Source organism: Sphingomonas sp. AC435 (genome assembly GCF_979253005.1).
The window spans coordinates 1-57,671 of record NZ_CEEDCJ010000003.1; the positions used below are offsets into that span (position 1 = coordinate 1).

At 68.7% G+C, this 57,671-nt stretch carries 39 protein-coding genes and 1 pseudogene (1 of these 40 running past the window's edge); 23 read left to right on the forward strand and 17 right to left on the reverse strand.

From position 1 onward, the window contains the following. Positions 1 to 161 precede the first annotated feature (161 nt). Positions 162 to 1,478, reverse strand: coding sequence for a sigma-54-dependent transcriptional regulator (locus AC0CH8_RS06470; RefSeq protein ID WP_465239167.1), 1,317 nt, complete (start codon positions 1,476 to 1,478; stop codon positions 162 to 164). Positions 1,479 to 1,528: 50 nt separating this feature from the next. Here AC0CH8_RS06470 and AC0CH8_RS06475 point away from each other — a divergent pair, with 50 nt between their 5' ends. From AC0CH8_RS06475 to AC0CH8_RS06500, 6 genes are read left to right on the forward strand one after another with little or no spacing between them, the layout of a single operon-like run. Beyond that, entirely contained in the window at positions 1,529 to 2,809 is a 1,281-nt protein-coding gene (locus tag AC0CH8_RS06475) for an efflux RND transporter periplasmic adaptor subunit (protein ID WP_465239168.1), read from the forward strand. Positions 2,810 to 2,820: 11 nt separating this feature from the next. After that, complete coding sequence (locus AC0CH8_RS06480) at positions 2,821 to 3,501, forward strand: ABC transporter ATP-binding protein (protein WP_465239169.1); 681 nt, start codon at positions 2,821 to 2,823, stop codon at positions 3,499 to 3,501. A gap of 23 nt (positions 3,502 to 3,524) precedes the next feature. Continuing rightward, a complete protein-coding gene (locus AC0CH8_RS06485; protein ID WP_465239170.1) occupies positions 3,525 to 4,262 on the forward strand; it encodes a head GIN domain-containing protein in 738 nt (245 codons plus the stop codon). Between the two features lie 28 nt (positions 4,263 to 4,290). Further along, on the forward strand, positions 4,291 to 6,717 hold the full coding sequence (locus AC0CH8_RS06490; RefSeq protein ID WP_465239171.1) for an ABC transporter permease: 2,427 nt from the start codon (positions 4,291 to 4,293) through the stop codon (positions 6,715 to 6,717). 36 nt (positions 6,718 to 6,753) lie between these two features. Further along, the gene (locus AC0CH8_RS06495; RefSeq protein ID WP_465239172.1) at positions 6,754 to 9,177 is read left to right on the forward strand and encodes an ABC transporter permease; all 2,424 of its coding nucleotides are present in this window, start codon (positions 6,754 to 6,756) and stop codon (positions 9,175 to 9,177) included. Continuing rightward, the gene (locus AC0CH8_RS06500) at positions 9,170 to 10,414 is read left to right on the forward strand and encodes a TolC family protein (protein ID WP_465239173.1); all 1,245 of its coding nucleotides are present in this window, start codon (positions 9,170 to 9,172) and stop codon (positions 10,412 to 10,414) included. Before AC0CH8_RS06495 ends, AC0CH8_RS06500 begins: the two co-directional genes overlap by 8 nt. 3 nt (positions 10,415 to 10,417) lie before the next feature. Here the strand turns inward: AC0CH8_RS06500 and AC0CH8_RS06505 are convergent, their stop codons facing one another. Both AC0CH8_RS06505 and AC0CH8_RS06510 read right to left on the reverse strand, forming a co-directional pair. Continuing rightward, complete coding sequence (locus tag AC0CH8_RS06505) at positions 10,418 to 13,063, reverse strand: glycoside hydrolase family 3 C-terminal domain-containing protein (RefSeq protein ID WP_465239174.1); 2,646 nt, start codon at positions 13,061 to 13,063, stop codon at positions 10,418 to 10,420. A gap of 5 nt (positions 13,064 to 13,068) precedes the next feature. After that, the gene (locus tag AC0CH8_RS06510) at positions 13,069 to 14,355 is read right to left on the reverse strand and encodes an MFS transporter (protein ID WP_465239175.1); all 1,287 of its coding nucleotides are present in this window, start codon (positions 14,353 to 14,355) and stop codon (positions 13,069 to 13,071) included. Between the two features lie 180 nt (positions 14,356 to 14,535). Between AC0CH8_RS06510 and AC0CH8_RS06515 the strand changes: the two genes are divergently transcribed. Continuing rightward, positions 14,536 to 15,543 (forward strand): glycoside hydrolase family 43 protein, encoded by a 1,008-nt coding sequence (locus AC0CH8_RS06515; RefSeq protein WP_465239176.1) that lies wholly within the window; start codon positions 14,536 to 14,538, stop codon positions 15,541 to 15,543. A gap of 5 nt (positions 15,544 to 15,548) precedes the next feature. Here AC0CH8_RS06515 and AC0CH8_RS06520 read toward each other — a convergent pair whose 3' ends face one another. The 5 genes from AC0CH8_RS06520 to AC0CH8_RS06540 all read right to left on the reverse strand — a co-directional run bounded on the left by AC0CH8_RS06520 (position 15,549) and on the right by AC0CH8_RS06540 (position 23,950). Next, positions 15,549 to 17,027, reverse strand: coding sequence for a glucuronyl esterase domain-containing protein (locus AC0CH8_RS06520; RefSeq protein WP_465239177.1), 1,479 nt, complete (start codon positions 17,025 to 17,027; stop codon positions 15,549 to 15,551). After that, entirely contained in the window at positions 17,024 to 17,929 is a 906-nt protein-coding gene (locus tag AC0CH8_RS06525) for an alpha/beta hydrolase (RefSeq protein ID WP_465239178.1), read from the reverse strand. The genes AC0CH8_RS06520 and AC0CH8_RS06525 overlap by 4 nt, the downstream gene beginning before the upstream one ends. A gap of 79 nt (positions 17,930 to 18,008) precedes the next feature. Beyond that, complete coding sequence (locus tag AC0CH8_RS06530) at positions 18,009 to 19,403, reverse strand: efflux transporter outer membrane subunit (RefSeq protein ID WP_465239179.1); 1,395 nt, start codon at positions 19,401 to 19,403, stop codon at positions 18,009 to 18,011. An 11-nt stretch (positions 19,404 to 19,414) separates the two neighbouring features. Continuing rightward, entirely contained in the window at positions 19,415 to 22,594 is a 3,180-nt protein-coding gene (locus tag AC0CH8_RS06535) for an efflux RND transporter permease subunit (RefSeq protein WP_465239180.1), read from the reverse strand. 87 nt (positions 22,595 to 22,681) lie between these two features. Further along, positions 22,682 to 23,950: an efflux RND transporter periplasmic adaptor subunit gene (locus AC0CH8_RS06540; RefSeq protein WP_465239181.1), complete on the reverse strand. Its 1,269-nt coding sequence runs from the start codon at positions 23,948 to 23,950 to the stop codon at positions 22,682 to 22,684. A gap of 420 nt (positions 23,951 to 24,370) precedes the next feature. Between AC0CH8_RS06540 and AC0CH8_RS06545 the strand changes: the two genes are divergently transcribed. Genes AC0CH8_RS06545 through dinB form a run of 3 tightly spaced genes read left to right on the forward strand, consistent with a single transcriptional unit; the run spans position 24,371 to position 29,787 of the window. After that, positions 24,371 to 26,161, forward strand: coding sequence for a thiamine pyrophosphate-requiring protein (locus AC0CH8_RS06545; protein ID WP_465239182.1), 1,791 nt, complete (start codon positions 24,371 to 24,373; stop codon positions 26,159 to 26,161). Between the two features lie 47 nt (positions 26,162 to 26,208). Next, entirely contained in the window at positions 26,209 to 28,659 is a 2,451-nt protein-coding gene (locus tag AC0CH8_RS06550) for a DUF3772 domain-containing protein (protein WP_465239183.1), read from the forward strand. 45 nt (positions 28,660 to 28,704) lie between these two features. Beyond that, positions 28,705 to 29,787, forward strand: a complete 1,083-nt coding sequence (gene dinB / locus AC0CH8_RS06555; RefSeq protein ID WP_465239184.1) for a DNA polymerase IV — start codon at positions 28,705 to 28,707, stop codon at positions 29,785 to 29,787. A 4-nt stretch (positions 29,788 to 29,791) separates the two neighbouring features. On the opposite strand, the gene AC0CH8_RS06560 is transcribed toward dinB, so the two are convergent. From AC0CH8_RS06560 to AC0CH8_RS06570, 3 genes are all read right to left on the reverse strand, one after another. Next, complete coding sequence (locus AC0CH8_RS06560) at positions 29,792 to 30,865, reverse strand: patatin-like phospholipase family protein (protein WP_465239185.1); 1,074 nt, start codon at positions 30,863 to 30,865, stop codon at positions 29,792 to 29,794. Further along, the gene (locus AC0CH8_RS06565) at positions 30,862 to 31,383 is read right to left on the reverse strand and encodes a ferritin-like domain-containing protein (protein ID WP_465239186.1); all 522 of its coding nucleotides are present in this window, start codon (positions 31,381 to 31,383) and stop codon (positions 30,862 to 30,864) included. The genes AC0CH8_RS06560 and AC0CH8_RS06565 overlap by 4 nt, the downstream gene beginning before the upstream one ends. A 104-nt stretch (positions 31,384 to 31,487) precedes the next feature. Continuing rightward, positions 31,488 to 32,237, reverse strand: coding sequence for a DUF6683 family protein (locus AC0CH8_RS06570; RefSeq protein WP_465239187.1), 750 nt, complete (start codon positions 32,235 to 32,237; stop codon positions 31,488 to 31,490). A gap of 143 nt (positions 32,238 to 32,380) precedes the next feature. Between AC0CH8_RS06570 and AC0CH8_RS06575 the strand changes: the two genes are divergently transcribed. Together AC0CH8_RS06575 and AC0CH8_RS06580 are read left to right on the forward strand one after the other, a co-directional pair. After that, positions 32,381 to 33,586 carry an MFS transporter gene (locus tag AC0CH8_RS06575; RefSeq protein WP_465239188.1) on the forward strand — a complete coding sequence of 402 codons (1,206 nt, stop codon included), beginning with the start codon at positions 32,381 to 32,383 and terminating at the stop codon, positions 33,584 to 33,586. Between the two features lies 1 nt (position 33,587). Next, a complete protein-coding gene (locus AC0CH8_RS06580) occupies positions 33,588 to 33,857 on the forward strand; it encodes a DUF1294 domain-containing protein (RefSeq protein ID WP_465239189.1) in 270 nt (89 codons plus the stop codon). Here the strand turns inward: AC0CH8_RS06580 and AC0CH8_RS06585 are convergent, their stop codons facing one another. Continuing rightward, positions 33,858 to 34,511 (reverse strand): glutathione S-transferase family protein, encoded by a 654-nt coding sequence (locus AC0CH8_RS06585; RefSeq protein WP_465239190.1) that lies wholly within the window; start codon positions 34,509 to 34,511, stop codon positions 33,858 to 33,860. A 96-nt stretch (positions 34,512 to 34,607) separates the two neighbouring features. Between AC0CH8_RS06585 and AC0CH8_RS06590 the strand changes: the two genes are divergently transcribed. After that, positions 34,608 to 35,009, forward strand: coding sequence for a hemerythrin domain-containing protein (locus tag AC0CH8_RS06590; RefSeq protein WP_465239191.1), 402 nt, complete (start codon positions 34,608 to 34,610; stop codon positions 35,007 to 35,009). 5 nt (positions 35,010 to 35,014) lie between these two features. Here AC0CH8_RS06590 and AC0CH8_RS06595 read toward each other — a convergent pair whose 3' ends face one another. Together AC0CH8_RS06595 and AC0CH8_RS06600 are read right to left on the reverse strand one after the other, a co-directional pair. After that, a complete protein-coding gene (locus tag AC0CH8_RS06595; RefSeq protein ID WP_465239192.1) occupies positions 35,015 to 35,758 on the reverse strand; it encodes a glycosyltransferase family 2 protein in 744 nt (247 codons plus the stop codon). Positions 35,759 to 35,781: 23 nt separating this feature from the next. Beyond that, positions 35,782 to 38,733: a TonB-dependent receptor plug domain-containing protein gene (locus AC0CH8_RS06600; protein WP_465239193.1), complete on the reverse strand. Its 2,952-nt coding sequence runs from the start codon at positions 38,731 to 38,733 to the stop codon at positions 35,782 to 35,784. A 121-nt stretch (positions 38,734 to 38,854) separates the two neighbouring features. On the opposite strand from AC0CH8_RS06600, the gene AC0CH8_RS06605 reads away from it, so the two are divergent. From AC0CH8_RS06605 to AC0CH8_RS06615, 3 genes are read left to right on the forward strand one after another with little or no spacing between them, the layout of a single operon-like run. Then, positions 38,855 to 40,177, forward strand: coding sequence for an extracellular solute-binding protein (locus tag AC0CH8_RS06605; protein ID WP_465239194.1), 1,323 nt, complete (start codon positions 38,855 to 38,857; stop codon positions 40,175 to 40,177). Beyond that, positions 40,174 to 41,055 (forward strand): carbohydrate ABC transporter permease, encoded by an 882-nt coding sequence (locus AC0CH8_RS06610; protein ID WP_465239195.1) that lies wholly within the window; start codon positions 40,174 to 40,176, stop codon positions 41,053 to 41,055. The genes AC0CH8_RS06605 and AC0CH8_RS06610 overlap by 4 nt, the downstream gene beginning before the upstream one ends. Continuing rightward, positions 41,046 to 41,894 (forward strand): carbohydrate ABC transporter permease, encoded by an 849-nt coding sequence (locus tag AC0CH8_RS06615; RefSeq protein ID WP_465239196.1) that lies wholly within the window; start codon positions 41,046 to 41,048, stop codon positions 41,892 to 41,894. Before AC0CH8_RS06610 ends, AC0CH8_RS06615 begins: the two co-directional genes overlap by 10 nt. Here AC0CH8_RS06615 and AC0CH8_RS06620 read toward each other — a convergent pair. Next, entirely contained in the window at positions 41,884 to 42,939 is a 1,056-nt protein-coding gene (locus AC0CH8_RS06620) for an ABC transporter ATP-binding protein (RefSeq protein ID WP_465239197.1), read from the reverse strand. The genes AC0CH8_RS06615 and AC0CH8_RS06620 overlap by 11 nt on opposite strands. Positions 42,940 to 43,131: 192 nt before the next feature. Further along, positions 43,132 to 44,220, reverse strand: coding sequence for an extracellular catalytic domain type 1 short-chain-length polyhydroxyalkanoate depolymerase (locus tag AC0CH8_RS06625; RefSeq protein WP_465239198.1), 1,089 nt, complete (start codon positions 44,218 to 44,220; stop codon positions 43,132 to 43,134). A 121-nt stretch (positions 44,221 to 44,341) separates the two neighbouring features. Between AC0CH8_RS06625 and AC0CH8_RS06630 the strand changes: the two genes are divergently transcribed. Continuing rightward, on the forward strand, positions 44,342 to 45,226 hold the full coding sequence (locus AC0CH8_RS06630; RefSeq protein ID WP_465239199.1) for a cell wall hydrolase: 885 nt from the start codon (positions 44,342 to 44,344) through the stop codon (positions 45,224 to 45,226). Between the two features lie 4 nt (positions 45,227 to 45,230). Here AC0CH8_RS06630 and AC0CH8_RS06635 read toward each other — a convergent pair whose 3' ends face one another. Next, the gene (locus AC0CH8_RS06635) at positions 45,231 to 46,727 is read right to left on the reverse strand and encodes a glycoside hydrolase (RefSeq protein WP_465239200.1); all 1,497 of its coding nucleotides are present in this window, start codon (positions 46,725 to 46,727) and stop codon (positions 45,231 to 45,233) included. Positions 46,728 to 46,864: 137 nt separating this feature from the next. Between AC0CH8_RS06635 and AC0CH8_RS06640 the strand changes: the two genes are divergently transcribed. From AC0CH8_RS06640 to AC0CH8_RS06665, 6 genes and pseudogenes are all read left to right on the forward strand, one after another. Beyond that, positions 46,865 to 50,083: a glycoside hydrolase family 2 TIM barrel-domain containing protein gene (locus AC0CH8_RS06640; RefSeq protein WP_465239201.1), complete on the forward strand. Its 3,219-nt coding sequence runs from the start codon at positions 46,865 to 46,867 to the stop codon at positions 50,081 to 50,083. Between the two features lie 231 nt (positions 50,084 to 50,314). Further along, positions 50,315 to 53,311, forward strand: a complete 2,997-nt coding sequence (locus AC0CH8_RS06645) for a TonB-dependent receptor (protein WP_465239202.1) — start codon at positions 50,315 to 50,317, stop codon at positions 53,309 to 53,311. Positions 53,312 to 53,318: 7 nt separating this feature from the next. Beyond that, the gene (locus AC0CH8_RS06650; protein WP_465239203.1) at positions 53,319 to 54,686 is read left to right on the forward strand and encodes a family 43 glycosylhydrolase; all 1,368 of its coding nucleotides are present in this window, start codon (positions 53,319 to 53,321) and stop codon (positions 54,684 to 54,686) included. 81 nt (positions 54,687 to 54,767) lie between these two features. After that, entirely contained in the window at positions 54,768 to 56,348 is a 1,581-nt protein-coding gene (locus tag AC0CH8_RS06655; RefSeq protein ID WP_465239204.1) for an alpha-N-arabinofuranosidase, read from the forward strand. A gap of 10 nt (positions 56,349 to 56,358) precedes the next feature. Then, complete coding sequence (locus AC0CH8_RS06660; RefSeq protein WP_465239205.1) at positions 56,359 to 57,378, forward strand: arabinan endo-1,5-alpha-L-arabinosidase; 1,020 nt, start codon at positions 56,359 to 56,361, stop codon at positions 57,376 to 57,378. 192 nt (positions 57,379 to 57,570) lie between these two features. Further along, positions 57,571 to 57,671 (forward strand): annotated as a pseudogene (locus tag AC0CH8_RS06665) (glycoside hydrolase family 43 protein) (its annotated part continues 922 nt past the right edge of the window); the annotation flags it as partial.

A 57,671-nucleotide genomic window follows, 5' to 3' on the forward strand; every position in this document is an offset into this window, starting at 1 on the left:
GGGCTCACAGCGGGGCGCCGGTGGGGTGGGGTTGTCGCGTTGGGGACGTGTCCGGGGCGTCGTCATGCCGGGCTCGTGCCTTGCGGGCGGCGTCAAAGGTCGCGCGTGCAGACAGGGCCTCCCCCAACCCGTCCCCGAGGGGAGGGGAGCTCAGGAGAGCACTATAGCCCATGTCGGGTCATGCGACGGTAGAGTGCCTGACGGCTGAGCCCGAGCGAGGCGGCGGCGTGAGAGACGTTGTGGTGGTGGTGACGGAGGGCGGCTTCGATCATCACGCGTTCCGACTGTTCGAGCGACACGTCGAGCGGCGGCGTGGCGGTGGTGACGGGGGATATCGCCTCCACCAGCCGCGGCGTCAGCGCGGCGGCGTCGATGACGCCATCGTCGTCGAGCAGCACCGCCCGTTCGATCGCCTGCGCCAGCCCGCGCACCTCGTCCGGCCAGTGGCGCGCGAGGATCAGCGCCTCGGCGGAGGCGGTAAAGGGCGGCACCGGGCGGCCGTGGCGGGCGGCGGCGAGGCCGGCGAAATGGCGGGCGAGCAGCAGCGCGTCGGCGTGGCGCGCGGATAGCGGCGGCATCGTGAGATCGACGGTACCGAGCCGGGCGCGCAGGCGCGGCGTCATCATGGCGGGGTCGTCGACGATCGCGACGGTGCGCGCGGTCGCGGGCAGGCGGTCGAGCAGGCGCGCCTGCTGCACCTCGTCGAGGCGATCGGGGTGACGCAGGATCAGCGTGCCGCCGGTGCCGCCGATCTTCTCCCAGGCCAGCGGATCGCGCACATCGATCGTGATCGCGTCGGCATCGGCGTGCGGAGAGCCGGCGTGCAGCAACGCCGCGACGAGGCTGCGGCCGGAGCCGGACGGTCCCGACACGATCACGCCGGCGGCGCTGGGCGCGACGCGGCGGATCAGGTCGCGCAGTCCGGCGATCGCAGGCGAATCGCCGAGCAGGCGGTGGAGGCCGGCGGGGGTGGCGGTCGCAGCGTTGCCGAATGCGAGGCTGGGCGTGCTGGGGCGTCGGCGTTTGCCGACTGCCGCGTCGACGCGGGCGATCAGGTCGGCGTTGCGCCACGGCTTCATCACGAAGTCCGACGCGCCCGCCTGCATCGCCGCGACCGCGATACGGATGCCGCTGTGGGCGGTGATGACGACGACCGCGGCAGTGGGGTCGTCGGCGACGATCCGGGCGAGGCAGGCGAAGCCCTCCTCGCCGCTGGTCTGCCCCTGCGTGAAGTTCAGATCGAGCAGGATCGCGTCGTAGCGGTGCTGCGCGAGGAGGGAGAACGCCTCCTGCGGGGCGACCGCGGTGTCGACGCGGTGGCCGGCGCAGTCGAAGGCGAGCGTGACCGCCTGTGCGATCTGACGGTTGTCGTCGACGAGCAGGATCCGGTGTCCGCTTGACACGTCGTCCGGTGTCCGGTCGCGGACACCCTGTCCGGCCACGGACGGAGGACTGTCGGCGGGGTCGTGCTTAGTCATTGATTTCACGTGTTTTCGGCATTTTCGAGTTCCTGCGCGACACTGTCCGCATGATGACCGAACCGAGCATACACGCAAACCTCTCTCCCGGTGCAGGGATGGACCGGCAGGTCGCGAAAAAGCCGCGGCCGTGGTGGAGGTCGCGCGCCGCGCTGATCGCTGTGGCCGTGGTGCTGGTCGCGGTGGCGGTGTGGCGCTTCCTGCCGGCGGCGGGATCGACCGATATTGCGTCCGCCGATGTGGAGACCGGGCTGGTCGGACGCGCGCCGTTTGCCGACTATCTGCCGGTGCGCGCCACCGTCGCGCCGAAGGTGACGACGCTGGTCGGTGTGCTGTCCGGCGGGCAGGTCGAAAGCCTGTTGGTGCAGGACGGTGCGATGGTCGCGGCGGGCCAGCCGCTGGCGCGGCTCGCCAACCCGGAACTGCGGCTGGAGGTGCTGACGCGCGAGGCGCAGATCGCCGGGCAGCTGGGTGACGTGTCCGGGCAGGATCTGGGGATCGAGCGCAACCGGCTCGATCGCGCCAGCCAGATCGCGCAGGCGAACTACGACCTCATCAAGGCTCGGCGCGAGCTCGGCATTCGCCAGCAACTGCACGACAAGGGCTTCGTGTCCGATGCGGGCGTGAAGAGCTTCGCCGAGGAGGCCGCCTATCGGGAGAAGCGGCTGGCGCAGTTGCAGTCGGGCGGCGCGACCGAGGCGCGGATCACGGCGTTGCAGGAGTCGCGTCTCGCGGACACGCGCAACCGACTGTCGGGGAACCTGACGGCGGTGCGCGCGGGCCTTGACGCGCTGGTCGTGCGCGCGCCCACCGGAGGGCGGTTGACCAATTTCGCGATCCAGCCGGGCCAGACGCTGAAGCCGGGCGATCCCGCCGGACAGGTCGACAGCGAAGGCGCATGGAAGCTGGAGGCGGATGTCGACGAATTCTACCTGGGCCGGGTCGCGGTCGGGCAGAAGGCGACGGCGAACGACGCGCGGCTGACGGTCAGCAAGGTGCTGCCCGCGGTCAAGGACGGTCGCTTCCGCGTCGAACTCACCTTCGACCGGGCACCCGACGGCCTCAACCGCGGCCAGACGATGGACGTGCGCGTCACGCTCGGCAGCACCGCCCCCGCCCTGGTGGTGCCGGTCGGCGGCTGGGTGGATGCGGGCGGCGGGTCGTCGGTCTTCGTCCTCGACAGCGACGGCGCGCATGCCCGCCGCCGCACCATCAAGATCGGCCGCCGCAACCCCGAACAGGTCGAGATCCTGTCCGGCCTCGAACCCGGCGAACACATCGTCACCAGCAACACGTCGGCCGTGAAGGGCGACATCCTCAACATCCGCTGAAAGGCCCCGTCATGATCCGCCTAGAGAATATCCAGCGCCGCTACGTATCCGACGAGGTCGAGACGACCGCGCTCCACGACATCGACCTGCACGTCCAGTCGGGCGAGTTCGTCGCGATCATGGGACCGTCGGGGTGCGGCAAGTCGACGCTGCTCAACACGCTGGGCACCGTCGACCGGCCGACCGCGGGGCGGTACATGTTCGGCGACCGCGATCTGGCGGCGCTGGACGAGGCGGCGCTGGCGCGGTTCCGCGGCGAGACGCTGGGCTTCGTGTTCCAGAGCTTCAACCTGATCGACGAACTGACGATCGCCGAGAATGTCGAACTCGGGCTGGCGTATCGCAAGGACCGGAGCGGCGATCGGCGCGCGCGCGTCGCGGCGGCGATGGACAAGGTGGGGATCGCGCACCGCGCGCGCCATTATCCGCATCAATTGTCGGGCGGTCAGCAGCAGCGCGCGGCCATCGCCCGCGCGATCGTCGGCGATCCGAAGCTGATCCTCGCGGACGAGCCGACCGGCAACCTCGACACCGAGAATGGTGCGCAGGTGATGAACATCCTGAACGGCCTGAATGCCGAGGGGGCGACGATCGTGATGGTCACCCACTCGCCCAGCCACGCCGACATGGCGAAACGCCGCATCGACATGCTCGACGGACGCATCGTCGCGTCCGTCGCCCGCGCCCTCTGATCCCTGAAGCAAGGACCACGACCATGAACCGTTTCGCACTCGCCACGCTGATCCTCGCCACGTCCACCGCCGCTGTCGCCCAGTCCGGGGAGCGCCGGTTCGAGGTCGGACGCTTCGACGCGGTCGAGCTGACGGGGTCCGATGCCGTCCGCGTCGTGCCGGGTGCGGCGTTCTCCGTCGTGGCGAGCGGCGATCCGCGCGCGGTCGCGGCGCTGACCGTCGACGTGCGGGGCAACACGCTGCGCGTCGGGCGGCGGCCGGGCAACTGGCGCGATAAGGGCGCCGTGGTCACGGTGACGATGCCCGCGATCCGCGCCGCGACGATCACCGGATCGGGGGATCTGGACGTGGGGCGCGTCGCCGGGGCTGCGTTCGCGGGTAAGGTCGGCGGTTCGGGCGATCTGCGGCTGCACGACGTTCGCGTTGGCGATGCGCGGATCGAGGTGGGCGGCTCGGGCAACGTCACGCTCGACGGCAATGTCGCGGGGGTGCTGGCGATCGACCTGTCCGGGTCGGGCGATGTCGTCGCGCGCGGCAACGCCGGGAATGTCGCCGTGCGGCTGGTCGGGTCCGGCGACATCGACACGAGCGCGGTCCGGACGGCGCGCGTTCAGGTCGACCTGAGCGGATCGGGCGATGTGAAGACCTTCGCCAGCGACACGGCGCGGGTCGCCGCGGGGGGAACGGGCGACTTGACGGTCGCGGGGCATCCGCGCTGCACCGTGCGCAAGACCGGCACCGCCGACGTGTCCTGCGGCTGATCCCGCGTCTCGAACCGGACTCCGGATCATGAACCGCTTCGCGCTCCTGACGCTCTATCGATCGCTGACGCGGCACAAGATGCATGCCGTGCTCAACATCGGTGGGCTGGCGGTCGGGATTGCGGTGTTCCTGGTGCTGGGCCTCTATGTCCGGTTCGAGACGAGTTACGAGAAATGGCTGCCGCGCCACGCGGGAATCTACCGCGTGCTAACCGAGTTGCACCTGCCCGGCACCGCGTTCAACGGCGCGTATCCGGATACGATGACGGGCATGCTGGAACAGATGCGGCAGGATTTCCCCGGTCTCGTCGGCACCCGCATCCGCGGCGGGCGCAAGGGCGGCAGCGTCCTTCGCGGCGACACCGCGACGAAGGAGGACGTGGCGCAGGTCGATGCCGCGTTCTTCCGCGTGTTCGACCTGCCGATGGTCCGCGGCGACGGGGCGCGGGCGCTGGCCGATCCGAGCGGGGTGCTGCTCAGCCGGTCGGCGGCGCGCAAGTTCTTCGGGAGCAGCGACCCGATCGGTCAGACGATGACGATCGCGGTCGATGCGCCCGCGACGTACGGCGTCGCCGGCATCTTCGAGGATTTGCCGGCGAACAGCGACCTGCGCTTTTCGATCCTGCTGCCGATGCCGCGCACGCCGCCGGCGGGTGACTGGATGTGGTATAAATGGGGCACCGCGTCCGCCGCGACCTTCCTGCGGTTCGGCACGGCGGCGCAGGCGCGCGCCTTCGAACGCGCGATGCCGGCGTTCATCCAGCGTCATGCCGGAATGGACCTGGGGCCGCGGCCGACCGACGTGATTTCCCTGCCGCTGATGCCGATCGCGAACGGCCACCTGCGCCCGGTCGGGCCGGAGAGTGCCGGCCGGTCGCTGACGGTGGCGACGCTGGGGATCGTCGGCGTGCTGACGCTGCTGATCGCGATCGTCAATTACGTGAACCTCGCCACGGCGCGCGCCGGGCTGAGAGCGCGGGAAGTCGCGATGCGCAAGGTCTTGGGCGCGGATCGCGCCACGCTGGTCCGGCAGTTTCTGGGCGAGGCGGTGGCCACGGTCACGGTCGCCGCGCTGGTCGGGTTGATGATCGCCGAGCTCGGGCTGCCCTACGTCAACGCGGCCGGTGGACTGGCGCTGACGATCCCCTACGCCCTCGTCGTGCCGGCGCTGGCCGTGCTGGCGCTGCTGGTGGGGGTCGCGGCCGGCTTCTACCCGGCGCTGCTGCTGTCGCGCTTCCCCGCGGCGGCAGTGTTGGCATCCGCACGCGCGCCCGGCGGCGGTCGGGCGGGAGCGCGCCTGCGCGAGGCGCTGGTCGTCGTCCAGTTCGGCCTCGCCACCGCCTTCATCATCGGCACGATCGTGCTGGTCGTGCAGGTCGCGCACGTCCGCAACGCCGATCTGGGGTTCCGGCGCGACGGCCTGCTGATGGTGCCGTCGCTCGCCGACAAAGGCGTCGGGCCGGAGCGGACGCGCGCTTTGCTCGCCGCGTTTCGGGCGCTGCCCGGTGTGGCATCGGTGGGGGTGGGGGGCGCCGGGCCCGGTGGCGACGGCGGTGCGAACGTCGACGTGATCGAGATGCCGGGGCGACCCGCGCCGGGCCTGTCGGTCATGACGCTGGTGACCGGACCCGATTTCTTCCGCACCTACGCACCGACACTGCTGGCCGGCCGCCTGTTCGACGACGCGCACCGTGCCGACGATTCGACGGACTGGCAACGCTGGCCGAAGGGGCGCAACATCGTCCTGAACGCGAAGGCGGCGGTCGCGCTGGGGTTTCGCACGCCGGCGGAGGCGATCGGCAAGACGGTCGGCGGGTCGATGCCGCGCACGATCGTCGGCGTGATCGACCGTTTGCGCTTCTTCTCGCCGCGCACGCCCGACGAGGCGACCTATTACGTCTATTATCGCGAGTTCGTGCCGACGCCGGTGGCGGCGATCCGCTTCACGGGCGACCGACGCGCGATGACCGATGCGATCGGCCGCGCGTGGCGGCGGATCGCACCCGACGTGCCGCTGGTCGTCGAAAGCGCCGATCGACGCCTTGCTCCGTTGCACGAGGCGGACGAGCGGGCGGCGCGACTGTTCGCGATCGGATCGGGGCTGGCGGTCTTCATCGGCTGTATCGGATTGTGGGGCCTCGCATCGTTCAACGCGGCAAGGCGGATGCACGAGATCGGCATTCGCAAGACGCTGGGCGCGTCGGCGGCGGACATCGTCCGGCTGCTGGTCGGACAGTTCCTGCGGCCGGTGCTGATCGCCAACCTTCTCGCCTGGCCGATCGCCTATGCGGCGATGCGCCTGTGGCTGGCGGGGTTCGCCGACCCGATCGCGCTGTCACCCCTGTATTTCGTGGCGGCGAGCCTGCTCGCCCTCGTCATCGCGACGCTGACCGTGCTCGGCCAGTCGCTGCGGGCGAGCCGCGCCGCACCCGCCTGGGCGCTGCGCCATGACTGATATCTTCACCCTTTCCTCTGGTCTGGAGCGTTCGCGATGAACCGCTTTGCCTTGTTGACCCTGTATCGTTCGCTCACCCGCCACAAACTTTACGCCGCGCTGAACATCGGCGGGCTGGCGGTGGGGATCGCGGTGTTCCTCGTCCTGTCGCTCTATGCGCGGTTCGAGACGAGCTACGAGAAATGGCTGCCGCGGTATGACCGCATCTACCTCGTGCAATCGGTCTGGAACATGCCCGGCAGCGCGTTCAATGGCGCGATTCCGTGGACGATGGGCGGACTGCTGGACCAGATGCGGGAGGATTTCCCCGGCACGGTCGGCACGCGGGTGCGTGGCGGCGAGGATGCCGGCAGCGTCGTGCGCAGCGGTGCCGCGGTCAGCGAAGACGTCGCGCAGGTCGATCCGACCTTCTTCGACGTGTTCGACCTGCCGATGGCGCAGGGTGACGGCCGCGCCGCGCTGACGTCGCCGGCCAACGCGATCATCAGCGAGAGCGCGGCGAAGAAGTATTTCGGGTCGAGCGATCCGATCGGTCAGACGATGACGGTCGCGATGGACAGCGCCAACAGCTACCGCGTGGCAGGCGTGTTCCGCGACCTGCCGAAGAACAGCGAGTTCAAGCTGTCGATCCTGATCCCGCTGGCGAAGACGCCGCCGACCGACAACTGGTATCATTGGGGCAGCAGCCAGTTGCAGACCTTCCTGCGCTTCGACACGCCCGAAGCCGCGCGGGCGTTCGCGCGTAAGACGAACACGTTCGTCGATCGCCGCGCGACACAGGACATGGGCAAGGACGCGTCCAAGACGCTGAGTCTCGGCCTGTTGCCGATCGAGCGCTGGCATCTGGAGCCGACGGGGACGCAGAGCGCCGGGCAGAAGCTGACCGTCGTCACGCTGGGGATTGTCGGACTGCTGACGCTGCTGATCGCGATCGTCAATTACGTGAACCTCGCGACGGCGCGGGCAGGATTGCGGGCGCGGGAAGTCGCGATGCGCAAGGTGCTCGGCGCGGATCGCGGCGCGCTGGTCCGCCAGTTTCTTGGCGAGGCGGTGCTGACGGTCGCGCTCGCCGCATTGATCGGACTGATGCTGGCGGAACTGAGTCTGCCGCTGGTGAATGCCGCGGGCGGCCTGTCGCTGACGATCCCGTATCTGGTGGTCGTGCCGCTCCTGCTGGTGCTGGTGCTGGTGGTCGGCGTCGCGGCGGGGTTCTACCCGGCGTTGTTGCTGTCGCGCTATCCGGCCGCGGCGGTGCTGGCATCGGCGCGGTCGCCAGGCGGCGGTCGTGCGGGAACGCGCACGCGCGAGGCGCTGGTCGTGTTCCAGTTCGGGCTCGCCATCGCCTTCATCGTCGGCACCATCGTCCTGTTCGCGCAGACCCGGCACGTCCGGCAGTCCGATCTGGGGTTCAAGCGGGACGGATTGCTCGTCGTGCGCTCGCTGGCCGAGAGTCTGGTTTCCGCTCCGCAGAAGCGGGCGATGGTGCAGGCCCTGTCCGCCCTGCCCGGAGTCCAGACCGTCTCTGTTGCCGACAGTGCGGTCGGGGGGAGCGGCAACGACAGCAGCGACAACGTCAAGCTGCCCGGCGTCGCCGGTAACGGTCCGTCGCTGCGCTGGATCGTCGTCGGCCCCCGCTTCTTTTCGGTTTACGGCAGCCGGCTGATCGCCGGGCGCGTGTTCGACGACGTGCACCGGGCCGACGACAGCGACGGCGTCGCCAAGGATCAGCCGCGGGCGATCGTCATCAATCGACGGGCCGTGCCGGCGCTGGGCTTCAGGTCGCCGGAGGAGGCGATCGGCAAAACCGTCGGCGTCGACCGGCCGCGCACGATTATCGGCGTGGTCGACGACATGCGGTTCGACTCGCCGCGCCAGGCCAATACGGCGACCTACTACGTGTACACGCGCAAGCCCGAGGAGCTGGGCTCCAGCGTCGCGACGTTGCGCTTTACGGGCGATCCCCGGGCAATGGTCGCGTCTGTGCGCGGCGTTTGGCAGCGGATGGTGCCGCAGGTGCCGTTCGTCGGGGGTACGGCGGACCAGCGACTGGCGCAATTCTACGAAGCGGATGAGCGCGCGACGCGGCTGTTCGCGATCGGGGCGGGGCTGGCGGTGTTGATCGGCTGCGTCGGGCTGTGGGGGCTGGCGTCGTTCAATACCGCGCGGCGGGTGAAGGAGGTGGGCATCCGCAAGACGCTGGGGGCGTCGTCCACCGACATCGTCAAGCTGCTGGTCGGGCAGTTCCTGCGCCCGGTGCTGATCGCGAACGTGGTCGCGTGGCCGCTCGCGTTCGTCGCAATGCGGACGTGGCTGGCGGGGTTCGACGACCGCATCGCATTGTCGCCGCTGTTCTTCATCGGCGCGAGCGTGGCGGCGACGTTGATCGCGGTGCTGACCGTGATCGGCCAGTCCCTGCGGGCGAGCCGCGCCGCACCGGCCTGGGCGTTGCGTCATGACTAAGTGGGTCGGCATCGCGGCGTTGCTGATCGCCAGCCCTGTGTCGGCGGAGACGCTGCGCGAGGCGATCGTCGCCGCCTATGCCGGGAACCCGCAACTGGCGGCGGCGCGGGCGCGGCAAGAGGCGCTGGCGGAGACGCCGGAACAGGCGCGCGCGCTCGGCCGGTTGACGGCGGCGGGGGACGGGACCGCAGGCTACGACCGGTTCGGCTACGGCAAGGGCGGGATCGTCAGCGTGTCGGCGGCGCTGCCGATCTGGACCGGCGGGCGGGTGCCGGCCGCGGTCCGTGCCGCCGGCCGCGACGTCGCAGCGGGGGCGGAGGTGTTGCGCGATACCGAGGCGGCGATCCTGGAAAGCGTCGTCGCCGCCTATGCGGACCTGCTCTACAACCAGCAGGCGGTGGAGGTGGCGCGGGTCGGGATCGAACGGCTCGATGCGCAGGTCGCGGAGGCGCGCTCGCGCTTCGGATTGGGGCAGGCGACGCAGACCGACGTCGCGCAGCTGGAGGCGCAGCGCGCCAGCGTCGTCGCCAATCTCGCGGATGCGGAGGGAACGCTGGCGACGGTCGAGGCGGCGTACCGTGCGATCGTCGGGCAGTCGGCGGGTGTGCTGACGGCGGAGGTGCCGCCGCCGGTGCGTCTGCCGACGACGCGCGATCAGGCGCGCGAGCGAGCGGCGACGGACAACCCGCTGCTGCTCCAACAGCGCCGTGCCGCCGAAGCCTCCGCCGCGCGGATCGCGCAGGAGCGGGCGGAGCGTGCACCGTCGCTGGGGCTGGTCGGCAGCTACGGTTATGGCGGACGGTTTGGGAGCGGCGACCTGCGCGGTTATGATGCGGGGGCGGTCGGGGGCGTCGCGCTGCGCGTGCCGCTGCTGACCGGTGGTCTCGTCGCGGCGCGGGTGCGGCAGGCGGAGGCGAACAACCGCGCCGACCGGTTCGGGGTCCATGCCGCCGCGCGCGAGGTCGAGCGCGGGGCGGACGCGGGCTGGGCCTTGCTGACGGCGGCGCAGGGGCGGCTGGCCGCCAATGTCGAGGGGCTGCGCGCCGCCGATCTGGCGCTGCGCGGCGTCAGGGCGGAATATGGCTTCGGCCTGCGCTCGACGATCGACATCCTCGTCGCCGACCAGAGTTTCCGCGCGGCGCAGCTGGCGGTGGCGCGCAGTCGCGGCGACGTGTTGATCGCGCAGGCCGCGTTGCTGCGCGCGACGGGGCAGCTCACCGCCGACGCGTACGGGTAAGGGCTATTTCGGGAGGAGCTGTCGCCCGCGCACGGTGAAGTCGACGGCCGTGGTTGGTGCCCCGGTCCCCGGCTGACCGCCGCCGACCGTCAGGCGGTAGCGGCCCGGCACGACCGCCCGCTCCCCCACCTGCGACACGCTGGACAGGGCGCGGGCGTCGAAAAACAGGCGGACCTGCCGGCGTGCGCCGGGCGTGAGCGTCACGCGCTGGAATCCGCGCAGGGCGCGGACCGGCATGCCGGGGGCGTCGGGGAAGCTGAGATACGCCTGCACGACCTCGTCGCCGGGGACGGTGCCGGCGTTCGCGACCGTCACCGCCGCCTCCAGCGTATCACCCGCCTTTAGCGTTTTGCGCGACAGCGACACCGGCGAATAGGCGAAGCGCGTGTAGCTGAGCCCGTGGCCGAACGGGTAGAGCGGGGTGCCCGTGAAGTAGCGATAGGTGCGGCCCTGCATGCCGTATTCGCGGAATGGCGGCAGTTGTGCCGCGCTCTTGTAGAAGGTCACGGGCAGGCGACCGGACGGATTGTTCGCGCCCGACAGCGTGCGGGCGAGGGCGGTGCCTCCCTCCTGTCCGGGATACCACGCCTCGACGATGGCGTTCGCGTTGGCGGCGGCCCAGTTCACCGACAGCGCCGATCCGTTCATCAACACCGTCACCAGCGGCGTGCCGGTCGCCTTGACGGCTTTCAAGAGGTCCTCCTCGTCGCGCGGCAGGTCGAGGCTCGACCGGTCGCCGCCGATGAACCCGGGCAGGTTGACGGTCATCTCCTCCCCCTCCAGCGCGGAGGTGATGCCGACGACGCCGATCACCACGTCCGCGGCCTTGGCAGCGGCGACCGCGCGGGCCAGCGCATCGGCGCGCACCTCGTTCCAGACGAAGCGGGGCGGAAAGCGGCTGTTGGTCTGTTCGATCCGCACGGCGTGGCGCGCGCCGCGCTTCAGCGTCATCGTCACCAGATTGGCGCCGCGCTGTTGTGGGTCGGTGTTGTCCGCAACCAGCCGGTCGTCGATCCACAGCCGCGCGTTCCGACCATCGATACCGATCCGGTAGGTGCCGTCGGCCGGTGCGGCGACGAAACCGGTCCAGCGGATCGAGGTTGCGGCGGCCCCCGGCAGTGCGGCGGGCGTATTGCGGTCGAAGCTGACGCGCACATCGGTGCGGGTCAAAGCGGGCGCGCCGGTCAGCGTCGCGTTGCTCCAGTATTGGCCGCGAAGGCCGGGCGCGCCATCGGGTGCCGACAGGGCCGCGGTCGGCACCGGTTCGGCGAGGCGCAGGAAATCGGTGCCGGGTTCGAACACGATCTGCGCGTCGGGAAACTCGGCGCGCAATCCGTCGAGCGCGGTGACCGGCTTCAGCGGCTGGCCGTGATAATTGCCCAGCAACACGTCGACCTGATCCGCCAGCGGCCCGACCACGGCGATGCGCTTTATTCGGCCGGGCGACAGCGGCAGGACGCCGTCGTTTTTCAGCAGCACCATCGACTCGTCGGCGAGTTTCAGCGCAAGGGCACGGTGCGCGTCCGAGTTCAGGGCGGTGTCGGGGATGCGCGCATACGGCACCTGCGCCGGCGGATCGAACAGGCCGAGCTTCAGGCGCGCGGTGAACAGGCGGCGGAGCGAGGCGTCGACATCCGCCTGCGGCAACAGGCCGCTCTTCATCGCGTCGAGATAGCGGTCGTAGTCGGAAGTCGCGCCGGGGCCGCGGCCATATTCGGCGCAGTCATTGTCGACGCCGAACTTCATCGACAGCGCTGCCGCCTCCGCCATCGTGCCGACGGTGTGGTGGCCGCGCTGGATGTCGGCGATCGAGTCGCAGTCGGAGACGACATGGCCCTTGAACCCCCAGGCGCCCCGCAGCCGGTCGTCGAGCAGGAAGCCGCTGGCGCAGGCGGGATCGCCGTTGACCGAATTGTAAGCGCACATCACCGATTCGACCTTTCCGTCGACGACGAGCGCGCGAAAGGCGGGAAGGTAGGTGTCCTCCAGATCGTGAAGGCTGACGGTGATGTTGTCGCTGTGCCGGGTCGGCTCCGGACCGCTGTGCACGGCATAATGCTTGGCGGTGGCGGAGACGCGGTAATAGCTTGGGTCGTCGCCCTGCATCCCGCGCACGAACGCCACGCCCAGTTCACCGGTCAGATACGGATCTTCACCGTACGTCTCCTGACCGCGGCCCCAGCGGGGATCGCGGAAGATGTTGATGTTCGGCGACCAATAGGTCAGCCCCTGCATGATCCGGTGCGGCGCGCCGCTCCGTTCGATCTGATTCCAGCGGATGCGGCCCTCGGTCCCGATCGCTTCCCCCATCGCCAGCATCGCGGGCGTGTCGAAGGTCGCGGCGAGGCCGATCGGTTCGGGAAAGACGGTGGCGTAGCCGTTGTTGGCGACGCCGTGCAGCGCCTCGCTCCACCAGTTATATTCGGGGATGTTCAGGCGCGGAATGGCGCGCGCCTGATTGACGAGTTGCGACGCCTTTTCCTCCGGCGTCAGCCGGGCGATCAGGTCGTCGACCCGCCGTTCCACCGGTAGCGACGCGTCGCGGAAGGGGATCGGGGCGGCCACCTGCGCGCTGGCGGTGCTGGCGAGAAGGGCGGATGCCAGCGCCACTATCGACGCGCGCTCGATCACGTCGGATTTCATATCCATGGGCATCATGCCTCCTCCACCCCGATCAGGCGACGCGGATCGACCATCGCCCAGGCGAGGGTGCCGACGACGACGACCGCAGCCCCGGTTCCGAACGCCGCCGCCCAGCCGTATCGCGCGGCGATCCACGGCGTCAGCGACGAGGTGAGCGCACCGCCAAGCTGGCAACCGACGTTCATCAGGCCCGACACGACGCCGGTGTGGCGGCCGGCGATGTCGGCGGTCACCGACCAGAACGAGCTCTGCGACAGATAGATCGCGCCGCCGCCGAGCGCGAGCGTCATCACCGCGAGCGGGACATTGTCGACCTGCGATCCCAGCACCAGAAACAGCGCGGTCAGCACGAACGACACCATCGCGAGGCCGGACCGACCCCAGTACAACCCGTGCCGGCGCGATACGGCATCGTTGATGAACCCGCCCGCGAGGCACCCGACCGTCATCGCCAGGAACGGCGCCATGCCGAACAGCGCGCTCGATTTCAGGTCCAGCCCCCGCGCCTCGGCGAGATAGATGAAGAACCAGCTGAAGAAGATCCAGATGACGTAACCGAACGCGAAATAGCTGAGGAACAACCCCCAGACGTTGCGGCTGGCGAAGATCGCGCGCCACGGAATCGGGCCGTCCGCCTCCGTCACGCGCGGTGGCAGGCCGGATTCAATATAGGCGAGTTCGGCCGCGTTGACCTTGGCATGATCCTGCGGCCGGTCGCGCGCGATCGTGTACCAGACCAACGCTGCGACCAGACCGATCGCGGCGCAGACGTAGAACGAGGCCCGCCAGCCGCCGAATGCGATCACCGCGCTGATCAGCGGAGGCGTCAGGCCGGAACCCGCACCGACGCCCGCGAAGATCAGGCCGTTCGCCTTGCCGCGTTCGTGCGCGGGCACCCAGCGCGAGACGAACTGGTTGCCGGACGGGTACACCGCTGCCTCGCCGATCCCGAGGGCGAAGCGGACCACGACCAGCATCAGGATCGCGTAGGCGCCCTGCGGCGGGACCAGTGCGGTCGCGACGCTGAACACGCCCCACCAGATCAGCGCGATCGTCAGCAGCTTGCGCGGACCCATCCGCGCCGCCAGCCAACCGGCCGGCACCTGGAAAGCGGCATAGCCGATCAGGAAGGCGCTGAAGACCCAGCCGAGCTGGATCTGGTCGATGCCGTATTCCCGGCGCATCTGGACGCCGGCGACGGAGATGTTGGTGCGATCGAGGAAAGCGATGGCGCTGATGACGAACAGCATCGCCACGAGCCGGATGCGGATGTTCGTGCGCCGCTCGACGGTCGCCATGGCTCTCTCCCCGATCTGCGGTAATCCCGCATAATATCCTATATGATCGACGATAGCTGCGATATAGGCAGGCGTAAAGACCCGCATCGGCACCACGTCGCCGGCTCAACTTCCGCAGCGAATCCCGCTACGGATCGGTGAAGCCGGTGCTGCCGAGAACGTCATAAGGAGAAGATGCCCGTGAACCCGTCCCGCCTGCTTGCCACGCTCTTGCTGGCGTCGTCGCCGATCGCCGCCGCACCTGCGGATCAGCATCCGTCGCAGCCCGGATCGAACCCGATCATCCGCGACAAGTTTACCGCCGATCCGGCCCCGCTGGTCGTCGGCGATCGCCTGTATCTGTATGTCGGCCATGACGAGGCGCAGCGCGACGAGATGTTCAACATGCGCGAATGGCTGGTCTATTCGACGACGGACATGAAGCACTGGACCGACCACGGCCCGATCATGAAGGTCAAGGATTTCAAGTGGGCGAAGCAGGATGCCTGGGCCTCTCAGACGATCTTCAAGAACGGCAGATACTGGTTCTACGCGGCGGTCGAGCATGACGCGACGCATCCGGGCAAGGCGATCGCGGTGGCCGTATCGGACAAGCCGACGGGGCCGTTCGTCGATGCCAAGGGATCGGCGCTCGTCACCAACGCAATGACGCCGAAGGGCACGCATAGCTGGGAGGATATCGACCCCACCGTCTTCACCGACGACGACGGAACGACGTGGATCGCATGGGGCAACCGGCAATGCTACATCGCCAGGCTGAAGCCCAACATGATCGAGATCGACGGACCGATCCGCGAGATCACGCCGCCGCATTTCGAGGAGGGCCCGTGGCTGCACAAGCGCGGCAAGATGTATTACCTGACCTACGCCTCGCTCGACCGGAAGACGCATCGAGACGAGCGCGTGTCCTATTCGACCGCGCCGTCGATCAACGGGCCGTGGACGTATCGCGGCGAGCTGACCGGATCGGGCAAGTACAGCTTCACGATCCATCCCGGCATCGTCGAGTACAAGCGCAACTGGTACCTGTTCCTGCACAATGCCACGCTGGCGATCGGCGACCTGAACGGATCGATCGGGCGGCGCGCCGTGACGGTGGAGCATCTCCGCTACAACCCCGATGGTACGATGATCCCGGTGGTGCAGACCGATGCCGGGGTGACCGCGCCGGCGGACAGAGCGAGATAATCGCGCTACCGCACCCGCTTCAGCACACGGTCGGCCCAGGTCAGGAAATGCGGGATGTTGGGCGCGTCGGTGTGGCCGCCGTCATGCTGCCGCCACGCCAGTTCGCCCGCGTCCCTCGCTTCCAGAACGGCTGGCATTGGAACACTGCGGTAATCGCCGTCCGCGACACCGCTGGCACCGAGCAGGCGGTAGACGCGGCTGGCGTCGACGGTCGCCATCCAGCTGCCGCGCTGGTCCAGCCACGGCGCGTCGCCGGCGGCGGGGATGCCGTAGCTGACATAGACCGGGCGCGGTGCACACAGGGCGATGAGGCCGTTGGCGTCGACCGGGAGCGCACTGGCATCCAGCTGCGGCGGCGACACGCCCTTCGTGTCGTATTTCAGGAAGTTGCCGGCCATCCAGTGGTATTCGCCGGTGGCGAGATTGCCGACCTCCTCCCCGAAATGCCGGCGCAGCGGCGTCGTCCCGCCCTTGCCGGATGATCCCAGCAGCGCGACGGCGAAGCGCGGGTCGAACGCCATCGTCACCAGCGCCGCCTTGCCGTAGCGCGACACGCCCTCGATCCCGATGCGGGTCGCGTCGACGGCGGGGTCGGTCGCCAGCCAGTCGAAGCCGCGACTCGCCGCCCACGCCCACGCCCGCAGCGCGCCCCACTGGGCGGGCCGGCGCGGGGCACCGCCGTTCGCGAGGCCGATGATGCCCGACCGCAACCCGGAGCCGTCATCGGCCTGCGCACTCAGCGGGTCGATCATCGCATAGCCCCAGCCGGCGGCGATGATCTGTTCGGGGACGGACGGGGTCGGGTCGAAGCGGCGCGGCGCCGCGGGTCCGGCGAGCATGTGCGCCTGATGCCGGTCGAAGATCGGTTTGAGGGCCGGATCGCGCTCGGCGAGCAGCGTCTTGAGCGCGGCGTCGATCCGCTCGCTTTCGTCCGCGGTGGGCTGCGACGGGGCGGGGAAGGCGGCGGGGCCGAACATCATCAGCACCGGCACCTTGGCGGTCGCGCCGGCGGGCAGCACGACCAGCATCCGCAGTCGGACCGGCGGCATGCCGGAGCGCGGATCGGCGACCTCCCCGATGAGGCGACGCGCAGTGACGGCGCGGCCGAAGCCGATCGTCTCCGCATCGCTGGCATCGACGTGCCAGCGGACCGGCGGCAGGTCGGCGGGCACCCGGCCATACACCTCGCGCTCGTAGATCGCGGCGATGGCGGGGCGCTGGACGTCGCGCCACTGCGCAGCGGTGCGGACCGGGCGACCGTCCGTCGTCCGCAACGCGTCGGGCAGCGGATAGGGGTTGGCGGTCGCTTCGTCGGTGCTGGCGGCATCCGGTGCTTTCGGGTCGCCGTTCGCGCCGGGGATCAGTGCGGTGATGCCCAGCGCCCGCATCATCGCCGCGCGATCCGCGTCGGCGGCGGGGTTCTGCGCGACGCCGGCGGTCGCGACCGCAACGAGCGAGAACGATAAGAGTGACCGCAGCATCATCGTGCCGCTTTGCCGAGGGGCCGGGGGGAGAGCCAGCCGCCGTCCGAGAGCCAGTCGTATAGGCGATCGGGCCAGTGCAGGATGGAAATGCGCGGCGACTCGTCCAGATTGAAGGCGTGATCGCTGTCCGCGTACATGTGCAGTTCCGCCGACACTCCGGCTTTTCGCAGCTGTTCGTAAAGCGCCACGGACGGCGCGGCGCAGCATGCGTCGAGACTGCCCGCGACGAGGAAGGCGGGCGGGGCGCTGGCGATGGCCTTCGCCGGAATGCCGCGCGGGCCCGGGAAGACGAGGACCTGAAAATCGGGGCGGCCCGACAGCCGGTCGATCGCATCGACGACGGGGCGGCCGGCGGGAGTCGGGTTGTCGGCGATCAGCGACACCAGCTCGCCACCCGCCGAAAAGCCCATCGCGCCGACGCGGGCGGGGTCGATGCCGTAATCGGCGGCATGCGCGCGCACCCAGCGGATCGCGCGGCGGGCGTCGTCGGCGGCATCGCCGTCCACCGAATAGGGCGACCCGGGCTCGTTCCCCAACCGGTATTTCAGGACGAACGCGGTGATGCCCATGCGGTTGAGCGCGGTTGCGACCTTCGTGCCCTCGTTGGTCCAGACCAGCAGCTTGTGTCCGCCGCCGGGCATGATGACGACCGACGCGCCGTTGCGGTTCTTCGCCGCAGCGGGGAAGACGAGCAGCGACGGGTCGTGGATGTTGCGCACCCAGTAATCGCGCCCGACTTCCGCTTGCCCGCGACGCTTCGCCGCGCCGGGTGCTCCCTGCGGCCAGAGCGGCACCGCGGTGTAGGTCGCGGGCGACTCCGGCGCGGGGTCCTGCGCGGTGAAGGTCTGCGCCACGACGGGAGCGGCGAGCAACAGGCAGGCCGACAGGATCACACAGCGCATCGGCACTCTCCCCAATCCTATAGCATTTGCGCTTTCATGCGGGGAACACGGGACTTGGCGCAAGGGGGGTCGTGCGTTCTCAGGCGCCCCAACCGCCGCCGAGCGCACGGAAGACGTCGACCTGCGCGGTGGCGATCTGTGCGTCGGCGAGCGCGAGCGTCGCCTCCGTGTCGGCCAGCGTGCGTTCGGCGTCGAGCGCGACGAGGCTATCGATCTGGCCCTCACGCTGCTGCGCGCGGGTGATGCGTGCGGCGGCGGCAGCCTGATCGCGCGCGGATTGCAGGGCGGTGCGGCGTTGCAGCGCGTTGGCGTAGGCCGACAGCGCGGTTTCGCTTTCCTCCAGCGCCTGCAACACCGTTCCGTCGAAGGTTGCGAGCGCCGCCCGCGTGTCGGCCTCCGCACCGGCGATGCGCGCGCGCGCCTTGGTCGGGTTGACGTTCCAGTTGATGAGCGGGCCGAGCAGCCAGCGCAACGGACCGCTGCCGAACAGGTCGCCGAGGCCGGTGCTGGTCTGGCCGATCGAGCCGCCCAAGCTGATCTTGGGATACAGGTCGGCGGTGGCGACGCCGATCCGCGCGGTGGCGGCGGCGAGGCGGCGTTCGGCGGCGCGCACGTCCGGGCGGCGCGCGAGCAGTTGCGCGCCGTCGCCGATCGGGATGGGACGATCGAGCCGCAGCGTCGTCATGCGGGCGGCGGCGATCGGCGGCAGGTCGGCGGGCGCGCGGCCGGTCAGCGTCGCGAGCCGGAACAACGCCGCCTGACGCTGCGCGCGGATCGCGGGGATGTCGGCGAGGCGCTGGTCGCGCAACGCCGCGATGCGGGCGGTGTCGAGGCCGGTGGTCAGGCCGACCTTGGCGCGGTTCGACGTGACGCCGAGCGAGCGGTCGATCAGCGCGACGATCCGCTCCGCCACGGCGATGCGTTCCGCGGCCGAGGCGGCGTCGGCATAGGCGCGGGCGGTCTCGGCGGCGATCGAGACGCGCACCGCGTCGAGGTCCGCCTGTGCCGCGCCGACATCGCCGCGCGCCGCCTCGACGTTGCGGCTGATGCGGCCGAACAGGTCGACTTCGTACGAGACGTTGAGGCCGCCATCGACGCGCCAGCCTTCGCGATCGACCCCGGGGATGGTCTGGATTTCGGACACGCGGCCGTAATTGCCGCTGGCGCTGACGTTGCCCTGCGGCTGGCGGTCGCCGCGAACCTCGCGCAGCGACGCGCGGGCACGGGCGAGGCGGGCGGCGGCGACACGCAGGTCGGTGTTCGCCCTGAGCGCGTCGGTGACGAGGCCGTCGAGGACGGGATCGTTGTAGAGTTGCCACCAGCGTTCGCTGGCGGGAGCGGTGATATCGACCGCGGTGCTGGTCGACAGGAACGGCCCCGCCGCGGCGGCGGGCGTCTGCGGGGCGACATAGTCGGGGCCGGTCGCGCAGGCCGCGAGAGCCAGTGCGGAGACGGTGGCGAGGATGGCACGCATGGTTTTGCTCCTTATTCCGCCGGCAGCGCGTGGGGCGCGGGGCTGGCGGCGTGCCGGCGGCGGGCGAGACGATCGCCCAGCGCGCGGCACACGACGTAGAAGGTGGGCGTGAACAACAGGCCGAAGCCGGTGACGCCGATCATCCCGAAAAACACCGCGGTGCCCAGCGCCTGCCGCAGCTCGGCACCGGCACCCTTTGCGATCAGCAGCGGCACCGCGCCGAGGATGAAGGCGAAGCTGGTCATCAGGATCGGCCGCAACCGGTCCTGCGCTGCGCGCACCGCGGCTTCGACCGGGGACAGGCCGTCCTGTTCCTCCGCCTGCTTGGCGAATTCGACGACGAGGATGGCGTTCTTCGCGGCGAGCGCGATCAGCACGACGAGGCCGATCTGGGTCAGGACGTTGTTGTCCATGCCGCGCAAGTTCACGCCGATCATCGCCGCGAGCAGGCACATCGGCACGATCAGGATGATCGACAGCGGCAGCACGAGGCTTTCATATTGCGCCGCCAGCACGAGGAAGACGAACACCACCGCCAGCGCGAAGACGATCGCGGCCGTGCTGCCCGCTGCCTTCTGCTGGAAGGCGATGCCGGTCCATTCGGTGCCGTAGCCCGCCGGCAGCGTCTCGGCCGCGACCTTTTCCATCGTCACCAGCGAGCGGCCGGAGGAATAGCCGGGCGCAGTGTCGCCATCGACCTCGACCGCGGGGAAGAGGTTGTAGCGGGTGACGCGGTACGGCCCGGTCTTGTCGCGGAAGGTCGACACCGATCCGATCGGCACCATCGCGCCGCTGTTCGACCGCGTCTTCAGGTTGGCGATGTCCGCCGTGGTGGCGCGGAACGGGGCGTCGGCCTGCGCGGTGACGCGGTAGGTGCGGCCCAGCAGGTTGAAGTCGTTGACGAAGGCCGAGCCGAGATAGACCTGCAACGCTTCGAATACGCGTTCCGGGGGGACGCCGAGCATGTCCGCCTTGGCGCGGTCAATGTCGGCGAAGATGCGCGGCGTGGCCGAATCGAAGAAGGTGAAGACCTGCGCCAGCCCCTCGGTCTGGTTCGCCTTCGCAAGCAGCTTGCCCGTCTCCTCGCCCAGCTTCTGGTAGCTGCCGCCGTTCTTGTCCTGTACGATCAGGCGATAGCCGCCCGCCGAACCGATGCCTTGAATCAGAGGCGGCGGGATGACGAGGATGCGCGCCTCGTCGATGTCCGCGGTGACCTTGCGCGCCTCCGCCATGATGCTGGCGAGGGTGACGCCGAGCGCCTGACGGTCCTCGAACGACTTCAGCGGGATGTAGGCGGCGGCGGCATTGGGGGCGAGCGTCTGCGACGGGCCGTCGAAGCCCGCGAGCATCACCGCGCCCTTGACGCCCGCCAGCGGCAGGATGCGCTTGGCGACCTTTTGCACGACGGCGTCGGTGCGTTCGACCGAGGCGCCGGAGGGAAGCTGGACGACGGTCAGGAAGTAACCCTGATCCTGCGCCGGGATGAAGCCCGACGGCGTCGCCCAGAACAGCGCACCGGTGGCGGCGATCAGGCCGAGATAGACCGTCATCATCCGCCTGGGACGGGCGACCAGCGCGGCGGTGAGCGCGGCGTAGCGGGCGCTCAGCCGCTCGAACCCGCGGTTGAACGCGTCACCGGCGCGGCGGACGGTGCGGGTCAGGCGGTTGCCGTGCTCCGCATGGACGTGCGCCTTGAGCAGCATCGCGGCGAGCGCCGGCGACAGCGTCAGCGACAGCAGCAGCGAGATGATCGTCGCCGTCGAGATCGTAACGGCGAACTGGCGGTAAAATGCGCCCGACAGGCCGGTGAGGAACAGCGTCGGCACGAACACCGCGCACAGCACCAGCACGATCGCAACCAGCGCGCCCGACACCTCGTCCATCGACGTACGCGCCGCTTCCAGCGGGGTCAGCCCGCGCTCCAGGTTGCGCTCGACATTCTCGACCACGACGATCGCGTCGTCGACGACGATACCGATCGCGAGCACCAGCCCGAACAGCGACAGGTTGTTGAGGCTGTAGCCGAGCGCCGCCAGCACCGCGAAGGTGCCGATCAGCGACACGGGGATGGCCACGATCGGGATGATCGCCGCGCGCCATTTCTGGAGGAAGACGAGGATGACGAGCACGACGAGGATCATCGCCTCGACCAAAGTATGCTTCACCGCGTCGATCGACTGGGCGATGAACTCGGTCGGGTTGTAGATGACGCGGTATTCCAGCCCCTTGGGAAAGTCCTTCGCCATCGCGTTCATCTCGGCGCTGACCGCTCCGGCGGCGGCGAGCGCGTTCGATCCGGGGCGCTGGAAGACGGCGGCGATGACGGTCGGCTCGCCCGACAGATAGGTGTTGGAGCCGTAATCGGCCGCGCCGAGCTCGACCCGCGCGACATCGGCGACGCGGACCTGACGCCCGTCCGCATCGGTGCGGATCACGACCTGCGCAAACTGCGCCGGATCGACGAGGCGGCCCTGCGTCTCGACGTTGAGCTGGAACGCGCTGCCGTTCGCGTAAGGGGGCTGGCCGAGCGTGCCGGCGGCGACCTGCACGTTCTGGGCGCGCAATGCCTGGACGATGTCGCCCGCCGTCAGGTTGAGCGCGGCGGCACGACCGGGGTCGATCCATACGCGCATCGCATAGTCGCGCGCGCCGAACAGCCGCACGTCGCCGACGCCGTCGATGCGCGCCAGCCGGTCGCGGACCTGAGTCAGTGCGTAGTTGGAGATGTAGCCGCGATCGAGGCTGTGGTCGGGCGAGACGAGGTTCACGACCATCAGGAAGTCGGGCGACGTCTTGCGCGTGACGACGCCGAGGCGCTGCACCTCTTCCGGCAGGCGGGGCACCGCGACCGCGACGCGGTTCTGGACCAGCACCTGCGCGGCGTCGAGGTCGGTGCCGAGCTTAAACGTGACGGTGATCGTGACCGTACCGTCACCGGTCGACTGGCTGCTCTGGTAGAGCATGTTGTCGACACCGTTGATCTCCTGCTCGATCGGCGCGGCGACCGTCTCCGCGACGGTTTCCGCCGAAGCGCCGGGATAGGTGGCGGTGACCGTCACCGTCGGCGGCACGATTTCGGGATACTGCGAGACGGGCAGGCCCCAATAGGCGATCGCGCCGACGATCGTGATGATGACCGCGATGACCGCGGCGAAGATCGGGCGCGTGATGAAGAAGCGCGAAAAGCGCATGGCAGGCTCCCCGGAAGAGGATGGAATTCGACAGACGTGTCGGTTTCACCCTCACCGGCGATGCGCCTGGGTGAGGGTGAGTGGGCGTTACCGGGCGAAGGTGACTTCGCCCGCGAGCGGCGCGCTGCCGCCGCCGGGTGGCGCGGCTTCGGATACAGGCGCGATGCGGCCGGGCCTGGCGGTGACCTTGGTGCCGGGCATCGCCATCTGCGTGCCGCTGATAACGACGCGGTCGTTTGGCGACAGGCCGCCGCGGATCACGCGCAGGCCGCCCAGCACGGGGCCGAGCTGCACCGGCTTGGCGGCGACCGAGCCGTCCTGCGCCACGGTCAGCAGCGTCTTGCGCGCCTGATCGGTCTGCACGGCCGAATCGGGGACCAGCAGCGCGCGGGTCGTGCCGCCGCTGCCGAGGCGCATGTTGCCGAACAGGCCCGGCGTCAGGAACAGGCCGGGATTGGCCAGCACAGCACGACCGCGGATCGTGCCCGATTTCGGATCGAGGCCATTGTCGGTGAAATCGAGACGACCCTTCCAGCGATAGTCGCCCTCGTCCTGCAACTTGACCTCGACCGGCGTCACGTCGGTGCCCGACGCGGCGGCGCGTCTGGTCTTGAGGAACAGCGCCTCCGAACCGTCGAAGGTGAAATAGATCGGGTCGAGCGCGTTGATCGTGGTCAGCAGCGTGCCGTTCGAGTCGCCCGCCGCGACAAGGTTGCCCGCATCGATGCGGCGATCGGAGATACGGCCGGCGATCGGCGCGCGGACCTGCGTGAACTCCACGTCGAGTGCGCGCGAGCGCACGCGGGCCTGCGCGGCGGCGAGGCTGGCGGTGGCGGCGCGCAGGCGGGCGTTGAGCTGGTCGACATCGCTCTTCGAAACTGCATCGTCAGCGACGAGCCGGTTGGCGCGGTCGAGATTGGCGCGGGCGAGCGCGACGTCGCTCTGTGCGCTCGCCAGACCGGCGCGCGCTTCGGCGAGGGAGGCGGCGAAGGGGCGGGGATCGAGGGTGAAGAGCAACTGGCCCTTTCGCACGATCGCGCCGTCGGTGAAGTGGACCGCGGTGACCAAACCCGGCACACGCGGGCGCACCTCGACGCTGCGGCTGGGTTCGAAGCGGCCGACATAATCGTCCCACTCGTTCACCTCCCGCACCAGCGGCTGCGACACCGTGACGGTGGGCGGCGGCGGCGCAGCGGCGGCGGGGGCGTCGCGGTCGATCAGCGTGTATCCGAGCGCGACGGCGGCAACGGGCAGCAGCACCAGTGCCGGCTTGCGCCAGCGCGGTTTGACGGGAGCGGGCGACGCGTCATCCTGCGCCCGACCCTGCGGGGCCTCGACGGGCGAATACATGTTCATGCGCGTGCTCCCTTGGGAGAGGCGGCGGCGGAAGTCTGGTGGACCATGATGATCTCCCTCGATCATGTCTGATGGACGCAGCGGGTCGTTGCCCGCTGACCCTGTTGCGACAGGGCGTCCGTGGCGGATGAAATTCGGCAAAGGGGTATGATCGGCCACGCAGTCGCGCGCCGTGGATCGCTCCGGCAAAGGACAAGCCGGCCCTCCCACTCCGCGAAGGCCGTGCGTTACGCGGGGACGCGATCGGTCGGTGGGGCCGTCACGTTCTATACTGAACGGTATATAAACGGCGTGACAGGTTCGTCAATAGCATTGTGTACCGACAGGTATGTTTCGCGTCCAGATCGCTCATTCAAGCATGCCCGGAACCCCCCGACTCTCCTGACGTACTGAGTCCCGAACAACCCCAAGGACTTCGGCATGAGCAAATCGACCAGCGACTTCATCGTCGAGCGTCTGAAGGCGTGGGGCGTAACACGGATCTACGGTTACTCCGGCGACGGCATCAACGGCGTGCTGGGCGCGCTGCAACGCGCGGAAACGGCGGGCGATGGCATCGAGTTCATCCAGGTCCGGCATGAGGAGATGGCGGCGTTCATGGCCACCGCGCATGCGAAGTTCACCGGTGAGCTGGGCGTGTGCCTGTCGACCGGTGGGCCGGGCGCGACCCACATGCTGACGGGGATGTACGACGCCAAGCTGGACCATGCACCGTTGCTGGCGATCTGCGGGCAGGCCGAGTCGACGGTGCGCGGGGCGGTGTACCAGCAGGAACTGAACCTCGACCGCGTGTTCGCCGATGTCGCGGCATTCGTGCAGGAGGCCGCCGCGCCGGCGCAGATCCGGCACCTGATCGACCGGGGTCTGCGCGTCGCGATCGCGGGCAACACCGTCACCGCGCTGATCTTCCCGAAGGACGTGCAGGATGAACCGTGGCAGGAGCCGGCGCGCGCGCATGGCTTTACGCGCTCCGGTCCGGGCTATTCGCGGCCGTTGGTGGTGCCGCAGGAGGCGGACCTGCGCCGCGCCGCCGAGGTGCTGAACGCCGGGTCGAAGGTCGCGATCCTGATCGGCGCGGGCGCTCGCGAGGCGGCGGCGGAGGTGGAGCATGTCGCCGACCTGCTCGGTGCCGGCGTCGCCAAGGCGCTGCTGGGCAAGGACGTGCTGCCCGACGACCTGCCCTTCGTCACCGGTTCGATCGGGCTGCTCGGCACGAAGCCGTCGTCGGACATGATGGAGGGGTGCGACACGCTGCTGATGATCGGTACCGGCTTCCCGTGGGCGGAGTTTCTGCCGAAGGACGGACAGGCGCGGGCGGTGCAGATCGACATCGCCGCCGACATGCTCGGCCTGCGCTATCCGGTGGAGGTCAACCTGCACGGTGGCGCTGCGGAGACGCTGCGCGCGCTGCTGCCCTTCCTTCAGCGCAAGGCGGATCGTGGCTGGCTGGACGGGATCGTCGACGGGATGCGCGACTGGCACGAGACGCTGAAGAAGCGGGCGTTTGCCGCTGCCAGCCCGGTCAATCCGCAGCGGGTCGTGTACGAGATGTCGCCGCGCCTGCCCGCCGATGCGATCGTCACGTCCGACTCGGGGTCCTGCGCCAACTGGTATGCGCGCGACTATCAGGTGAAGCGGGGGCAGCGATCGTCGCTGTCGGGCGGGTTGGCGTCGATGGGGGCGGCGGTCCCCTATGCAATCGCGGCGAAGTTCGCGTTTCCTCACAAGCCGGTCGTGGCGCTGGTCGGCGACGGGGCGATGCAGATGAACAACATGGCGGAGCTCATCACCGTCCAGAAATACTGGCAGCGCTGGGCCGATCCCCGGCTGATCATCTGCGTTTTCAACAACGAGGACCTGAACGAGGTGACGTGGGAGCAACGCGTGATGGAGGGCAATCCGCGCTTTGCCACGACGCAGGACATTCCCGACGTCCGCTATTCGCAGTTCGCGGAGATGATCGGGCTGACCGGAATCTTCGTCGACGATCCGGAGCAGCTCGGTGCTGCGTGGGACCGGGCGCTGGCGGCGGACCGGCCGGTGGTGCTGGAGGTGAAGACCGACCCGGAGGTCGCACCGCTGCCGCCGCACGTCACGTTCGAGCAGGCAAAGGCGTTCATGTCGTCCATGGCGAAGGGCGACAAGGGTGCCGGTCGCGTGATGATGGAGACGGTGCGCCAGCTGGTCGGTGGGCATCCGAAGGCGGACTGACGGGTTCGGGGTCGCTCCTGCGAGTGCGAGCGGGTAAGGAGCGGCCCGTGTTTCGTCGTTCCAACCTTCTCGTCGCTGTGCTTCTGACGTGGCTGATCGCCGCGCTGCTGGTGGTCTCGCCGCTGGCTGCGCAGACCGACGATCCGGTCGGTGGCGTGGTCACCCACCTGTCGACGGCGTCGAACGAGGTGCGCGCGGTCGAGCGTGCCGCCGACACCGTCGACACGCGCGAGGATCGCGCCGCGCTGACCGATCGCCTGTCGGCGGTGCGCGCCACCGCCGCCGACGCGGGCACGACGCTGGACGCGCAGATGGCGCTGGTCGATGCCAAGATCGCGGAGATCGGCCCGGTGACGCCCGGTATCGTCGACGCGCCGGACATCGCCGCGCAGCGCAAGTTGCTGGCGCAGCGGCGCGCGACGATCGACTCCGCGATCCGCCGTGGCAAGTTGCTCAACGTCGAGGCGCAGCAGCTCGCCGATCGGATCGCGGCGGATCAGGCGGCAGAGTTGGGGCGAAGCTGGAGGACGCGTAATCCTTCGCCGCTGACACCGGGTTTCTGGGCGGCGATCGTAGACGCGACGCCACGCGATGTCGGCCGCGTCGCGCGCGTGCTGGAACAGGTGATGGCCGATATCGGCAGGGGCCTGATCGGCGGCGGCGGCTGGATCGCGCTGCTCGGCGCGGTGGTGGCGGTGGTGCTCGGCTGGCCGGCACGGATCGCGCTGAGGGAGGCAGGGCGGCGCTACGCGATCGGCGCCGCGCCCGGCCATCGGGTGCGGCGCACCGGATACGCGATGTGGCGGCTGGTCACGGGGACCGCGCTGCCGACGCTGGCGGCGCTGGCGGTGGCGCAGGGCTTGCGCTGGTCCGGCCTGACGGGCGCGACCGTCGAGCCGATCCTGAGCGCGGCGCTGTTCGCGATCGGGATGGGCGCATTCATCGGCGCGCTCGGCGGGGCGCTGCTGATGCGCAGCCAGGGATCGTGGCGGCTGCTGCCGATCGACGACGATGTCGCCCGCGCGCTGATGCCGTGGGTGTGGGTGCTGGCGGTCCTGACGTCCGCGGACATCCTGCTGTCGGCGACGGTGGAGGCGATGCGGTTGAGCACGACCGCCGTCTTCGTGACCGATTCGGCGATCGCCACGGTGAGACTGCTGGCGATCGGCGGCCTGTTGTTCACGCTGGGCCGGCTGCGCAGCCGTGCGCGCGCGGAAGCGGAGGCGCAGGCCGTCGCGACCGAAGCGCCGGCGGTTAGCGGCGCGGGCGCGGCACGGGCAGGGGTCGGCGTCATCACGCTGGTCGTGTGGCTGGTGACGCTGGCCAGCGCCGGGGCGCTGCTGATCGGGTATACGACGTTCAGCCTGTTCCTGACCCGGATCGCGATCGAGTGGCTGGCGATCGTCATCGGCACCTTCTACCTGTTGCTCGCCTTCGTCGACGATGTCGTCACGTCGGTGTTTTCCGCCGACAGCCGCACCGGCCATGTGCTGGCGCGCGGCGTCGGCATCCGGCCGAGTGCGATCGACCAGTTCGGCGTACTCATGTCCGGAGCGCTACGGCTCGGGCTGGCGCTGGTCGCGATCGTCATGCTGCTGACGCCGTTCGGATCGGGCGTGGACAGCACCGTCGAGCGCTTCGGCACCGTCGCGAGCGGCATCACCGTCGGCGATGTCAGTATCTCGCCCGGCGCGATCATCCGCGCCGTCGTCGTGCTGGTCGTCGGACTGGCGCTGGCAAGACTGTTCCTGCGCTGGCTGAACGACCGTTACCTGCCGACGACGGCGATGGATGTCAGTGCGCGCAATTCGTTCGCGATGATCGCCCGGTACATCGCCATCATCCTGGCGGTCCTGTGGGGGCTCGCCTCGCTCGGCATCGGCATGGAGCGGATCGCGCTGCTGCTGTCGGCGCTGTCGGTCGGCATCGGCTTCGGCTTGCAGGCGATCACGCAGAACTTCGTATCCGGCCTGATCCTGCTCGCCGAGCGGCCGGTGAAGATCGGCGATCTCGTCCGCATCGGCACCGACGAGGGCGACGTGAAGCGGATCAGCGTGCGGTCGACCGAGATCGAACTGGCCGACCATTCGACGCTGATCGTGCCGAATTCGGAGCTCATTACCAAGACGGTGCTGAACAAGACGATGTCGAACGCGCTGGGTCGGTTGCAGGTGCAGTTCTCTGTCCCGCTCAACGTCGAACCCCAGCGTATCCGCCAGATCGTACTCGACGTGTTCGCGGCGGAGCCGACGATCCTCGACGACCCCGCGCCGGTCGCCTTCATCGACAACATCGTCGACGGCCGCATCCTGTTCAACTGTTTCGCCCACACCTCCAGCCCGCGGACCTCCTATCCGGCGCGCAGCAGTGCGCTGATGATGATCCTGCAAAAGCTGGCGGAGGAGCATATCGATGTGGGCACGGTGCCGCAGCAGTTGCAGTTGCTGCCGGCGCATCGGCGCGACGACGAGCAAGGCCACCACGACCCAATCGGCTGATAAAGCGGCGTTCCCTGTCCGTTCCTTGGCTGCTATAGGCGGGTCATGCCCGACGGATCGGTACGCAAGATCATCCATGTCGACATGGACGCGTTCTTCGCCTCCGTGGAGCAGCGTGACGACCCGTCGCTGCGCGGCAAGCCGGTTGCTGTCGGACATGGCGCGGCGCGCGGCGTGGTCGCGGCGGCGAGTTACGAGGCACGTGCGTTCGGGGTGAAGTCCGCGCTGCCGTCGGTGACGGCGCAGCGTCGATGCCCGGACCTGATCTTCGTACCGCCTCGGTTCGACGTGTACCGCGCGGTGTCGCGTCAGATCCACGCGATCTTCGCGGAGTTCACGCCGGTGATCCAGCCCCTGTCGCTGGACGAGGCGTACCTGGACGTGACCGCGAACCTAGCGGGGCTGCCGACCGCCTGGGCCACCGCCAAGGCGATCCGCGCGCGCATTCGGGAGGAGACGGGGCTGACCGCGTCGGCGGGTATCTCGTACAACAAGTTTCTCGCGAAGCTGGCGTCCGATCACCGCAAGCCGAACGGCCAGTTCGCGGTGACGCCCGACATGGGGGCTGATTGGGTAGAGACGCTGCCGGTGTCGAGGTTCCACGGCGTCGGCCCGGTGACGGCGGCGAAGATGAAGCGGCTGGGGATCGAGACGGGGGCCGACCTGCGCGCGAAGTCGCTCGACTTCCTTGAACGGCATTTCGGCAGTTCGGCGGGCTGGTATCACGCGATCGCGCGCGGTGAGGACGACCGGCCGGTCAATCCCAATCGCGTGCGCAAGTCGTCGGGGTCGGAGACCACGTTCGACCGCGACCTGACCGACCCGGCCGAGATCGAGGCGGGCGTGCTGCGCATGGCGGACGATGTCTGGTCGTGGTGTGAAAAGACGCGGATGTTCGGCCGCACCGTGACGGTGAAGGTCAAGTTCCGCGATTTTCGGCAGATCACCCGCAGCCGCAGCCAGACGGGTGCCGTGGCCGATCACGCGACCCTGCGCGCCGCCAGCCTCGACCTGATCCGGTCGATCTACCCGCCCGAAACCGGCATTCGCCTGGTGGGCGTCACCGTGTCCAACTTCGAGGATCCCGCCGATCGGGATGCCGCCGGGCTACCCCTGTTCGACGCTTGATCGCTTACCTTGCGGGGCGAAATGGCCGCGGGGCGAGGTCGTAGCGGACCCTTCGCAGAAACGGCGGACCGGATGCCGCCGGGTCGGCCGCGTAGACGGTCAGCCCCGGCTCTCCGATCGCGATGCACCCGGTGTCGAGATCGGCCAGCGCCCGCTGCATGTCGCGCTGCCCCGACAGCCAGCGCGCGCGCACCGATTCGGGCGAGAAGTCGAACGCCTTGCCCACGACCTCCTCGTCCTGATCCGTATAGGCGATGTGCAACAGCGTCACCGACGCAGCATCGCCGCGTCGCGTGCGTTCGTCGAACACCGCTTGCCACGCGGCGATCGCCCGTCGGCTTTGCGTCGCGAAGATCAGGTCCTGCATGCGCTCGGCGGCTTCCGTCACCGTCGTGGGGGCGGGACGGTGGAGGGGCAACAGGTCGATCGCGATGCAGAGCAAGGGTCGTTCCGGGGGGTCGGCGAGGACCGCATCGAGCGGCAGGTTGGCGGAGACGCCCGCATCCGCGATCAGGCGACCCCCGATCCATTGCGGCGGAAACGCCGGCGGCAGCGCGCAACTCGCCCGCAGATGCGCGATCGACAGCGGATCATGCGCGGTGTCGAACATCACGTCCTCGCCGCTTTCGAGATCGACCGCCGTCGCGGTGAACCGCGGCGATCCGCTATTCAGTCGGTCGAGGTCGATCGACTGCTCCAGCGAGCGGGCGAGGGGTGCCGTGTCGTAGAGGCTGGGCGGCTCCATGTTCATCGTCATGGCGCGCGGTGTGAACAGGCCGGGCCGTCCGGCCGCCGCCGCGGTGGCCGCCGCGGCGGACCGGCGCATCGTCTCGCCTGCCGTGAAAAGAGGCGGTCCGGATGCCGGCCGCCAGAACGATCTCAGCGCCGCCAGCCGCTCATCGCGACGATTGCCGCAGATCAGCGCCCCGACGATCGCGCCGGCCGAGGCACCCGCCACCCGGTCCGGCTCCAGTCCGCGGTCGTGCAGCGCCTCGTAAACGCCGCCGTGATAGGCCCCCAGCGCGTTGCCGCCGCTGAGGGCCAGCGCCAGATCATGGCCCGTAGGGGTGTCGCTCAATGGCTGGCCGTCTTCCCGGCGGCACGGCGGGCGGCGTATTTCAGCGTCAATGGTGCGTTGTGCTCGTCGATCCAAGCGGCCATCGCCTGTTCCTCCCGCAGCGACGTCTGCAACAGCGCGGTCGGTCCACCGAAGCCGCCCGCGTCCGCCAGCGCGATCAGCGACGTGTAGCTCGCCGCCTCGAAATTCTCGAACGCATAGTTGGCGAAGCTGTTCTTCAGGATTTCGTCGGGCGCGAACACATGCGCCAGCGCGGCGAGGTTGCCGGAGATCGACAGCGCGAAATCCTTCACCGCCGAATGCGTCTCTCCGAAGCCGGACAGGATTTCCTCTACGCGCTGGATCTGCTGCTCGGTCTCGCCGCGGTGGCGGCGGAGCGCGTCTTCAACCTCCGGATAATCCGCGAGATGGTCGAGCTGTCGGTCGATCAACGCCAGCGCCTGATGTTCGACGCCGTGGACGTTCTTCAGGCCGGTGACGAACAGCGATTGGACGACGTCGTTGGGGAGGGTGGCCATGCGGCGCTCCTTATCGTGCAGTGTTTAACCACCCCCCGAACGCCTCGGCCTTTGCAAATGTCCATGTAAAATCAATCACTTGATGCAGGTTACAGGCTCTCGGCCTACGGGACCAGCCCCGCCGGCGTCATGCGCAGCCGGGTAAGGTCGAGCCTGGTCTGCTGGCGGTAGAATTGCGCGATACCACGCCGGAACGATTCCAGCCGCCCGTCGCGCTTGGCGGCTGCGACGGAAGTGCCGACCGCGAAGGCGGAGACCTTCAGTTCCTCGCCGACGCGGGTCCGTGTGTCCGGGTTTTTCATGGCGGGATTGACGAGGAGGTTGCCCGCAACCTGACGCCGCAGCCCCTTCATCTGCGCCTGTGTCGCGTCGCCTCCCGTGATCGTCTCCCACCCGATCGCGAGGAAGGTCGCCATGATGTCGGCGGTGTCGTTCACGTCGAGCCCGGGCGTGCGCATCGCCGCCTGCATCTCGCCCGTGATGTCGCGCCCCTGAAATCCTGCGGTGATCGCCGCCGCTTCCTTGGGACTGCTGCCGGCCACCCCGGCAAGATAGGCGTCGACGGCGCGCTTCCGGGACGCGGGCGTGCTGACGAACGGCAGCCGCGCATCGGACGCTCGAGGCGTGGCGGCGCTGGTCCTGGCGGCGCGCTGGCGCGGTGTCGATGCCCGGGCTGATCGACCACGCCGCTCGCCACGCGCGGTTTCCTCGACCGACAGGCCGTCGATGACGCTGCTGGTCAGCGCCTGACTCTGCGTCGAGAAATCCATCGGTGACATATAGGCGTCCTGCGCAGCCGCCGGACCTGCGGCCAGCATGACCAGACACAGTCCGGCGAAGAAAGGTTTCGTCACGGCAATCCCCTTTTTCGTTGCTCCCAAACGATAGAAGCCCGGACTTCCCGTCAGGTTCCCGCTCGGTCACGGGTGGTATTTCACGGCGGATGCGCCGACAGTCCAGGTCAGGGCGACGCGATGATCGCCGGCGGGAGCAAGGCTTGCACGAGACGACCCTGGACAGGCCACGCTGGCGATCGGTCGGTTTGCTGGCGGCGTTCGCGCTGGCGAACATCGGCGGGGTGATCGCGTATTTGCCGCTGCTGACGCTGTTGCTGCCGATCAAGATCGACGTCATCGCCGGCGATGCGCGGATCGGCGCGCTGACCGCGGCGGTCATCGCGGGATCGCTCGCCGCCAGCGGTTCCAACATCGTGTTCGGGTGGCTGGGCGACCGCTTGGTGGAGCGGGGACGTGGCCGGCGCGCCGGAATGGCGACCGGGTTGGCGGCGACGATCGCCTCCTATGCGCTGGTCGCGATTGCCGCCACGCCGGTGGCGCTGGTGCTGGCGATCGTGGTGTTCCAGATCGCGGTCAACGCGCTGCTGTCACCCCTGTTCGCGTTGATGGCGGAGGAGGTGCCGGACCGCGACAAGGGCGTCGCCGGCGGGCTGCTGGCGCTGGGCAATCCCGTCGCCTCCGCTTTCTCGGCGGCGGTCGTCGCGACGCTTGTGCTGGGGGAGAATGGCCGGCTCGCGGCGGTCGCGGTCGCCATCGCAGCCTGTTTCCTGCCGCTGATGATGCGCCGATCCGCGCCGGTGGTGGTGGCCGAAGCGGAGGTGGCCGCGTCGGCGCTCGACGACCGCGACCTGATCGTGGCACTCGGCGCGCGCCTGCTGGTGCAGGTCGCGAGCGGCGTGCTGTTCGTCTACCTCCTCTATTACCTGCGCGGGATGTCGCCGGGCGAGGATTCGTCCACGGTCGCGACGCGCGCGGGGCAATTGCTGACGATCGCCTTCATCGCCCCGCTGCCGGTGGCGGTGCTGGTCGGGCGGGTGTCCGATCGCGTCGGCCGCCGCAAGCCGTTCCTGCTCGGAGCCGCCGTCGTGGCTGCGGCGGGGCTGCTGGGCATGGCCGGGGCGGACGGCGCGATCGTCGGCGCGACGATGTTCGGGCTGTTCGTGATGGGGCATGCGGTGTTCCTGTCGCTGCATTCGGCGTTCGCGATGCAGTTGCTGCCGAACCCGCGGCGGCGGGGGCGCGATCTGGGCCTGCTCAACCTGGCCAATACGCTGCCGTCGCTTCTCGGGCCGCTGCTGACCTGGTGGCTGGCGACACCGACAGATTTCGATGCCGTGCTGATCGTGCTGGCGGTGCTGACGATCGGCGGCGGACTGGCGATGCTGGCGGTGCGGGGGCGGCGGTGACATGCCGACCTTGATTCTGGTCTGGCTGTTGGTCATCAACCTTTGGACGATGCGCTGTTTCCGGCACGACAAGCACGCTGCGATCCAGGGCCGCCGCCGCACGCCGGAAAGCGAGCTGCTCGGCCTCGCCTTGCTGGGCGGGTCGCCGGGCGCGTTAGCCGCGCGTCGCCTCGATCGGCACAAGACGCGGAAGGAGCCGTTCTCCACGCAGCTGAGCGTCATCGCCGCGATCCAGATCGGTGCGGGGGTGGGGCTGTTCTTCGCGTGGTAGTCAGCCGGCCGCAGCGTTGCGTTCGAACACCTCCAGCTGCGCCGCAAATGCCCGCCGGAACGCCGGTCGCGCCTCGCCGCGTGCGACATAGGCGGCGATGTTCGGATACTCGTCCAGCAGGCCGGAGCTTTTCAGCCGCCGCAGGACCGCGATCGTCAACAGATCGCCGGCGCTGAACGCGCCGTCCAGCCAAACCGCATCGCCCAGGCGGCGGGACAGGTCGCCCAGTCGCGTCCGCACGCGGGCGTCGAGCATCGCCTGCCGCTCCGCGAACCACGGACGGTCCTGCTCAAACAGGGTTGCGAGCGAGCGTTCGACGATCGGCGGCTCGATCGTGCTCAGCGCCGCGAACATCCACGCGATCGCCCGTGCCCGCGCATCGGCGTCGTGGGGCAGCAGCCCGGCATGACGTTCGGCAATGTGCAGCACGATCGCACCGGACTCGAATAGCGTCAGGTCGCCGTCCCGGTAGGTGGGGATCTGGCCGAAGGGTTGCGCGCTGCGATGCTCCGCCGCCTTGACCGCCGCGAACGACAGGAGCTGTACGTCGTACGCCAGCCCCGCCTCCTCCAGCGCCCAGCGCACCGGCATGTCGCGCGCCAGCCCGCGGCCCCGATCCGGCGAGGCCTCGAACGCGGTGATCGTGATCGTCATCAAGTCGTCCCCTCCCTGCGTGGAATAGCATCGTTCTGGCTGTTTAACGACTTCGCAAGCTGGCCGGCCAACAGTCGGGGGTCAGGGGAGCGAAGCATGCTGAGCAGGGCCGATCTATCGCAGGAACATGCCGAACTCGCGCGGCTCGCCGCCACACTCGGGGCGCAGGCGCGGTCGGACCGTCCCGACGTGGCCGGGGTAGCGGGGGTGCGGTGGCAGTTGACGCGCAAGCTGTTGCTGCACCTCGCGAAGGAGGACAAGCTGCTCTACCCGAAGCTGAAGAATGGGTCGCACCCGGTCGCGGCGCGGCTGGCGGAGCGGTTCAGCGACGACATGGGCGGACTGGCCGCGACGTATAACGCCTATGTCGCGAAATGGTCGGCGACGCGGATCGAGGCGGAGTGGCCCGCCTTCTGCGTCGAGACGCAGGCGATCGTCGCGGCGCTGAGCGACCGGATCGCGCGCGAGGAGCGCGAACTCTACCGCCACATCAATTGAAGCCGTCAGCCGGCGACGAGATCCGCCAGATACGGATGCGCGAGCACGCGGGCGGCGTTCTTCGCGCCGATCGCGTGGTCGGCGACCAGCCGGTGCCCTGCCACCGTGCGGTACAGCGCCACGGTTTGCCCGATCCGCGCGAAGGTCGCGCCAGCGGCGGCGGCGCGGGTGTAGAAGTCCCAGTCATTGCAGTTGTGAAAGCTGGGGTCGAAGCCCGCGACCGTATCGAACGTCCCGCGGCGGACGATCGACCAGCTCGGCCCGATCACCCCGCCGGTCGCCAGCGCGCGCCGGATATCGCCGCCGTCCCAGCCGCATTCCGGCTCCCCCGGCGCGCCGCCGCCCTCGACCCGCGCGAAGCGGCCGACGATCACGTCCGCCGTCTCCGTCACCGGCCACGCGAGCAGCGCCGCCGCCGCGCCCGGCAGCCACACGTCGTCGCTGTCGAGAAACGCGATCCACGGCGACGAGCACAGCGCCGCGCCGACGTTGCGCGCGTTCGACGCACCGCCGTTGCGCGGCAGCACCATCGCCTCGACGCTGGCGTGCCGCGCGGCCAGGGCGCGGATAACCGTGCCGCCGGCGTCGCGCGATCCGTCGTCGACGATCACGATCCGCGCGGGCGGCTGCGATTGCGCGAGCACGCTCGCCACCGCATCCGCCACGACATGCGCCCGGTCGAAACACGGGATGACGACGTCATAGGCGGGCAGAACGGGGGCGAGCGGGATCGGATCGTTGTGAGGCATGATGTCGCTTGGCAGGAGAGGGGTTAACGCCCGCCGAAACGGACCTTGGCTCCCATGTAGAAATACCGGCCCAGCGAGGGAATGGGCAAATCGTAGCTATCCTCGTCCGGCTTGCGATCCGCCAGATTGTTGACGCCGCCATACAGTGCGAAGCCGCTCGGCAGCGCATACTGGACCTGCACGTCATGCTGCCACAGCTCGTTATAGCGCAGCAGGTCGGCGGGCGCGTAATCGGGATTGTTGTCGGTCGTGTTCTTCGAGAAGCGACGGACGCGGTCGAACCAGCGCAAATTGTAGCTGAGCGTCAGCCCCTCCAGCGTCCAGCTGGGCGAGAAGACGAAGTTGTATTTGGGCCGACCCGGCTGATCGACCTGATCCTCGACCTGCGCACCCGGCGTCGCGACCGTGTCCAGCCGGTGCAGGTAGCCGCCGACGAAGCGGATGTCGAAATCCCCCGCGCTGCCGGCGCGCACGCGATAGGCGATGTTGAGGTCGAGACCGGCGGTGCGGAAGCGCGAGACGTTCTGCGGCTGCACGGTGAAGCCGCTGATATAGCCCGTGCCCTGCTGCCGGCTGATCGCCGCGCAATAGACGTTGTCGACGGTCGGCTGGTCGACGCACAGTTCCGCGATCGTCTGCGCACCGGGCGTGCTGATCGCGTTGCGCAGGCGGATATCGTACCAGTCCGCCGCGATCGTCAGGCCCGGTACGAATCGCGGGCGCAGGACCGCGCCGGCGGTCCAGGTCCGTGCCGTCTCCTCGCGCAGATCGGGATTACCCTGCTGCGATCCGGGGATGAACGACACCGCGTTGGGGTTGTTGGCCGCGGTGAAGCCGGCGAGATTGCCGCCCGCCGCCGCGATCAACGCGGCGCAGTTGGCGGCGCGTGTGGCGGTGCCGTTGCCGCGTTGCTCCGGATAGCAGGGGTCGGTGAAGAAGCTGCTGGCTCCGGTCAGCGGCGTGAACAACTCGCCGATGTTGGGGGCGCGTACCGCCTCGCCGTAACTGCCGCGGAAGCTGATGTCGCGAATGGGCGCATAGACGCCGTTGAACTGATAGGCGCGGGTCGATCCGATCGTCGAGTAATCCGAATAGCGGCCGGCGGCGCCGACCGACAGTGTCTCGGCGAAGCGCTTCCCTTCCAGGATTGGGGCGTTGACCTCTCCGAAGGCTTCCCACACGTCGAACGCGCCGCGCGACGGCGTCGGAATCACGAACTCGTCATATTGGTAGAACAGGCCGCGCGTCAGGTAATCGTTGGGCGAGAAGCTGCTGCGTTCCTTGCGATACTCCGCGCCGGTCGCAAACTGCACCGGTCCACCGGGCAGGCGGAAGAACTGGCCGAGATCGCCGGTGATCGACGCGTTGACGACATGCTGCTCGATCCGCGCCGCGCTGCTGTTGTCGAGCTGGAAGAAGTCGAGGCTGGCGGGATCGGCGGTGCCTGCACCAAAGGTGTTGATCGGGATGCAGTCGCTGCCCGCGCCGGGGGTGAAGGTCACCGCGGGCGTCTGCAACGCGGCGGGGTTCAGGTTCGACCGGCACGTCGCGCGGCCGGTCGCCGGATCGATCACGGCGTCCAGCGCCGCCAGATAGCGGTCGTTGAGCCGATCATTGATCTTGGTGATGCGGACATCGGTGCGGCCGTAAGTGTAGTATACGTCATAGGTGGCGTGGTCGGAGATGCGGCCGGTCAGGTCCGCGACGCCGCGCCACGTCTGCCGCCGGTCGCTTTCGCCGTGGCGCCCGAAATCGAGATTGTCGCGCACCGACGATACGCTGGTCAGCCCAGCCGCAAGCGCGGCGTTGCGGATGCTGGCGGGGAGGAACGCGTTGTCGAGCGTGAAGGTGGCCGGGTAGTTGCCGGTCGGGCTGTCGAACGTGGTCGCGCGGACCTGCACGAACTTGCCCTCCAGCGACAGTTTGGCCGCGTCGCTGAAGTCGTAATGCGTCAGCACGTTCGCGCCGTGGCGGCGAATGCGCGGCAACAGGTCGCCGACGAAGCCCGCGACCGGCGTCGCGTCGCCACCGGTGGCGTAGAAGGCGGCGGGGGTACCCGGGTTATAGAGCTGGCCGTCACCACGGAACAGCGTGCCGGCGACATCGATTAGGCCGAAGGGCGACTCGCCCGGATAGCGCAGATCGCCCTGCAGCACGTTGTCCGGCACGTTCGGATCGTCGCCGACATCGGCGTCGTTAGGGATCAGGTAGCGGCGGCGGTTCTGGCGCAGGTAGGACCGGTCGTCGTTCGCCAGCGGATCGTCGGCGTTATATTCGTATGCGACGGTGACGTTGCCGCGGCCGTCGCCGAAATTCTGCCCCGCCTGGATCGATGCGAAGCGGTTGGCGGCGTCGCCCCGCTGGGAGATGCCGAACTGGCTGCGCGCCGACACCCCCTGAAAATCGCGCTTCAGGATGAAGTTGACGACACCGGTGACGCCGTCCGCGCCGTAAACCGCCGACGCGCTGCCGGTCAGCACGTCGACGCGCTCGATCAGGTCGGTCGGAATGGAGTTGATGTCGACCGCGGCGGAGTTGATCTGGCCTGCGACATGCCGGCGGCCATTGACCAGCACCAAAGTCCGCGCCGGCCCCAGACCGCGCAGGTCGAGCAGGTTCAGCCCCGCTGCGCCGAACGGCTGAGAATTCAGCCGGTCCGATCCCGCCGTCTGCGTGCTGTCGACCGAATTGGTCAGCGCCGGCACGCGTTGCAGGAAGTTGGTGACGTTGGTGTTGCCCGATTGCTGGATGTTGGCCGCATCGAACGACACGATCGGGTTCGGCGCGGCGAAGTCCGGCCGCACGATGCGCGATCCCGTGACGACGATGTCGGCGGCTTCCGGCTCTGCCGGGGTTGTGGCCTCGACCGCCGCGTCCTCGACGGGTGCGGGCGCAGGTGCGGTCTGGGCATGGAGCGGCATCGCGATCACGGCGGCGGTGCCGGCCAGCCACGCGCGGAAACGGAACGAGGTCATGTGGTCTTCCCCTGCCGACGCAGCCCCTTGGCCGTCGTCGTCGTCGCACGCGTGAACGGTTGACGTCATGCGATCAATCAACTGGATCGTGCGGGACGCTTCCAAATCCTCGCGAAGAAACATGGATCACCACTTGATGCTGGCCGGTGCCGAAACCGCCTGCCACAAAGCGCGCATGAAGTGCGGGCGCGAGCGCGGCGGCGGCGTGACGCGACGGGGGGTGCTGGCCGGGGCGGCGGCGACCGGGCTGTCCGCCTGCACCGCGCGCCGCGATCCGAACGCGCTGCGGCTGTGGGCGATGAGTTACGAGGGGGATTATTCGCCCCACCTGATGCCCGCCTTCACCCGCGCGACCGGTATTCCGGTCGAGGTGCAGTCGCTGCCCTGGACCGCCGCGCACGAGAAGCTGCTGACAGCGCATGCGGGCGGTGCGCTGCCGGACGTGATGATGCTGCCGAACGGCTGGGTGGGCGAGTTCGCGCTGGTCGGCGCAATCGCACCGGTGGCGGACGGAGCGTTGCTGGGGGATCTGTTCCCCGCCACGCTGGCCACCGTCGAACAGGGCGGCGTCGCGCATGCGGTGCCGTGGTCGGTCGCGCCGCAGGTGCAATTCTATCGCCGCGACCTGCTCGCGGACGCGGGCTACGATGCGCCGTCGGAGGATTGGGCGGGCTGGCGCGAGATGGGCCGGCGGCTGAAGCGGCGGCGACCGGACGATTACGCGTTCCTGATGCTGTTGAACTGGTGGGACGCGCTGTTCACCTTCGCCAGCCAGACCGGCACGCCGCTGCTGCGCGAACGCGATACGCGCGGCAATTTCCGGAATCCGGCCTTTCGCGAGGCGCTGGCCTTCTACCGCTCGCTCTTCGACGAGGGGCTCGCGCCGCCGATCGTGTCGACCGAGATGCAGGACCCGCTGGCCGCCTTCGCACAGGGGTATTTCGCGATCTATCCGAGCGGCCCGTCGCTGCTGCTCGACCTGCATCGCCGCCGCAGCGAGATCGCCGCCGATCGCTGGGGCGTCGCGCGGATGCCCGGACCGCGTGGTCCCGGCCCGGTGTCGGGGGTCAGTGCGGCGCTGGCGGTGTCGCGCACCTCGACGCGGCCGGATGCGGCGTGGGCGCTGGTCCGGCACATGACCTCCGCGGCGACCGAATTGCGCTTCCAGACGCTGATCGGCAATCTGCCCGCCCGGCGCAGCGCGTGGTCCGACCCGCAACTGACCGCGCCCGCGCTGGCGCCCTTTGCGGCGCAGATGCTCGACCTGTCCGTCGACCCCAACATCGTCGAGTGGGAGCGCGTCCGCATTGAGGTGCAGTTGATTGCCGAACGCGTCGTCCGTCACCTGATGACGATCGACGAGGGGCTGGCGACGATGGACCGCCGCGTCGACCAATTGCTCGCGAAGCGCCGGGCGCTGGTGCAGGCGGGAAAGCGGGCATGACGCGTCAGGAACGCGCCGCGTGGATGTTCACCGCCCCGGTGCTGGCGATCATCCTGCTCGTGCTGGTGCTGCCGACCGTGCTGGCGCTGGCGCTCAGCGTCACCGACTACAGCCTCTACGCGCTGGCGGATTGGTCGAACCTCGGTTTCGTCGGGTTCGGCAATTTCACCGATCTCGCGCGGACGCCGCTGTTCTGGCGGTCGCTGGCCAATACCGCACTGTTCGCCCTACTCGGCGTGCCGGCGGCGATCGGACTGTCGCTGGCGACCGCGCTGCTGCTAGATGCGAAGACGGTGCGGTGGAAGCCGCTGTGGCGCGTGCTGCTGTTCGCGCCCTATGTCACCAGCGTCGTCGCGACCGCGGTCGTCTGGCGTTTCCTGCTCAACACGCGGTTCGGGCTGGTCAATTATGCGCTGGGCTGGGTCGGCATTCCGCCGGTCGACTGGCTGGGCGATCCGCACGCGTCGATCCCAGCGATCCTGATCTTCGTGACGTGGAAGATTTTCGGGTACAACATGATCGTCTTCACTGCGGCGCTGTCGGCGGTGCCGGGCGACCTGATGGAGGCGGCGCGGCTCGATGGGGCGGGCCGATGGGCGCGGTTCCGCCACGTCACGCTACCGGCGATCGGGCCGACGCTGCTGCTGGCCGCCGTGATGAGCGTCGCGGGCTTCCTCCAGATCTTCGCGGAGCCGTACGTGATGACGCTGGGCGGCCCGGCGCAGAGCACCACGACGGTGCTGTATTTCATGTATCAGGAGGGGTTCACCTGGTGGAATCTTGGCCGCGCGTCGGCGGTGGCGTTCGTGCTGTTCGTGCTGATCCTGATCCTGACCTTCGTACAGGCGCGGATCGGGCGGCGGTACGAATGGCTGTGAAGCTGAAAGCGATCCTGACCAACGCGCTGGTCGCGGTGATGACGCTCGTCGTGACGCTGCCGCTGGCGTGGATGGTGACGGTGTCGTTCATGCCGCGCGGCGAGTCGAACGCGTTCCCGCCGCCATTCTGGCCGAGCCGCTGGAGTCTGGAGAACTATCACGAACTGCTCGCCCGGCGGCTGATCGACGGGGCGTGGTTCGATTACCGGATCGTGCCGGCGATCGGTAACAGCCTGTTCGTGGCGGCGATGTCGACGCTGCTCGGCCTGCTGCTGACGGTGCCGGCCGGCTATGCCTTTGCCAAGCTGCGGTTCCGGGGGCGTGAACGGCTGCTGAAACTGCTGATCGCATCGCTGGTGGTGCCGGGGCAGGTGGCGATGCTGCCGCTGTTCCTGATCTTCAAGCAGCTTGGTCTCATCAACAGTTATGCGGGCGTGATCCTGCCGTCGCTCGCCGGCATCTTCGCGGTGCTGTTCGTGCGGCAGGCGACCCTGGCGATCCCGGACGAGATGATCGACGCGGCGCGGCTGGACGGCGCGAGCGAGGCGCGCATCTTCCGCACGATCGTGCTGCCGCTGCTGACGCCGGTCACCGTCACGCTGGCGCTGTTCATGTTTCTGGGCAGCTGGAACGACTTTCTGTGGCCACTGATCGTGCTCGCGGATCAGCATCTCTACACGCTGCCGGTCGCGGTCGCGGCGATCGCGCGCGAGCATGCGGCGGACGGCGAGCTGATGATGGCGAGCGCGGTGGTGACGACGATGCCCGTGCTGCTGCTGTTCCTCGCGCTGCAACGCTATTACATCGGCGGGCTGCTGGGCGGCAGCATCAAGGGGTGATCGCGCGTCCCTCCGCATCGAACAGGTGCGTGTCGGTCGGATCGACCCCGAACCGCAGCGGCTCGCCCAGCGTCACGCGACGATCGCCCGGAAGTTGCGCGACGATCGTGTCCGGGCGGGTGCCGAGATGCGCGAAGGACAGCGGGCCGAGCCGCTCGAACAACTCCACCGCGCCGACGATCAGCCCGTCGTCCGCGGCGAACAGATGCTCCGGCCGGATACCGAGCGTCGCGACGCTGCCCGTCACGCCGCGCGCGCCGACGCTGACGATCGCGCCGTCCGGAAGCCGCACCGCGTCCGGGGCGACGACCGTCACCGGGATCAGGTTTATCGCCGGTGAGCCGATCGCCTTCGCCACCGCCAGATTGGCGGGGCGGGCGTAGAGGTCCAGCGGCGCGCCGACCTGCTCGACGCGGCCGTTGGCCATCACGACGATTCGGTTCGCCAGCGTCATCGCCTCCAGCTGGTCGTGCGTGACGTAGATCATCGTCGCGCCGAGTTGCTGGTGCAGTCGCGCGAACTCGTGCCGCATCCGCACGCGCAATTCACTGTCGAGGTTGGACAGCGGCTCGTCGAGCAGCAGCACCTGCGGCTGGCGGACGATCGCGCGGGCGATCGAGACGCGCTGTCGCTGACCGCCCGATAAGGCGCGCGGCTTGCGATCGAGCAGGTCGGTCAGGTCGAGCGACGCGGCGACAGCGGCCACACGCTCGGCGATCTCGTGCTTGGAGCGACCGGCGACCTTGAGCGGAAAGGCGATGTTCCCGGCGACGGTCAGATGCGGGTAGAGCGCGTAGGACTGGAACACCATCGCCACGCCGCGGTCTGCCGGCGCGGCATCGGTGACGTCGCGGCCACCGATCGCGATCCGGCCGGCGCTCGGCGTCTCCAGCCCGGCGATCAGCCGCAACAGCGTCGACTTGCCGCAGCCCGACGGCCCGACGATCACGACGAACTCCCCGTCCTCGATCGTCAGATCGGTCGGCGAGAGGACATGCGTGTCGCCGAAGCTTTTCGCCAGACCTGAAACGCTTACGCTCGCCAACCCGGCTCTCCCTCGTTGCCGTCCTCTATCGAGGCGGGGCGGTAGGCAAGGGGTGGGCGGTAATGTCGGATACCGGCCAGGGCGTTTTTCCACGTGTTCCCGCGAAGGCGGGAACCCAGTGCCCGGGCATGCCACGCTGGTGAGGCACAACTGGGCTCCCGCCTTTGCGGGAGAACATCGATCGATCGCAGGTTACCGCATCAATCCCGCCGCGCGCATAGCCCGGTCGATCGTGTCCTGCACGCCCGCCGGCATCGACCCCAGCGACGGCATCTCCGGAAAGGCCGAAGCCTTCGCCGGCTCCTCCGCCGTCCGCTCAACGCTCATCCGCTCCGTCAGGCCCCACGATCGCGCGATCGCCAGTGTGCTGGAGATGCCGACATCCAGCATGTACGGCCCCGCATGTCCTAGCGCGGCGGGATCGACGGGCACGCCGTGGCCCATGCCGGCAATCGCCCATTGCTCGACCGCATCGCGCCCCGCGGCGTCCGCCCACACGCGGCGTTCCCAGCGCGGACCCGTCTCGACCCGGCTCGGGGTGGCAGGAAGTCCGTGGACGGTGCGCCACTGGCCGGTCAGCCGGTCCATATTCGCCGCGGTGACGGTCGAATCCGCGCTGCCGTGCCACACCGAAACGCGCGGCCAGCGTGCAGCCTCGCCAGCAGCGCGCACCGCGTCCGCGGCAACATTGTCAGCGGCCAGCCCGTGTCCGCGCATCCGGTCCAGCGCCTGCGACACGTTCGATGCTGAACCGTAGGGCAGCCCCCCGATGATGGCGCCGCCGGCGAACAGTTCCGGATACGTCGCCAGCATCACCGCCGTCATCGCCCCGCCCGCGGACAGCCCGGTGACGAAGACGCGCGCCGGATCGATGCCATGCTCGGCAATCGTCGCGCGGGTCATCTGTGCGATCGACTGAGCCTCGCCGCCCGTGCGGCTGATGTCGCCCGGCTCGAACCAGTTGAAACAGACGTTCGCGTTGTTGCCGCGCGCCTGTTCGGGCAGCAGCAAGACGAACCCCTCCGCGTCCGCCAGAGCCGACCAGCCGGTGCCGTGATCGTACCCCGCCGCGGTCTGCGTACAGCCATGCAGCGCCACGACCAGCGCCGCGCCCGGCTTCAGGCCGGCGGGCACATGCAGCCTCGCCTGCAACGCGCCGGGATTGCCGCCGAAGCCGGTCAGCGTGCCCAGCCGGTCGCTACCGCCCGCACCGCCCGTGGAGGGCATGGAGGGCGGCTGGAACTTGGCCAGGCGGGCCAGCGTGTCGGAGATACGTCGCATGTCTGCTCCTCATGAGCCGCTCGCGCGACCGATCATCGCCTGGATATGGTGGCTATGCTGCGCTGCACAATAAGCGCTCGTCTTTAACGGGGGGTCAACCATATCCGAGTAGTCGGTCGACATGCGCTTCCGCCTCAGCCTGTCGATCGCCGCCACTGTGGCCGCCACGGGCTGCGCGCCCGAACAGCGCGTGCGCGTCGTGCAGGCGGTGCCGCCGCCGGCCCTTTCGAAAGCGCAGGCCAAACTGCTCGCCGATTTCGGCCTGACGCCGGACCAGCAGCCGGAAACGACGATTGCCACCCCGGCCGCGCCCGCCGAGCCGTTCACCTCCGCCGCCCGCTCCCTGTCGGATGCGAACCGCGCGGAGGACTGCCTGACCGCCGCCATTTACTACGAGGCGCGATCGGAAACCGACGACGGCCAGCGCGCGGTGGCGCAGGTCGTGCTCAATCGCGTCCGCGACCGTGCGTTTCCATCGAGCGTCTGTGGCGTGGTCTATCAGCGCTCGTCGACGGGTTGCCAGTTCAGCTTCGCCTGCGACGGGTCGATGGATCGCCAGCGCGACATCGGCTCGTGGGAGCGCGCGCGCCGCGTCGCCGCCGCCGCCCTGAGCGGTGCGGTCTATGCACCCGTCGGTGTCGCGACCTTCTATCACACCTTCGCCGTGTCGCCCTGGTGGGCCCCCAGCCTGTCACGCATCGGCCAGATCGGCGCGCATATCTTCTATCGCTGGCGCGGGGCGATGGCGGGGGCGCTCAGCCTGCGCCAGCGTTATGCCGGCGTGGAACCAGGCACCGACACGCTGCTCGCCGCCGCCGACCCTCAGCCGAGCGGCGATACCGTCCACGGCGTGGCTATCCACCGCGGCTCCACCGACACCGCCGCCGCCGAGCCTGCCGCCGAGCCAACCGCGGAGCCGGTGAAGCTGGCGTCGATGTCGGGCGTGCGAATCCACCGCGGTGTCGCGATGCCCGGCGGCGACATGAATATGGCCGCCGCCGAATAGCCGGTCAGCAGCGGGTCGCCGTCCGCACCAGCCTCAGCGTCGTGATCCCCCGCGGCGGCGCGACCGCGCGGATCGTGCCGCACGCCTGCGCCGATCCGGTCGTCTCCGCCTTATGCCCGGCATCGGTGACGACCGTCTCGACGCGCCACGCGCCGGGTAACGCCATTACGAGATTGCGCGGCGACCAGCCCGGGTTGACGTGGACCAGCGCCACCTCCGCGCCGTCCGCGCTCGACGCCGCGACGCTGTCGACGTCATCCACTTTGACCAGCGACATGCCGGGCCTGATGTAGCGGCTGAAGTTCGCCATCGCCCAGTATTTGGGCGTGATCGTGATCCGGTGCGGCCCCGCGGCCGCGGCGCGCAGGTCCATCTTGATCAGGCCCCAGTTCGACCCCGGCTTGCCGTCGCGCGCGCTGTCGTCCTCGACCGCCTGCCAGAACACCCACGCGGAGGGTTCCAGTTTCTTGAGGTCGCCGACGATCCGTTCGCCCAGCGCCAGCGCGGGGCGGATGTCGGTGAAATCTTCGACCGTCTTGTCGGCGGACAGGTCGACCTCCGACATCCACAGCCGGATGTTGGCCGCCCGCGCCGCATCGCGCACGCCGCTCTGGTTCAGAATGCCGTACGAGTGGACGTTCAACTGCCCGATCCGCGCACGCGTCGCGGCCGGGTAGCCGGCCCAGTCGTCGAGGAACAGGTTCGAACTCGTCTCGTCGGGGGCGGAGACGACGGTCTTCAGCCCGCGCGCCTTGAGCGCCGCGTCGCTGGCGTCGATCATCATCGCCTGCCGCGCGGGCGACCAGTGCGCTCCCTCCTGCTTGTTCGCGGCGAACCAGTAATCGGTATTGGGCTCGTTGACCGGCGACAGCGTGCGGAACGCGATTCCGTGGCGGCGCTGCAATTCCTCGACCACGCGCGCGAGATAGGTTGCAAACGTCGCTTCGTGGCCGGGGCGGAGATTGTCGTCGGTCGCCTTCTCCGCGCCCGACACCTTGCCGCTGACCGTCATGAACCAAGGGGGCGAGTTGGAGAACGCCTCGTAGATCGGCGTCTTCACGCGGACCCGGATCGCATCCAGCCACCAGCGTTGCGACGCGTCGGCCGACCAGTCCCACATCCGCGCTTCGTCGGCGCGCCACCAGTCGTTACCCGTCGTCCCCGCGGGTTGCCGCCAGAAGCCGGGGATCGCACCGCCGACGCGCAAGTACCCCGACGTGCCCGGCGGATTGCCGCCGCCGATATTGTACCGCGCGATCGTCCAGCCGAGCCCGTCCGGTCCGTAGAACAGGTCCGCCAGCCGGTTGCGCGTCGCATCCGGATAGCCGCCGGTGATGCTCGCGAACCACGCCAACGCGGTTCCCCACCCCTCGAACGGCGTGCCCGGATGCTCGACATCGACGCGGATCGGCAGCGTCACGGCGGGATCGGCCGCCAGTGCGGGCGCGGCCGTCAGGGAAGCCACCGCAGCGGCCAGGATCGTGCGGCGTGACATCGTCATTCTGTACCTCTCCCGCCAATTGAATGGCGTCTGCAATCGTTCGGGCAGGCACTGCCTACCAGTTGCGCAACCCTATTTCATCTGTATTGTCATACAAGATCAGCAGGCTGGTGAGGCCGCGGGCAGGGAGAGACGTTTTGAAGCACTGGACCATCCTCGCGAGCGGTTCGCTCCTCGCAGTGACGGCGGCTGCGGTTGCGCAGGACGGCGCGCCCCGTGTCCAGCCGGTGCAGGTCGATCCCAGCCGACCCGACTGGGAGAACCCGGCAGTCTATGCGCGCGGCAAGATGCCCGCCAGCGCCACGCACTTCCCGTACGAAAGCCTCGCCGCGGCGACCGCCGGCGACATGACCAGGTCGTCGCGCTACCTGTCGCTCGACGGGCAGTGGAAGTTCGCCTTCTCGCCCTCCTCCGACGCGGTGCCGGCCGGGTTCGAGCGGCCGGATTACGACGTCGCCGCGTGGAAGAGCATCAAGGTCCCCGCCGACTGGCAGACCGAGGGTTACGACCAGCCGCGCTACAACAACATCACCTATCCATTTCCCGCCAACCGGCCGCTGATCCCGCACGCGACCAACCCGGTCGGATCGTACCGGCGCGATATCGAACTGCCCGCCGGGTGGGCGGGGGAGGACGTGGTCCTGCACATCGGCGCGGCCGGTTCCGCCTACCGCGTGTGGGTGAACGGGCAGGAGGCCGGCTATTCGGAGGACTCCAAGCTTCCCAGCGACTTCGACGTCACGCGGCTGGTGAAGCCGGGCCGCAACACGGTGGCGATCCAGGTGCACCGCTGGTCGGACGGCAGCTACATCGAGGATCAGGATTTCTGGCGCGTGTCGGGGATCGAGCGCTCGGTGTACATGGTCGCCGCACCCAAGTCGCGCGTGCGCGACCTGTTCGTGAAGGCGGGGCTCGACGGCTCCTATCGCAACGGCACGCTGGCGACCGAACTCGCGGTGACGCCCTCGACCAAGCCGATGACCGCGCGCATGACGCTGATGGACGGCGATCGTCAGGTGCTGGTGAAGGAGGCGCGCGTCGCGCCCGGTCGCGCCGAGCGCACCGTGACGCTGTCCGCGCCGGTGCCGGGCGTGCGCGCGTGGTCGGCGGAGACGCCCAACCTCTACAAGCTGATGGTCGAATTGCTCGACGCCGACGGCACCGTCATCCAGGCCACGCCGCAGCGGATCGGGTTCCGTACGGTCGAGATCAAGAACGCCCGGGTGGTGGTCAACGGTCGCCAGATCATGATCCGCGGCGTCAATCGGCATGAGCATGATCCGGAGACGTTCCACGTCATCTCCGAAGCGTCGATGCGCCGCGATATCGAGTTGATGAAGCGCAACAACATCAACGCGGTGCGGACGTCGCATTATCCGAACGACCCGCGCTGGTACGACCTCGCCGACGAATACGGCCTCTACGTGATGGACGAGGCCAATATCGAGAGCCACGCGTACATGGACTACGCGAACAAGCATCCGGAGCTCCGCCCGAAGCTCCAGATCGGCTTCGACCCGGCCTGGGAGGGCGCGCACGTCAGTCGCGTCACCAACATGGTCGAGCGGGACAAGAACCACCCTTCGATCATCTTCTGGTCGCTGGGCAACGAAGCCGGCATCGGCCCCAATTTCGAGAAGGCCGCCGCCGCCGCCCGCCGCCGCGATCCTTCGCGGCTGATCTCGTATCTGGGCTGGGGTACGCTCGACTGGAATCATGCGCCCAACGGCTTCGTCGACATCTATGCGCCGATGTACGACGACATCGAGAAGATGGTGGACTGGGCGACCGACCCGACCCGCACGCAGCCGATGATCCAGTGCGAGTACGCGCACATGCAGGGCAATTCCGGCGGCAACTTCAAGGATTATTGGGACACCATCTACAAATACGACAAGCTGCAGGGCGGCTTCATCTGGGACTGGGTGGACCAGTCGATGTACCGGTACACCAAGGACGGTCGTCGCTATTGGGGCGACGGCGGCGAATACGGTCCGAACCCCGGCGGCGACATCGAGTTCGGCGACGGCCTGAACCAGCCCGACCGCACGCCCAACCCTCAACTGTACGAGGTCCAGAAGGTCCTCTCGCCAATCCAGTTCGACGGGTTCGATCCCGCGACCGGTCGCGTCACCGTGCGCAACCGTCACGATTTTCGCGACCTGTCCGGCTTCGACTTCGACTGGGTCGTGGAGGAAGACGGCGTCGCCGTGGCGCAGGGCGCGCTACCCGCACTGACGCTCGCCGCGCGTTCGGCGGAGGTGGTGACGCTGCCGCTGCCCGCCTTCACGCGCAAGTCGGGCGCGGAGTATCTCGTCACCGTCCGCGCCCGTGCCAAGGCGAACGCGGTGCCGCTGGTACCCGCCGGCTACACGGTCGGGTGGGAGCAGTTCGCCATGGGCAGTACGCCGAAACCGGTCGTCGCGCGCAGCGGCGCGGTGGCGGTGCGCGACACCGCCGATGCGGTGCGGCTGTCGGCGGGCAACGCAAGCCTGACGATCGATCGCAAGACCGGACTGGTCGACGGCTATGCCCGCGGCGGTACGGTGCTGGCGACCGGCGGCGCGCCGCATTTCTGGCGCGCGGAAACCGACAACGACACCGCCAACGGCGTCATCGCCCTGGTCGGGCCGTGGAAGGGCTTCAACGACGAGCGTCAGGTGCGCTCGGTTGCGGTGCGCAAGACCGATGCGGGGGCGGAGATCGTCGTAGATCACGAGATGGGGGCAGGGGCTGTACGCTTCGTCACCACCTACACGATGGCGGGCGACGGATCGGTCGCGGTCGCGGGCGAACTGACGCCGCTGAAGAGCGACCTGCCGCCGCCGATCCGCGTCGGCCTGCAATATGCGATGCCGACCAGCATCAAGACGGTGGAGTGGTATGGGCGCGGGCCGCACGAAAGCTATGTCGATCGCAAGACGAGTGCGGCAATCGGCCTGTGGCGCGGTGCGATCGCGGAGCAGAACCACGATTTCATGCGGCCGCAGGACACCGGCAACAAGGTCGACGTGCGCTGGATGGAATTGTCGGGCGCGGGTAACGGGTTGAGGGTCGTCAGCGAGACGCCGCTGATGATGAACGCACTGGCATTTCCCTACACCGATCTCTATCGCCGCGCGCCGGGAACGTGGAAGTCGAGCGACATCGTGCCGCATGGCCAGGTATCGTTGCTGATCGACGCGGCGCAGTGGGGCGTCGGTGGCGACACGACGTGGAGCGATGTCGGCAAGCCGCACATGCAGTACCGCACGAAGCTGGAGCCGACACGCGTCGCCTTCCGCTTCGAACCGTTTGCAGGCGAGGGTACAACTCCGACAAAGGCGAAGCCGGCGAAGGCGACCGAGCCGCAGTAGTTCCGTCAACTGGCCGCGGAATGAGCGCGTTACGTCGCGGCGGGAGTGCAGATCGGCCACACTCCCGCCGCTTATCGCATTGTTAAGTCCGACATATATTGCATTCGTCCGATAAAGCGGACTAGCGCGGCGGCGGGTATTACCGCCGCCGTCCGGCGTCGGGATCTCCCGGGTTCAGCAGGCCGAGCACGGCCGCACGGTGCACATCGCACCGGTGGAGAGGACGAGACGATGAAGCGCGCACCCCTATTCCTGTTGTCGAGCGCCACGATGGCGTTGGTGATCGCCGGCGCGATGCCCGCCGCCGCGCAGGATGCGCCTGCCGCCACCGCGCAGGATGCGCCCGCCGCCACCGCGCAGGATGCGCCCGCCGCCGACACCGCGGCTCAGGTCAACCCCGGCTCCGATATCGCCCCCGGGCCGGCCGCTCCGCAGACGCCGACCGCGCCGCAGTCGCCGGAGGGCGGCCAGGACCAGCAGGCGGCACGGGCCGCACCGCCCGCCGGCTACGCCGCGCAAGGCGACGACGGCGATATCGTCGTGACCGGGTTCCGCCAAAGCCTCAGCTCCGCGCAGGCGTTGAAGCGCGACTCCGACTCGATCATCGACGCGATCGTTGCCGAGGATATCGGCAAGCTGCCCGACAACAACGCGTCGGAGGCGCTCGCCCGCATCACCGGCGTGCAGGTCAACCGCTCGAACGACGAAGCGAACGGCGTGCTGGTCCGCGGCTTGCCCGACCTGACGACCACCTTCAACGGTCGCGAGATCTTCACTGCGGAGAACCGCGGCGTCGCGTTGCAGGATTTCCCAGCCGGTGCGTTGGCCGCGCTGGAGGTATACAAGTCGGGCACGTCGAACCTGATCGAGCCGGGCCTCGCCGGCCTGATCAACGTGCGCTCGCGTCGCCCGTTCGACTTCGACGGGCTGGAGATCGCCGGCGCGATCCGCGGTACGTACAACGACCAGTCGAACAAATACGACCCCAACGGCAACCTGCTCATCAGCAACCGTTGGGAGACGGGGATCGGCGACTTCGGCGCGCTCATCAACTTCGCCTATACGCAGTCGCACTATCGCAACGCCGTCCGCTATGACGAGGCGTTCGTGCGGACGCCGGTCGGCGACCTCGGCACCACCGACGACGACCTGCCGGTCACCACTCCCGGCGTCGGCAACGCGTTCGCCTTCCCCGGCTCGATCGGCAATTACTACAGCCGCGGCAAGCGCTGGCGGCCGTCGATCAATGGCTCGCTCCAGTGGAAGCCTGCGTCGAACCTCGAAATCTATGCCGACGGCCTGTGGCAGGCGTATCGCGGCGAGGCGGCGAACGAGTGGTTCAACGCCAACCTCGAACGCGCGAGCGTCGACGGCGTCCGCCCGACCCTGAGCAACGTCGTGCTCGTCGAGGGTGAGCCGAACAAGGCCGCCAGCCTGACCAAGACCGGCGGCTACCCGGCAGAGATGTACCGTTCGACCAACAACGACCGCACCGACACCTATCAGGGGGCGATCGGCTTCGTCTGGAGTGTCGGTCGCGCGAAGATTTCGAGCGATTTCGCCTATACCACGTCGACCTACACCGCGAGCGAGTACAGCCTCGACTCCCAGTTCACCTCCGCGCCCACCGTCAACGCGGCGTTCGACGTGAAGGGATCGGTCGATTACGATCTGAACGGCTATGACGCGCAGAACCCCGCCAACTATGCGTGGCGCGGCTATTACGAGCGTCGCTACAAGGCGAAGGGCGACGGCATCCAGTGGCGCGCCGACGTCGATCTCGCCACCGACTTCGCGGTGCTGCCGTCGATCCAGTTCGGCGTCCGCTACGTCGATCGCAATTCCAGCCTGGACCAGGGCAACCGCTACGCGAACACCTCGACACTCGGCATCCCGCTCGCCAGCCTGCCGTCGGGCGCGCTGGAGACGGTGACGGACGGCTTCCGCAGCGACACGCTGCCCGGATTCCAGAACTGGCTGATGCCGAGCCGTTCGAACATCCGCGAGAATTTCGCTGGTCTTCAGCAGGCGTCGATCGCGGCGCTGACGCAGCTTGCGGCGGCGAACCCGACCGATGCGGGCATCGCCGACAACCTCGCCCGTTTCCAGACGGCGATCATTCCGCTGGATCCGCTTGGCGGCTTCACCGCGGCCGAGCAGACCTACGCCTTCTACGCGCAGGGCAAGTATGAACTGACTGTCGGCGGTCTGGAGATCGACGGGACGTTCGGCGTGCGCGCAGTGAACACCGACGGCCGCTATTCGGGCTTCCAGCGTTCGGTCGATGCCGCGGGCGTCGCCAGCATCGATCCGATCACGAACAAGCAGAACTACCTCGATATCCTGCCGTCTGCGAATATGCGGATCAAGTTCACGCCCAAATTCCAGGCGCGCTTCGCCTATACGGAAACGCGCACCCGCCCCACCTTCGGTCAGTTGAACCCGGGCGCGACCGTGACGTTCAACAGCCAGACCTCGGGCGGGCAGACCACCGGGCCGGACGGACAGCCGCTGTTCAACGCCTTCATCACCCGCGGCAATCCCAACCTCCAGCCGCTGACCTCGAACAACTTCGATGCCACGCTGGAATGGTATTTCTCGAAGACGGGGTCGCTGACCGGCGCGGTATTCTATCGCGACCTGTACGGCTTCATCAACACCTACACCAACCCGGTCGAGAACTTCGAGGGGTTGGGCCGGGTCCAGTTGACGCAGCCGGAAAATGCCGGGGCCGGCAAGGTCAAGGGCGCGGAAATCGGCGTCCAGTCGTTCTTCGACTTCCTGCCCGGGTTCCTCAGCGGATTCGGCGGACAGGCGAACGTCACCTATCTCGATGGCACCAACGAACTGCCCTCGGCCCTGGGCGAGCAGGCCCCGATCGTGCCGATCACCGGCGTGTCGAAGTGGACGTACAACCTGACGGCCTTCTACGAGCGCGGGCCGATCTCGACGCGGCTGTCGTACAATCGTCGCAGCCAGTACGTGAACAGCTTCAACCGCAACGTCAACGAGGAGCAATATGCCGGCGAGACGACGCGCGCGGTTGAGCGGCTCGATTATTCGCTGGCCTACACGCCGTTCAAGAACCTGACGCTGACGGCGGATATCAACAACATCCTGGCGACGCCGTTCAACAACTACCGCAACTACAATGCCACGCAGTTCTTCCCGCGCGATGTTCGCGAGGAAGGGCGCTACTACAGCCTCGGTGCCCGGTTCCGGTTCTGAGGTTACGATGAAAAACGCGTTCGCCATCCTCGCTCTGTGTCTCGCCGGAGCGGGGGTGGCAGCGGACGTTCCGGCACCGCGTTGGGATGCGCCCGGTGCGGGCAACCCGTTGCTGCCGGGCTATTTCGCCGACCCGTCGATCGTGCGCGACAAGGGCCGCTGGTACATCTTCGCGACGATCGACCCGTGGGGCGATGACCGGCTCGGCCTCTGGCAGTCGGACAACGGGCGCGACTGGACCTTCTCGACACCCGACTGGCCGACCAAACGGGCGGCGACCAGCCCCACGTCGGGCGACGCCAAGGTCTGGGCACCGTCCGTCGTGCAGGCGAGGGATGGCCGCTGGTGGATGTACGTCTCGGTAGGCAACGAGATCTGGGTCGGTACTGCACCCTCGGCGGCGGGGCCGTGGCGCGATGCGAATGGCGGCAAGCCGCTGGTGAACAAGGCGTTCGCGCCGAAGTATCACATGATCGACGCGGAGGCCTTCATCGACGACGACGGGCAGGCGTATCTGTACTGGGGCTCCGGCTGGAACTGGACCAACGGGCATTGCTTCGTCGCGAAGCTGAAACCCGACATGATCGGCTTCGACGGTCCGGTCCGCGACGTGACGCCCACGAACTATTTCGAGGGGCCCTTCATGGTGAAGGCGAACGGCCGTTATTTCCTGACCTACAGCGACGGCAACACGACCAAGGACACGTACAAGGTCCGCTATGCCGTCGGCGCGACGCCGTTCGGCCCGTTCACGGAGGGCGCGACCAGCCCGATCCTTCAGACCGACGCCGCGCGACAGGTCATCAGCCCCGGCCACCACGCCATCTTCCGCGCGGGCGGCAAGCCCTACATCCTCTACCACCGGCAGGGCTTGCCCTTCGATTCCCCCGGCACCGAGGTGAAGCGGCAGGTGGCGGTCGACGCGCTTCTATTCGCGGCGGACGGCACGATCGCGAAGGTCATACCGACCCATACCGGTGCGGCGGTGTCCGGCTTCGCAGCCCAGCGCCGTCGCGGTCTCCGCTGGCAGGCGAGTGGCAGCGCGGGCGATTCGCTGCACGGACCGGATCGTGCAGCGGACGATAATTACGCCACTGTGTGGAAACCAACGGGAACGGGTGCTGCGACCCTGATCGCCGATCTCGGCGCGATCCGGCAGGTTCGCGAAACGCGACTTCGGCCCGAATTTGCGACGAAGCCATATCGTTTCCGCATCGAGCAGTCGCGCGACGGTCGCACCTGGTCGGCGCTGGCTCCGGACGCGGTTCGCAGCGGTTCGCCGATCGTCGTCGCACACCCGGCGACCACCCGCTGGCTGCGGATGGTTTTCGCCGATTCCAAGGACATCGGTGTATGGGAATGGTCGATCGACTGATTGCGCGAGCATGAACGACCCGTTATGTCCGAGTAATCGAACATCGCTGCGACGATGACGGACACGAGACGGGAGAGATCGATGATGAGGACCTGGCGCACATTCGCCGCCGCCCTGCTGCTGACGACCAGCGGTGGCGCCGTCGCCCAAACCGAGCAGGCACCTGCCGCCACAGCGCAGGGTACGCTCACCGCGACTGCGACCGTCCGCGGCGACACGCCCGGCGCGACCTACGACCGCCGCGTCTTCACGCAGTTTGCGGAGCATCTCGGCAACGGCATCTATGGCGGCCTGTGGGTCGGCAACGATCGCAAGATTCCGAACACGCGCGGCTTCCGCAACGACGTGGTCGGCGCGCTGAAGGGGCTGGGCGTGCCCGTCATCCGCTGGCCGGGCGGCTGTTTCGCCGACGAATATCACTGGCGCGAGGGAATCGGGCCGAAGGCGAAGCGCCCGGTCAAGATCAACACCCACTGGGGCGGCGTGACCGAGCCGAACACCGTCGGCACGCACGAGTTCATGGACCTCGCGGAACAGGTCGGCGCGGACGCCTATATCAGCGGCAACGTCGGCAACGGCAGCCCGCAGGAAATGGCGGAGTGGGTCGAATACATGACCTCGCCCGCCGGTACGCTGGCCGACGAGCGTGCTAAGAACGGCCGCAAGGAGCCGTGGAAGGTGCCGCTGTTCGGCGTCGGCAACGAACTGTGGGGCTGCGGCGGCAACATGCGCGCACCCTATGCGGCGGACGTGACGCGTCGCTACGCGACCTTCATCAAGGCGCCGGCGGGCACCCGCATCCTGAAGGTCGCATCGGGCGCGAACAGCGACGATTACGAGTGGACGGAAACGATGATCCGCGACGCATCGGGTCAGATCGATGCGCTGTCGCTCCATTACTACACCGTCCCCGGCGGCTGGGCGCCGAGCATGTCGCCATCCAAGTTCGACGAGGCCGGCTGGGCCGAGACGCTCGCGGAAACGTGGCGGATGGACGAGATCATCACCAAGCATTCCAAGATCATGGACAAGTACGATCCGAACAAGCGGATCTGGCTGGCGATCGACGAATGGGGCACGTGGTACGGGCAGGACGAGGGCACGCATCCGGGCTTCCTGCGCCAGCAGAACTCGCTGCGCGACGCGCTGGTCGCGGCGATCAACCTCAACATCTTCGCCAAGCATGCCGACCGCGTGAAGCTGACCGCGATCGCGCAGATGGTCAACGTGCTGCAGGCGATGATCCTGACCGAGGGGCCGAAGATGGTCCTGACGCCGACCTATCACGTCTTCAAGATGTACAAGCCGTACATGGACGCGACGGTGCTGCCGATCGAACTGAAGTCGCCCTGGTACAACAAGGACAAGTGGGTCGTCCCCACCGTCAGCGCGAGCGCGGTCCGCGACAAGGCGGGTCAGGTCCATGTCGGCATGGCCAACAGCGATCCGAACCGGTCGATCACCGTGTCGACGACGCTGACCGGCGTCACCGCCAGCGGCGTCACCGGCACGATCGTCACCGCCCCGACGATGACGGCGATCAACACGTTCGATCAGCCGAACAATGTCGTGCCGACCGCCTTCAACGGCGCGCAGCTCGGCGGCGGAACGCTGACCGTCACGCTGCCGCCCAAGTCGGTCGTGATGCTCGACCTGCGCTGAGGAAAGTCCGATGATCCGGATCGTCCTTGCCGCCGCGCTCTCCCTGCTTGCAGGGGGAGCGACGGTCGCCCAGGAGCCGCCGTCGCCGCTCAACACGCGGCTGGAGGGGGCGATCGCCCCTGTCCACGATCCGGTCATCATCCGCGCCGGCGATACCTATTACGTCTATGGGACCGGTCTGGGGCCGGGCCAGATGCTCGGCGCGCGGACATCGAAGGACCTGATCCACTGGGCAGAGGCCCCGTCGCCGATCGCCGCGTTGCCCGAATGGGCGACGAAGGCGGTGCCCGGCACGAAGGGCATGTGGGCCCCCGACATCAGTTATGTGAACGGACGTTACCGCCTCTATTATTCCGTCTCGACCTTCGGGTCGAACCGGTCGGCGATCGGGCTGGCGACCAGCGCGACGCTCGATCCCGCCGCGCCCGGCTATGGCTGGCGCGACGAGGGGATGGTGGTCGGCTCGACGTCGGACAGCGACTATAACGCGATCGACCCGAACCTGATCGTCGCGCGCGACGGTCGCCAGTATCTCGCGCTCGGCAGTTTCTGGACCGGCCTCAAGCTGTTCGAGCTGAACCCGAAGACCGGCAAGCTGCTGAAGCCCGGTGCCGCGCCGGTGTCGATCGCCCGCCGCCCAGCGCCCGCCAACGGCCCCGCGCCGATCGAGGCACCGTTCGTGATCGATCACGGCGGCTACTACTGGCTGCTCGCCAGCTACGACTATTGCTGCAAGGGCGCGCAGAGCACCTACTACACGGTCGTCGGTCGATCGAAGGAGGTCGCCGGGCCGTATCTGGGCAAGGACGGTAGTTCGATGTTGCAGGGCGGCGGCACGATCTTCCTGCGCGCCGACCTTCAGGAGCAACAGCGCTACCGCGGACCCGGCCACGCCGGCGCGTTCCGCGACAAGGACGGCACGGACTACGTCGTCTATCATGCGTACGACAGGCAGAACAAGGGCGCGCCGACACTGCGCATCGCCCGCATCCGCTGGGGCGCGGACGGGTGGCCGGTGGCGGAGCAGTAATCCGTCAGAACATGCATAAACACGGGCAGCCGCCGACAACTTCGCCTCATTCGGACGTCCCCCGACCGTTCGTGCGGAGCCTGTCGAAGTACGTCGCCAAAGCCCTGCGACAGGCTCGGGGCGAACGGTGATTGGCGGCGACGCAGGTGTGACGGCCGACATGACAAGATACAGGACGTAATGGAGAGCATCATGGATCCGATCACCCGCCGTCTGTTCATCGCCGGCTCCACCGCCACCCTGGCGGTGCCCGCGTTGGCGCAGCGGCGTGCCGTGCCGGTCAACCCGCTGGT

What these genes read in the sequence shown, in the direction of transcription:
- AC0CH8_RS06470 (WP_465239167.1), bottom strand. Translation starts at nt 1,478, where the DNA reads ATGACTAAGCACGACCCCGCCGACAGTCCTCCGTCCGTGGCCGGACAG.
- AC0CH8_RS06475 (WP_465239168.1), top strand. Translation starts at nt 1,529, where the DNA reads ATGATGACCGAACCGAGCATACACGCAAACCTCTCTCCCGGTGCAGGG.
- AC0CH8_RS06480 (WP_465239169.1), top strand. Translation starts at nt 2,821, where the DNA reads ATGATCCGCCTAGAGAATATCCAGCGCCGCTACGTATCCGACGAGGTC.
- AC0CH8_RS06485 (WP_465239170.1), top strand. Translation starts at nt 3,525, where the DNA reads ATGAACCGTTTCGCACTCGCCACGCTGATCCTCGCCACGTCCACCGCC.
- AC0CH8_RS06490 (WP_465239171.1), top strand. Translation starts at nt 4,291, where the DNA reads ATGAACCGCTTCGCGCTCCTGACGCTCTATCGATCGCTGACGCGGCAC.
- AC0CH8_RS06495 (WP_465239172.1), top strand. Translation starts at nt 6,754, where the DNA reads ATGAACCGCTTTGCCTTGTTGACCCTGTATCGTTCGCTCACCCGCCAC.
- AC0CH8_RS06500 (WP_465239173.1), top strand. Translation starts at nt 9,170, where the DNA reads ATGACTAAGTGGGTCGGCATCGCGGCGTTGCTGATCGCCAGCCCTGTG.
- AC0CH8_RS06505 (WP_465239174.1), bottom strand. Translation starts at nt 13,063, where the DNA reads ATGGATATGAAATCCGACGTGATCGAGCGCGCGTCGATAGTGGCGCTG.
- AC0CH8_RS06510 (WP_465239175.1), bottom strand. Translation starts at nt 14,355, where the DNA reads ATGGCGACCGTCGAGCGGCGCACGAACATCCGCATCCGGCTCGTGGCG.
- AC0CH8_RS06520 (WP_465239177.1), bottom strand. Translation starts at nt 17,027, where the DNA reads ATGATGCTGCGGTCACTCTTATCGTTCTCGCTCGTTGCGGTCGCGACC.
- AC0CH8_RS06525 (WP_465239178.1), bottom strand. Translation starts at nt 17,929, where the DNA reads ATGCGCTGTGTGATCCTGTCGGCCTGCCTGTTGCTCGCCGCTCCCGTC.
- AC0CH8_RS06530 (WP_465239179.1), bottom strand. Translation starts at nt 19,403, where the DNA reads ATGCGTGCCATCCTCGCCACCGTCTCCGCACTGGCTCTCGCGGCCTGC.
- AC0CH8_RS06535 (WP_465239180.1), bottom strand. Translation starts at nt 22,594, where the DNA reads ATGCGCTTTTCGCGCTTCTTCATCACGCGCCCGATCTTCGCCGCGGTC.
- AC0CH8_RS06540 (WP_465239181.1), bottom strand. Translation starts at nt 23,950, where the DNA reads ATGAACATGTATTCGCCCGTCGAGGCCCCGCAGGGTCGGGCGCAGGAT.
- AC0CH8_RS06545 (WP_465239182.1), top strand. Translation starts at nt 24,371, where the DNA reads ATGAGCAAATCGACCAGCGACTTCATCGTCGAGCGTCTGAAGGCGTGG.
- dinB (WP_465239184.1), top strand. Translation starts at nt 28,705, where the DNA reads ATGCCCGACGGATCGGTACGCAAGATCATCCATGTCGACATGGACGCG.
- AC0CH8_RS06565 (WP_465239186.1), bottom strand. Translation starts at nt 31,383, where the DNA reads ATGGCCACCCTCCCCAACGACGTCGTCCAATCGCTGTTCGTCACCGGC.
- AC0CH8_RS06580 (WP_465239189.1), top strand. Translation starts at nt 33,588, where the DNA reads ATGCCGACCTTGATTCTGGTCTGGCTGTTGGTCATCAACCTTTGGACG.
- AC0CH8_RS06585 (WP_465239190.1), bottom strand. Translation starts at nt 34,511, where the DNA reads ATGACGATCACGATCACCGCGTTCGAGGCCTCGCCGGATCGGGGCCGC.
- AC0CH8_RS06590 (WP_465239191.1), top strand. Translation starts at nt 34,608, where the DNA reads ATGCTGAGCAGGGCCGATCTATCGCAGGAACATGCCGAACTCGCGCGG.
- AC0CH8_RS06595 (WP_465239192.1), bottom strand. Translation starts at nt 35,758, where the DNA reads ATGCCTCACAACGATCCGATCCCGCTCGCCCCCGTTCTGCCCGCCTAT.
- AC0CH8_RS06600 (WP_465239193.1), bottom strand. Translation starts at nt 38,733, where the DNA reads ATGACCTCGTTCCGTTTCCGCGCGTGGCTGGCCGGCACCGCCGCCGTG.
- AC0CH8_RS06605 (WP_465239194.1), top strand. Translation starts at nt 38,855, where the DNA reads ATGGATCACCACTTGATGCTGGCCGGTGCCGAAACCGCCTGCCACAAA.
- AC0CH8_RS06610 (WP_465239195.1), top strand. Translation starts at nt 40,174, where the DNA reads ATGACGCGTCAGGAACGCGCCGCGTGGATGTTCACCGCCCCGGTGCTG.
- AC0CH8_RS06615 (WP_465239196.1), top strand. Translation starts at nt 41,046, where the DNA reads ATGGCTGTGAAGCTGAAAGCGATCCTGACCAACGCGCTGGTCGCGGTG.
- AC0CH8_RS06625 (WP_465239198.1), bottom strand. Translation starts at nt 44,220, where the DNA reads ATGCGACGTATCTCCGACACGCTGGCCCGCCTGGCCAAGTTCCAGCCG.
- AC0CH8_RS06630 (WP_465239199.1), top strand. Translation starts at nt 44,342, where the DNA reads ATGCGCTTCCGCCTCAGCCTGTCGATCGCCGCCACTGTGGCCGCCACG.
- AC0CH8_RS06635 (WP_465239200.1), bottom strand. Translation starts at nt 46,727, where the DNA reads ATGACGATGTCACGCCGCACGATCCTGGCCGCTGCGGTGGCTTCCCTG.
- AC0CH8_RS06645 (WP_465239202.1), top strand. Translation starts at nt 50,315, where the DNA reads ATGAAGCGCGCACCCCTATTCCTGTTGTCGAGCGCCACGATGGCGTTG.
- AC0CH8_RS06650 (WP_465239203.1), top strand. Translation starts at nt 53,319, where the DNA reads ATGAAAAACGCGTTCGCCATCCTCGCTCTGTGTCTCGCCGGAGCGGGG.
- AC0CH8_RS06655 (WP_465239204.1), top strand. Translation starts at nt 54,768, where the DNA reads ATGATGAGGACCTGGCGCACATTCGCCGCCGCCCTGCTGCTGACGACC.
- AC0CH8_RS06660 (WP_465239205.1), top strand. Translation starts at nt 56,359, where the DNA reads ATGATCCGGATCGTCCTTGCCGCCGCGCTCTCCCTGCTTGCAGGGGGA.